Annotated in this window: 53 protein-coding genes, 2 tRNA genes and 1 pseudogene (1 of these 56 running past the window's edge); 19 read left to right on the plus strand and 37 right to left on the minus strand. The window is 69.8% G+C overall.

Going from position 1 to position 54,605, the window contains the following annotated elements; genetic code table 11:
* From cobD to ACODR1_RS19180, 9 genes are all read left to right on the plus strand, one after another.
* Positions 1-995: threonine-phosphate decarboxylase CobD (gene cobD / locus ACODR1_RS19140; RefSeq protein ID WP_488881875.1), on the plus strand; the 995-nt coding region annotated here is incomplete at its 5' end.
* Positions 992-1,594, plus strand: a complete 603-nt coding sequence (cobO, locus tag ACODR1_RS19145; RefSeq protein ID WP_488881876.1) for a cob(I)yrinic acid a,c-diamide adenosyltransferase — start codon at positions 992-994, stop codon at positions 1,592-1,594. The genes cobD and cobO, both read left to right, overlap by 4 nt.
* On the plus strand, positions 1,591-2,448 hold the full coding sequence (locus ACODR1_RS19150) for an ABC transporter substrate-binding protein (RefSeq protein ID WP_488881877.1): 858 nt from the start codon (positions 1,591-1,593) through the stop codon (positions 2,446-2,448). Before cobO ends, ACODR1_RS19150 begins: the two co-directional genes overlap by 4 nt.
* Positions 2,445-3,431 (plus strand): FecCD family ABC transporter permease, encoded by a 987-nt coding sequence (locus ACODR1_RS19155; protein WP_488881878.1) that lies wholly within the window; start codon positions 2,445-2,447, stop codon positions 3,429-3,431. The genes ACODR1_RS19150 and ACODR1_RS19155 overlap by 4 nt, the downstream gene beginning before the upstream one ends.
* Positions 3,428-4,210, plus strand: coding sequence for an ABC transporter ATP-binding protein (locus ACODR1_RS19160; protein ID WP_488881879.1), 783 nt, complete (start codon positions 3,428-3,430; stop codon positions 4,208-4,210). Before ACODR1_RS19155 ends, ACODR1_RS19160 begins: the two co-directional genes overlap by 4 nt.
* A complete protein-coding gene (gene cbiB, locus ACODR1_RS19165) occupies positions 4,203-5,159 on the plus strand; it encodes an adenosylcobinamide-phosphate synthase CbiB (RefSeq protein ID WP_488881880.1) in 957 nt (318 codons plus the stop codon). The genes ACODR1_RS19160 and cbiB overlap by 8 nt, the downstream gene beginning before the upstream one ends.
* Positions 5,156-6,181, plus strand: a complete 1,026-nt coding sequence (cobT, locus tag ACODR1_RS19170; RefSeq protein WP_488881881.1) for a nicotinate-nucleotide--dimethylbenzimidazole phosphoribosyltransferase — start codon at positions 5,156-5,158, stop codon at positions 6,179-6,181. The genes cbiB and cobT overlap by 4 nt, the downstream gene beginning before the upstream one ends.
* Positions 6,178-6,936, plus strand: a complete 759-nt coding sequence (gene cobS, locus ACODR1_RS19175; protein WP_488881882.1) for an adenosylcobinamide-GDP ribazoletransferase — start codon at positions 6,178-6,180, stop codon at positions 6,934-6,936. The genes cobT and cobS overlap by 4 nt, the downstream gene beginning before the upstream one ends.
* Complete coding sequence (locus ACODR1_RS19180; RefSeq protein ID WP_488881883.1) at positions 6,933-7,436, plus strand: tyrosine phosphatase family protein; 504 nt, start codon at positions 6,933-6,935, stop codon at positions 7,434-7,436. The genes cobS and ACODR1_RS19180 overlap by 4 nt, the downstream gene beginning before the upstream one ends.
* On the opposite strand, the gene ACODR1_RS19185 is transcribed toward ACODR1_RS19180, so the two are convergent.
* Genes ACODR1_RS19185 through ACODR1_RS19200 form a run of 4 tightly spaced genes read right to left on the minus strand, consistent with a single transcriptional unit; the run spans position 7,430 to position 11,986 of the window.
* Positions 7,430-8,425, minus strand: a complete 996-nt coding sequence (locus ACODR1_RS19185) for a Csu type fimbrial protein (RefSeq protein ID WP_488881884.1) — start codon at positions 8,423-8,425, stop codon at positions 7,430-7,432. The genes ACODR1_RS19180 and ACODR1_RS19185 overlap by 7 nt on opposite strands.
* Complete coding sequence (locus ACODR1_RS19190) at positions 8,400-10,799, minus strand: fimbria/pilus outer membrane usher protein (RefSeq protein WP_488881885.1); 2,400 nt, start codon at positions 10,797-10,799, stop codon at positions 8,400-8,402. The genes ACODR1_RS19185 and ACODR1_RS19190 overlap by 26 nt, the downstream gene beginning before the upstream one ends.
* On the minus strand, positions 10,777-11,484 hold the full coding sequence (locus tag ACODR1_RS19195) for a fimbrial biogenesis chaperone (protein WP_488881886.1): 708 nt from the start codon (positions 11,482-11,484) through the stop codon (positions 10,777-10,779). The genes ACODR1_RS19190 and ACODR1_RS19195 overlap by 23 nt, the downstream gene beginning before the upstream one ends.
* Before the next feature lies 1 nt (position 11,485).
* Positions 11,486-11,986, minus strand: coding sequence for a Csu type fimbrial protein (locus tag ACODR1_RS19200; protein WP_101716194.1), 501 nt, complete (start codon positions 11,984-11,986; stop codon positions 11,486-11,488).
* Between ACODR1_RS19200 and ACODR1_RS19205 the strand changes: the two genes are divergently transcribed.
* Entirely contained in the window at positions 11,937-12,062 is a 126-nt protein-coding gene (locus ACODR1_RS19205) for a hypothetical protein (protein ID WP_276308906.1), read from the plus strand. The genes ACODR1_RS19200 and ACODR1_RS19205 overlap by 50 nt on opposite strands.
* Positions 12,063-12,593: 531 nt before the next feature.
* The gene (locus tag ACODR1_RS19210; RefSeq protein WP_488881887.1) at positions 12,594-12,788 is read left to right on the plus strand and encodes a DUF3606 domain-containing protein; all 195 of its coding nucleotides are present in this window, start codon (positions 12,594-12,596) and stop codon (positions 12,786-12,788) included.
* A 342-nt stretch (positions 12,789-13,130) separates the two neighbouring features.
* Here ACODR1_RS19210 and ACODR1_RS19215 read toward each other — a convergent pair.
* Positions 13,131-13,206: transfer RNA gene (locus ACODR1_RS19215), tRNA-Ile, on the minus strand.
* A 157-nt stretch (positions 13,207-13,363) separates the two neighbouring features.
* Between ACODR1_RS19215 and ACODR1_RS19220 the strand changes: the two genes are divergently transcribed.
* Complete coding sequence (locus tag ACODR1_RS19220; RefSeq protein WP_488881888.1) at positions 13,364-14,101, plus strand: SIMPL domain-containing protein; 738 nt, start codon at positions 13,364-13,366, stop codon at positions 14,099-14,101.
* Positions 14,102-14,124: 23 nt separating this feature from the next.
* Here the strand turns inward: ACODR1_RS19220 and ACODR1_RS19225 are convergent, their stop codons facing one another.
* The 9 genes and pseudogenes from ACODR1_RS19225 to glmU all read right to left on the minus strand — a co-directional run bounded on the left by ACODR1_RS19225 (position 14,125) and on the right by glmU (position 24,132).
* Complete coding sequence (locus tag ACODR1_RS19225) at positions 14,125-14,592, minus strand: hypothetical protein (RefSeq protein ID WP_488881889.1); 468 nt, start codon at positions 14,590-14,592, stop codon at positions 14,125-14,127.
* Complete coding sequence (gene panD, locus ACODR1_RS19230) at positions 14,592-14,948, minus strand: aspartate 1-decarboxylase (RefSeq protein ID WP_116487221.1); 357 nt, start codon at positions 14,946-14,948, stop codon at positions 14,592-14,594. Before panD ends, ACODR1_RS19225 begins: the two co-directional genes overlap by 1 nt.
* 147 nt (positions 14,949-15,095) lie before the next feature.
* Positions 15,096-15,791: pseudogene (locus ACODR1_RS19235) on the minus strand (alpha/beta hydrolase); the annotation flags it as partial.
* A 122-nt stretch (positions 15,792-15,913) separates the two neighbouring features.
* Entirely contained in the window at positions 15,914-17,704 is a 1,791-nt protein-coding gene (locus ACODR1_RS19240) for a long-chain-acyl-CoA synthetase (RefSeq protein ID WP_488881890.1), read from the minus strand.
* A gap of 212 nt (positions 17,705-17,916) precedes the next feature.
* Positions 17,917-19,296, minus strand: coding sequence for a class II 3-deoxy-7-phosphoheptulonate synthase (locus tag ACODR1_RS19245; RefSeq protein ID WP_488881891.1), 1,380 nt, complete (start codon positions 19,294-19,296; stop codon positions 17,917-17,919).
* Between the two features lie 83 nt (positions 19,297-19,379).
* Positions 19,380-20,627, minus strand: a complete 1,248-nt coding sequence (locus ACODR1_RS19250; protein ID WP_488881892.1) for an O-antigen ligase family protein — start codon at positions 20,625-20,627, stop codon at positions 19,380-19,382.
* A complete protein-coding gene (gene gor, locus ACODR1_RS19255; protein WP_488881893.1) occupies positions 20,624-22,021 on the minus strand; it encodes a glutathione-disulfide reductase in 1,398 nt (465 codons plus the stop codon). The genes ACODR1_RS19250 and gor overlap by 4 nt, the downstream gene beginning before the upstream one ends.
* Positions 22,022-22,072: 51 nt before the next feature.
* Positions 22,073-22,753, minus strand: coding sequence for a ribose-5-phosphate isomerase RpiA (gene rpiA, locus ACODR1_RS19260; protein WP_101716202.1), 681 nt, complete (start codon positions 22,751-22,753; stop codon positions 22,073-22,075).
* Positions 22,750-24,132, minus strand: coding sequence for a bifunctional UDP-N-acetylglucosamine diphosphorylase/glucosamine-1-phosphate N-acetyltransferase GlmU (glmU, locus tag ACODR1_RS19265; RefSeq protein WP_488881894.1), 1,383 nt, complete (start codon positions 24,130-24,132; stop codon positions 22,750-22,752). Before glmU ends, rpiA begins: the two co-directional genes overlap by 4 nt.
* 65 nt (positions 24,133-24,197) lie before the next feature.
* Here glmU and gph point away from each other — a divergent pair, with 65 nt between their 5' ends.
* From gph to ACODR1_RS19280, 3 genes are all read left to right on the plus strand, one after another.
* Positions 24,198-24,923 (plus strand): phosphoglycolate phosphatase, encoded by a 726-nt coding sequence (gene gph / locus ACODR1_RS19270; protein WP_116487216.1) that lies wholly within the window; start codon positions 24,198-24,200, stop codon positions 24,921-24,923.
* A 50-nt stretch (positions 24,924-24,973) separates the two neighbouring features.
* Positions 24,974-25,048, plus strand: a tRNA-Val gene (locus tag ACODR1_RS19275).
* A 43-nt stretch (positions 25,049-25,091) separates the two neighbouring features.
* Entirely contained in the window at positions 25,092-25,856 is a 765-nt protein-coding gene (locus ACODR1_RS19280; protein WP_488881895.1) for a prepilin peptidase, read from the plus strand.
* Here ACODR1_RS19280 and gspN read toward each other — a convergent pair.
* From gspN to ACODR1_RS19350, 14 genes are all read right to left on the minus strand, one after another.
* Positions 25,827-26,537: a type II secretion system protein N gene (gspN, locus tag ACODR1_RS19285; protein WP_488881896.1), complete on the minus strand. Its 711-nt coding sequence runs from the start codon at positions 26,535-26,537 to the stop codon at positions 25,827-25,829. The two genes, ACODR1_RS19280 and gspN, sit on opposite strands and share 30 nt — an antisense overlap.
* The gene (locus ACODR1_RS19290; protein ID WP_488881897.1) at positions 26,534-27,010 is read right to left on the minus strand and encodes a type II secretion system protein M; all 477 of its coding nucleotides are present in this window, start codon (positions 27,008-27,010) and stop codon (positions 26,534-26,536) included. The genes gspN and ACODR1_RS19290 overlap by 4 nt, the downstream gene beginning before the upstream one ends.
* Positions 27,007-28,083, minus strand: coding sequence for a type II secretion system protein GspL (gene gspL / locus ACODR1_RS19295; protein ID WP_488881898.1), 1,077 nt, complete (start codon positions 28,081-28,083; stop codon positions 27,007-27,009). Before gspL ends, ACODR1_RS19290 begins: the two co-directional genes overlap by 4 nt.
* On the minus strand, positions 28,080-29,054 hold the full coding sequence (gspK, locus tag ACODR1_RS19300) for a type II secretion system minor pseudopilin GspK (protein WP_488881899.1): 975 nt from the start codon (positions 29,052-29,054) through the stop codon (positions 28,080-28,082). Before gspK ends, gspL begins: the two co-directional genes overlap by 4 nt.
* Positions 29,051-29,641, minus strand: a complete 591-nt coding sequence (gene gspJ, locus ACODR1_RS19305) for a type II secretion system minor pseudopilin GspJ (RefSeq protein ID WP_488881900.1) — start codon at positions 29,639-29,641, stop codon at positions 29,051-29,053. Before gspJ ends, gspK begins: the two co-directional genes overlap by 4 nt.
* On the minus strand, positions 29,638-30,009 hold the full coding sequence (gene gspI, locus ACODR1_RS19310; protein ID WP_488881901.1) for a type II secretion system minor pseudopilin GspI: 372 nt from the start codon (positions 30,007-30,009) through the stop codon (positions 29,638-29,640). Before gspI ends, gspJ begins: the two co-directional genes overlap by 4 nt.
* Positions 29,990-30,466, minus strand: a complete 477-nt coding sequence (locus tag ACODR1_RS19315) for a GspH/FimT family pseudopilin (protein WP_488881902.1) — start codon at positions 30,464-30,466, stop codon at positions 29,990-29,992. The genes gspI and ACODR1_RS19315 overlap by 20 nt, the downstream gene beginning before the upstream one ends.
* A complete protein-coding gene (gene gspG / locus ACODR1_RS19320; RefSeq protein ID WP_488881903.1) occupies positions 30,450-30,896 on the minus strand; it encodes a type II secretion system major pseudopilin GspG in 447 nt (148 codons plus the stop codon). Before gspG ends, ACODR1_RS19315 begins: the two co-directional genes overlap by 17 nt.
* 12 nt (positions 30,897-30,908) lie before the next feature.
* Positions 30,909-32,120: a type II secretion system inner membrane protein GspF gene (gene gspF / locus ACODR1_RS19325; RefSeq protein ID WP_488881904.1), complete on the minus strand. Its 1,212-nt coding sequence runs from the start codon at positions 32,118-32,120 to the stop codon at positions 30,909-30,911.
* On the minus strand, positions 32,107-33,567 hold the full coding sequence (gspE, locus tag ACODR1_RS19330; RefSeq protein WP_488881905.1) for a type II secretion system ATPase GspE: 1,461 nt from the start codon (positions 33,565-33,567) through the stop codon (positions 32,107-32,109). The genes gspF and gspE overlap by 14 nt, the downstream gene beginning before the upstream one ends.
* Positions 33,564-35,597, minus strand: a complete 2,034-nt coding sequence (gene gspD / locus ACODR1_RS19335; RefSeq protein ID WP_488881906.1) for a type II secretion system secretin GspD — start codon at positions 35,595-35,597, stop codon at positions 33,564-33,566. The genes gspE and gspD overlap by 4 nt, the downstream gene beginning before the upstream one ends.
* Positions 35,594-35,977, minus strand: coding sequence for a type II secretion system protein N (locus ACODR1_RS19340; RefSeq protein WP_488881907.1), 384 nt, complete (start codon positions 35,975-35,977; stop codon positions 35,594-35,596). The genes gspD and ACODR1_RS19340 overlap by 4 nt, the downstream gene beginning before the upstream one ends.
* Positions 35,978-36,136: 159 nt before the next feature.
* A complete protein-coding gene (locus ACODR1_RS19345; RefSeq protein ID WP_488881908.1) occupies positions 36,137-38,911 on the minus strand; it encodes a TonB-dependent receptor domain-containing protein in 2,775 nt (924 codons plus the stop codon).
* Positions 38,866-40,302 (minus strand): hypothetical protein, encoded by a 1,437-nt coding sequence (locus tag ACODR1_RS19350; RefSeq protein WP_488881909.1) that lies wholly within the window; start codon positions 40,300-40,302, stop codon positions 38,866-38,868. Before ACODR1_RS19350 ends, ACODR1_RS19345 begins: the two co-directional genes overlap by 46 nt.
* Positions 40,303-40,614: 312 nt before the next feature.
* On the opposite strand from ACODR1_RS19350, the gene ACODR1_RS19355 reads away from it, so the two are divergent.
* Positions 40,615-41,211, plus strand: coding sequence for a hypothetical protein (locus tag ACODR1_RS19355; protein WP_488881910.1), 597 nt, complete (start codon positions 40,615-40,617; stop codon positions 41,209-41,211).
* A 3-nt stretch (positions 41,212-41,214) separates the two neighbouring features.
* Here the strand turns inward: ACODR1_RS19355 and ACODR1_RS19360 are convergent, their stop codons facing one another.
* The 8 genes from ACODR1_RS19360 to ACODR1_RS19395 all read right to left on the minus strand — a co-directional run bounded on the left by ACODR1_RS19360 (position 41,215) and on the right by ACODR1_RS19395 (position 50,921).
* Positions 41,215-42,549 (minus strand): LLM class flavin-dependent oxidoreductase, encoded by a 1,335-nt coding sequence (locus ACODR1_RS19360; RefSeq protein WP_488881911.1) that lies wholly within the window; start codon positions 42,547-42,549, stop codon positions 41,215-41,217.
* Positions 42,550-42,635: 86 nt separating this feature from the next.
* A complete protein-coding gene (locus ACODR1_RS19365; RefSeq protein ID WP_488881912.1) occupies positions 42,636-43,532 on the minus strand; it encodes a TauD/TfdA dioxygenase family protein in 897 nt (298 codons plus the stop codon).
* A 243-nt stretch (positions 43,533-43,775) separates the two neighbouring features.
* On the minus strand, positions 43,776-44,453 hold the full coding sequence (locus ACODR1_RS19370; RefSeq protein WP_488881913.1) for a peroxiredoxin-like family protein: 678 nt from the start codon (positions 44,451-44,453) through the stop codon (positions 43,776-43,778).
* Positions 44,450-44,836, minus strand: coding sequence for a 4Fe-4S dicluster domain-containing protein (locus ACODR1_RS19375; RefSeq protein WP_488881914.1), 387 nt, complete (start codon positions 44,834-44,836; stop codon positions 44,450-44,452). Before ACODR1_RS19375 ends, ACODR1_RS19370 begins: the two co-directional genes overlap by 4 nt.
* Complete coding sequence (locus tag ACODR1_RS19380) at positions 44,833-46,410, minus strand: FAD-dependent oxidoreductase (RefSeq protein WP_488881915.1); 1,578 nt, start codon at positions 46,408-46,410, stop codon at positions 44,833-44,835. The genes ACODR1_RS19375 and ACODR1_RS19380 overlap by 4 nt, the downstream gene beginning before the upstream one ends.
* A complete protein-coding gene (locus ACODR1_RS19385) occupies positions 46,410-47,348 on the minus strand; it encodes an ABC transporter substrate-binding protein (protein ID WP_488881916.1) in 939 nt (312 codons plus the stop codon). Before ACODR1_RS19385 ends, ACODR1_RS19380 begins: the two co-directional genes overlap by 1 nt.
* A gap of 12 nt (positions 47,349-47,360) precedes the next feature.
* Entirely contained in the window at positions 47,361-49,976 is a 2,616-nt protein-coding gene (locus ACODR1_RS19390; protein WP_488881917.1) for a TonB-dependent receptor plug domain-containing protein, read from the minus strand.
* A 99-nt stretch (positions 49,977-50,075) separates the two neighbouring features.
* Positions 50,076-50,921, minus strand: coding sequence for a TauD/TfdA dioxygenase family protein (locus ACODR1_RS19395; RefSeq protein ID WP_488881918.1), 846 nt, complete (start codon positions 50,919-50,921; stop codon positions 50,076-50,078).
* 251 nt (positions 50,922-51,172) lie between these two features.
* Here ACODR1_RS19395 and ACODR1_RS19400 point away from each other — a divergent pair, with 251 nt between their 5' ends.
* Positions 51,173-52,534 carry an FAD/NAD(P)-binding protein gene (locus ACODR1_RS19400; protein WP_488881919.1) on the plus strand — a complete coding sequence of 454 codons (1,362 nt, stop codon included), beginning with the start codon at positions 51,173-51,175 and terminating at the stop codon, positions 52,532-52,534.
* Between the two features lie 150 nt (positions 52,535-52,684).
* Here ACODR1_RS19400 and ACODR1_RS19405 read toward each other — a convergent pair whose 3' ends face one another.
* The gene (locus ACODR1_RS19405) at positions 52,685-53,521 is read right to left on the minus strand and encodes a LysR substrate-binding domain-containing protein (RefSeq protein WP_488881920.1); all 837 of its coding nucleotides are present in this window, start codon (positions 53,519-53,521) and stop codon (positions 52,685-52,687) included.
* A 139-nt stretch (positions 53,522-53,660) separates the two neighbouring features.
* Here ACODR1_RS19405 and ACODR1_RS19410 point away from each other — a divergent pair, with 139 nt between their 5' ends.
* Complete coding sequence (locus tag ACODR1_RS19410) at positions 53,661-54,470, plus strand: ABC transporter permease (RefSeq protein ID WP_488881921.1); 810 nt, start codon at positions 53,661-53,663, stop codon at positions 54,468-54,470.
* On the plus strand, positions 54,467-54,605 hold the beginning of the coding sequence (locus ACODR1_RS19415) for an ABC transporter ATP-binding protein (protein WP_488881922.1). 680 nt of this gene lie beyond the right edge of the window; the window shows 139 of its 819 coding nt (coding positions 1-139); the start codon lies at positions 54,467-54,469; its stop codon lies off the right edge, out of view. Before ACODR1_RS19410 ends, ACODR1_RS19415 begins: the two co-directional genes overlap by 4 nt.

The following is a 54,605-nucleotide window of genomic DNA, read 5'->3' on the forward strand; positions in this document are numbered from 1 at the left end:
AAGTTCTGATGAGCGGCTCGCCGGCGTCCCTTTCCGCACACGGCGGCCGCCTGGCGGCGGCGGGGGCGGGTTTTCCGGACGCGCCCGCGCCGTGGCTCGACCTGTCGACGGGGATCAATCCCCGCCCCTATCCGGTTCCGCCCCAGGCTTTCGAGGACTGGGGCCGCCTGCCCGATCCAGCCGATCTGCTGAAGCTGGAAGCCGTCGCCGCCGAGGCTTTCGGCGTCGAGGATCCAAATCGGGTCGTCGCCCTGCCCGGCAGCGAGACGGCGATCCGGCTGCTGCCCAAGATCCTGCCGCGCGGCCGTGTGAGCCTGCCGCTGCCCACCTATTCCAGCCACGCCCACGCCTGGCGACGCGTCGGGTCGGAAGTGGTCGCCGATCCGGCCCAGGCCGACGTCTGCGTGGTGGTGAACCCCAACAATCCCGACGGCCGCAGCCTGGCGCCCGAGGCGGTGCTGGCGCTGGGCCAGCGCGGCGCGGTCGTCGACGAGGCCTTCGTCGAATGCGAGCCGTCGCTGTCGGTGGCCCGCTTCGCCGGCGCGCCCGGCCACGAGCGGCTGGTCGTGCTGCGCTCGTTCGGCAAGTTCTATGGCCTGGCCGGCCTTCGGCTGGGCTTCGTCATCGCCCGTCCAGCCCTGGCGCGCCGCCTGCGCGACACCCTGGGCGAATGGCCGCTCTCGGCGCCCGCCCTGGCCGCGGGCCTGGCGGCCTATCCCGACACCGCCTGGGCCGACGCCACGCGCGCCAGCCTGGCCGACGACGCCGCGCGGATGGACGCCCTGCTGGCTGCGGCCGGTTTCGAGGTGGTCGGCGGAACCAGTCTGTTCCGGCTGGCGCGTATCCCGGGCACCCCCGCCCGTTTCGAGGCCCTGGCCCGCGCCGGGATCCTGACCCGCCCCTTCGACCACGACGCCAGCCTGCTACGCTTCGGCCTGCCTGGATTCGACGCCGACTGGGCTCGCCTGGCCGCCGCCCTGGAGACTTCGCGATGACCGACGAGAACACCCAGCACGCCGAGGCCATGCGCGCCCTGAAGGCCGAGCGCGAAGAGCTGATGAAATCGAAGACGCTCGAGAAGGGCCTGCTGCTGGTCCATACGGGCGACGGCAAGGGCAAGTCTTCGGCCGGCTTCGGCATGGTCGCCCGCTCGCTGGGCTGGGGCATGCAGGTTGGCGTGGTGCAGTTCATCAAGGGCAAGTGGAAGACCGGCGAGCGCCTGTTCTTCAGCCGCTTTCCCGACCAGGTGCGGTACCGCGTGATGGGTGAAGGCTTCACCTGGGACACCCAGGACCGCGAGCGCGACATCGCCGCCGCAAAGGCCGCCTGGGAAGAGTCCAAGGCGATGATCGCCGACCCGACCCTGGACTTCGTGCTGCTGGACGAGATCAACATCGCCCTGCGCTACGACTATCTCGACATCGACGAGGTGGTGACGGTGCTGAAGGCCCGCCCCAACGACAAGCACGTCTGCCTGACCGGCCGCAACGCCAAGCCGCAGCTTCTGGAGATCGCCGACCTGGTCACCGAGATGACCCTGGTCAAGCATCCCTTCGAACAGGGCTTCAAGGCCCAGCGCGGGGTCGAGTTTTGAGCGGCCTCAGCCGCCGCACGGCCCTGGGCGCGGGCCTGGCGGTCGGGCTCGGCGCAAACGCCGTGCGGGCGGCGGCGCGCAAGCCGCGCCTCGTCTCGCTGAACCCGTGCCTCGACGGCGTGCTGGTCGAGGTGGCCGACCGCGACCAGATCGCAGCGCTCAGCCACTATGCCCGCGACCCACAGCAGTCGAGCATAGCCGAGCGGGCCAAGAGCTATCCGATCACCTACGAGAGCGCCGAGGAGGTGATCGCGCTGCGGCCCGACGTGGTGCTGAGCGCCGCCCACTCCTCGCCGGCCACCCGGGCGGCGCTGAAGCGGCTGGGCGTGCGGGCCGAGCTCTTCAAGGTGCCCAACAGCTGGGCCGAGAACCAGGCCGACATCCGCCGCATAGCCGACGCCGCCGGCCACCCGCAGCGCGGCGAGGCGCTGATCGCCCGCATCGACCGGGCTCTGGCCGCCTCGGCCCCGCCGCCGGGCTCCAGGCCGCTGGAGGCGCTGGTGTTTCAGCCCAACGGTTTCGCGGCCGGCGAAGGCACGCTGGTCGACGAGATGATGAAGCGCGCCGGCTTCACCAACGTCGCCAGCCGCTATGGCCTGAAGAAGTGGGGCAATGTCTCGCTGGAACGCCTGTTGGCCGATCCGCCGCAGGTGCTGCTGGCCGGCCAGGCGCGCCCCGACGCCCCGACCTGGGCCGAGCGCATGCTCAGCCACCCCGCCCTCGCCAGCGTGAGCCATCGCATGACCCGCGCCACCTTCCCCGAACGGCTGCTCTATTGCGGCGGCCCGACCCTGATCGACACCGCCGCGACCCTGGCGGCCGCTCGCCGCCAAGTGCTGAAGGCCCGCGCATGAGCCATTCCCGCCGTTCCTGGCTGCTGATCGGCGGCCTCCTGCTGGCCATAGCCGTCCTGTTTGGCCTGTCGCTTATGAGCGGCCGGGTCTGGGCGCCGTGGAGCGCCTGGGTCGACCGGGCCGATCCGCGCTGGGCGATCATCTTCGAACTGCGCCTGCCGCGCACGGTGCTGGCCGTAGCCATCGGGGCGGCTCTCGGGATGTCTGGCGCGGCCATGCAGGGCTACACCCGCAACCCGCTGGCCGATCCGGGCGTGCTGGGCGTGTCGTCCATGGCCGCGCTGGGTGCGGTGATGAGCCTCTATCTGGGCCTGGCCTTCACGGCGACCTGGCTGCTGCCGGCCTGCGCGATCCTGGGCGCGGGCTTCGGCGTCGTCCTGATGCTGGCCCTGGCCGGCACGACCGGCGGCACGGTGACCTTCCTGCTGGCCGGCGTGATCCTCAACACCGTGGCCAGCGCCGGCGTGGCCCTGGCCCTGTCGCTGGCTCCCAATCCCTGGGCAGCGCAGGAGATCATCAGCTGGCTGCTGGGCTCGCTGGCCGACCGCAGCGTCGAGGAGGTGCGACTGGCCGTGCCGCTGATCGTCGTGGGCCTGGCCATCCTGCTGACCCTGCGCAAGTCGCTGGACGCCCTGACCCTGGGCGAAACCGGCGCCGTGGCTTTGGGCGTCAACCTGTCGGCGGTGCGGGTGATCCTGGCGGTGGGCGTCGGGATCGCCTCGGGCGCCAGCGTGGCAGTGACCGGCCTGATCGGTTTCGTCGGCCTGATCGCCCCGCACCTCGTCCGCCCGCTGGTCGGGCACCGGCCCGGCGCCCTGCTCGTCCCCTCCGCCCTGGCCGGCTCGGCCCTGGTGCTGGCGGCCGACATCGTCGTGCGCCTGACGCCTTCGGCCGCCGAGATGCGGCTGGGCGTGGCCACCGCCGCCGTTGGCGGGCCGTTCTTCCTGGCCCTCCTGATCTCCATGCGCCGGAGGCTCGCATGACCCTCTCCACGCTTTCCGCCGAGAATCTGACCGTCTCCCTGGGCGGCCGCTCCGTGCTGCACGACGTCAGCGCCGAGTTCCGGGCCGGCGAGGTCACCGCCGTGGTCGGCCCCAACGGCGCGGGCAAGTCGACCCTGCTGGCGTGCCTGGCGGGCCTGCGCAAGCCGGACGCCGGAAACGTCAGCCTGGCCGGCGCGCCGCTGGCCGCCCTGTCGCACCGCGAACGCGCCCGGAAGATCGGCTTCCTGCCGCAGACGCCGGAAGTGGCCTGGGCCGTCGACGTCGAGACCCTGGTCGGCCTTGGCCGCACCCCGCACAGCGGCATGCGCGGCCTTTCCGAAGCCGACCGCCTGGCCGTGGCTCGGGCGCTGAAGCACACCGACCTCGAAGGCCTCGCCCGTCGCGAGGTCAAAAGCCTGTCGGGCGGCGAGCGCGGCCGGGCGCTGTTCGCCCGGGTGCTGGCCGGCGAGCCGAGCTGGCTCTTGGCCGACGAGCCGCTGGCGGGCCTGGATCCCGGCCACCAGCTTGATGCGGTGGACCTGATGCGCGGCTTCGCCGCCCAGGCCGGCCAGGGCGTGGTCATGACCCTGCACGACCTGGCCATCGCCGCGCGGCTGGCCGACCGCGTGCTGGTGCTGGTCGACGGCCGGCTGATCGCCGACGGCCCGCCGCGCGAGGCCTTGACTCCCGACGTGCTGGCCCGCGCCTATGGAGTCACGGCAAGAGTAGTCGAGGGCCAGTCTGGGCCGCTGATCGAACTCGTGGGACGCCATGGCTGAACCCCTGCTGCTCGCGCCTCCGCTGGCCCTGCTGATCGAAGCCGTGGTCGGCTATCCACAGGGCCTGCACAAGGTTCTGCCGCATCCGGTCACCTGGATCGGCAAGGCGATCGAGGCGATGGAGCGGCGGTGGAACCAGCCCGAGCGCACCGAGATCCGCCGCAAGGAGCTTGGCGTCGTCACCGTGGCGATCCTGGTCGGCGCCGCGATCCTGATCGGCAGCATACTGGAGGCGGCCTTCGACAGCGGCCTCCTGGCGACGCTGGCCGTGGCGCTTCTGGCGACGCTGGGCCTGGCGCAGCGCAGCCTGCACCAGCACGTGATGGCCGTGCTAGACCCGCTGGAGGGTGGCGACCTGCCCGCCGCCCGCGAGGCGGTGAGCCGGATCGTCGGCCGCGACGTCGACGACCTGGACCTCCACGGCGTCACGGCCGCGGCGCTGGAAAGCCTGGCCGAGAGCTTCAACGACGGCGTGGTGGCGCCGGCCTCGTGGCTGACCCTGTTCGGCCTGCCGGGCCTGTTCGCCTACAAGGCGGTGAACACCGCCGACAGCCAGATCGGCCACATGGAGCCGCGCTGGCGATCGTTCGGCTGGGCCGCGGCCAAGACCGACGACGTGATGAACTGGGTTCCCGCACGCCTGGCCGGCGGCCTGATCTGCCTGGCGGCCGGCTGGAAGGGCTGGGCGACCATGCGGCGCGATGCACGCAAGCACGCCTCGCCCAACGCCGGCTGGCCCGAGGCGGCCATGGCGGGCGCGCTCGGCGTCAAGCTGGGCGGACCGGCTCGCTACGACGGCGAGACCACTGAGCGCCCGAGCTTCGGCGACGGTCGCGCGCCTGACCTGACCGATCTGCGCCGGGGCCTGCGGATCTATCGCCGCGCCTGCGCCCTGCTGTGGCTGCTGGTCACCCTGCTGTGCCTGGGCGGCTGGAGACTGACCCAATGACCTTTGTTCCGCCGACCATCGCCGCCGTTGACCGCACGCTCGAGCCTAGGCTGCGCGCCAAGCTGGACGGCAAGGCCAAGCCGCCGGGCTCACTGGGCCGGGTCGAGGACCTGGCCGTGCGCCTGGGCCTGATCGCGAACGACCTGGGGCCTCGCGCCGATCGCACGGCGCTGCTGGTGTTCGCCGGCGACCATGGCCTGACCGAGGAAGGCGTCTCCAGCTATCCGTCCAGCGTGACCGTCGCCATGGTCGGCCTGTTCCTGTCGGGCCGTTCCAGCGTCAACGCCTTCGCCAAGGCGACCGGCGTGTCGGTCAAGGTGGTCGACGCCGGCGTCGCCGCCGACCTGCCAGCCCATCCGGACCTGATCGACGCCAAGGTGCGCCTGGGCGCACGCAACGCCGCCCGCGTGGCCGCCCTGACCCGGCAGGAGACCCAACTGGCCCTGACGCGGGGCGTCGAGATCGCCGGCGCCGCGCTGGACGAGGCCGACGTGCTGGCCATCGGCGAGATGGGCATCGGCAACAGTTCGGCCGCCGCCCTCGTCATGCACCGCCTGGCTCCGGCGCCGCTGGAGGCGTGCGTGGGCCAAGGCACCGGCCACGACGCCGAAGGGATGGCCCGCAAGGCCGCCGCCGTCGCCCGCGCCGCCGCCCGCAGCGACGCTGAGGATCCGTTCTCGGTGCTAGCCGAGTTCGGCGGCTGCGAGATCGCCATGATGGCCGGCGCGGTGCTGGGCGCGGCCGCGCGGCGGCGTCCTGTGCTGGTCGACGGCTTCATCGCCACCGCTGCGGCCCTGGCGGCCGTGCGACTGGCCCCCGAGGCGCTGGACTACTGCGTCTTCGCCCATGGCTCGGCCGAGAAGGGTCACGCGGCGATGCTGGCGGCGCTGGGCGCCGAGCCCCTGCTGGACCTTGGCCTGAGGCTGGGCGAAGGCACCGGCGCGGTGCTGGCCGCCCCGCTGCTGGCGGCGGCCGCCAACCTTCTGACGCAGGTGGCCGACCTAGCCGACGTGCTGGGATGATCGGCCGCCAGGTCCAGCTGCTGCTCTGTGCGGTGCAGTTCCTGACCCGCCTGCGGACCCCGGCCCTGCGCGGCTTCGAGCCCGACTGGATCACTCGCTCGGCCCGCTACTTCCCCCTGGTCGGCCTACTGGTCGGCGGGATCTGCGCACTGGCGCTGCTGGCCGCCAGCCAGGTCTGGAGCGGTTGGGTCCCCGCCCTGCTGGCCCTGGGCGTCGGCCTGCTGCTGACCGGCGGCTTCCACGAGGACGGCCTGGCCGACACCGCCGACGGCCTGGGCGGCGGCCAGACCCGCGAGCGCCGCCTGGAGATCATGAAGGACAGCCGCGTCGGGACCTACGGCGTACTGGTTCTCGTCGTCGTGCTGGGGACCAAGGCCGCGACCCTGGCGACGCTGACGCCGATGAGCGCCGCGCTGGCCCTGCTGGCCGCCCACGGCGTCGGGCGCGTGGCGGCGGTGGCGACCATGGCCGCCCTGCCCCATGTCAACGACCGCGCCGACGCCAAATACAAGCCCGCGCCCGACGGTGTGAAGCCGATCGAGGTGCTGGTCGCCGCGATCCTGGGCCTTTGGCCGCTGCTGCTGGCCCCGCCGCCGGGCGCGCTGGCGGCGATCGGCCTCGCCGCCGCCCTGGCTGTCGCCATGGCCCTTCTGGCCCGCCGGTTGATCGGCGGCTATGTCGGCGACGTGCTGGGCGCGATCGAACAGGTCGCCGAGCTGGGCGCGATGCTGGGCCTGGCGGCCGTGCTGGCGTGATCCTGGCCGTCTGCCCCCTGAACAGGTTGGACGCTCACCTGGCCGCGCACGCGCCCTCGCACGTGGTTAGCCTGCTGTCGCCGACCGCGCAGGCGCCGGAGATCGCCGAGATCGAGCGACTGCATCTGGCCTTCCACGACATCGCCGAGCCGCGCGAGGGCCTGATCGCCCCCAGCGCCACCATGATCGCCGAACTGCTGGCCTTCGCCGACACCTGGGACGGCGTGCGGCCCCTGTTGCTGCACTGCTACGCCGGTGTCAGCCGCTCGACGGCCGCGGCGTTCATCCTCGCCTGCCGCCTGGCGCCGGGCCGCGACGAGGGCGAACTGGCGCGCGCGCTCCGAAACCTCTCGCCCTCGGCCACGCCCAACCCGCTGATGGTGGCCCTGGCCGATGCGGCGCTGGAGCGCAACGGACGCATGGTCGCCGCCATCCAGGGCATCGGGCGCGGCGCGGAGGCCTTCGAGGGCGAGGCCTTCGCCTGGGAACCTCGTCAGTAGGTGACCGTCGCGATCACCTGATCGCCATAGGTCGCGGGCGACGGCGTGGTCTGGGCCGGGACGCGGCCGTAGAGGGTCAGCGGCTGGACGCCGCCCGTGCCGCTGCCGCCGACGGTCAGCCCCGCGCCGGTCCCCCAGGGTGATCCTCGCGCCTCGTCCTTGTAGATGCCGTAGGTGACGTACTGGCTGGCGGCCTTCATCCGGCGAGCCGTGGCCGAGGTTCCCTGCTGGCCGTTGTCGAGGCCGATGGCGTAGGGCGTGTCCTTGGTGCAGGTCACCGACATGCCGGTCTGGGCGTCCTTGTTGGCGCTGAGCACGCCGACATTGCCGAAGCTGAGGTTGCCGGTCGTGATCGTGCAGTCGGCGATCAGGGTGGCGCTGAAGGTGAAGGTGGCCGGCGTCAGGGTCGAGCCGACGGTGACCCCGGCGCAGGACAGAAGGTTCAGGCCCCAGAAGAAGGTCTGGCCGGTGAAGCTGGTTGAATAGGCGCCTGGCAGGGTCGTGGTGCTGGTCGACAGCCGCAGATAGACTGTCTGGTTGACGTTGATCGAACTGCCCGTGCCTGGATTGGCGGTGATCGTCGGCACCGTACCGAACACCAGCAGCACCGACGAACCCCAGGGCTGGGTGCGGCCGCTGTCCTGGTAGATCTGGAACGGCACGGTCGCCCCGCCGGGTCCGACCATGTAGCGCTGGCCAGAGCCGTTGCTGCCGCCGGATCCAGCGTCGAGGTTCGGGCACAGCGACACCGGCAGCAGCGGCGTCAGGCCGGTGCAGCTGAAGTTGAGGGTGGCCGTGGCGTCGACATTGCCGGCCGTCAGCGGGCTGAGGGTCGAGCCGAGATTGACGCTGGAGATCGAGGCGTTGCAGCTGGCGGCGGCCTGGGCCTTGGACGGTGCCGCGAACCATGCCAGGGCGGCGAAGAGCAGGCCAGCCAGCGCCACCAAGCGCGGGCGCCAGAGCCTAGCGGCAGACGGCGTCGACGACATGCCGGCCTCCCTCGCTGGTCGCCGGGCCCAGAACCAGGCGCGCGACGCATTCGTTGCCGTCCTCGACGACGACGCGCAGATCGCCGTCCGCGATGACACCCGTCAGGAAAGTCTGGCCATCGTAGCCGACGATGGCCCGCTCGGGCACGCCGGGGCGGATCACCTCGGCGCCCGGCGGCACGAAGCTGCCGTCAGGCCGGTGCAGGGTCAACAGCACCGCCGGCGGGCTCTTGCCCACGCCGAAGCGGACGATGGCGCCACCGCCGGCCATCGGGGTGACGGCGCGCTCGGTTTGCGCCGCCTCCAGTTCCAACGGCAGGTCCTGGCTGTCGATCGACAGACGGTTGACGTCGAAGGCCTCGAGATTGCGCACCAGCAGCCGGCCGTTGCGGTCGCTGCGGCCGACCTTCTGGTTCTGATAGAGCACCGGTACGTCCGGGGCGCCGACCTCCACGAGGGCGAACGAGCCTTCAAGCCGGGTGGTCGTGGCGCTGACCCCGCCCAGCCAGGCCACCGCGCCCTCGACCTGCACCTGGCCGCGGGCGGCGCCATCGGCGTACTGCACCGCGCCCGAGACGCGGGCGCTGCGTCCTCTATAGGCGCCCTGGAGCTCCGCGCCCTGCCTGGCGCCCTGCTCGATGCGGCCGCGCCAGCCGTAGCTGCCCTCGACCTGGGTCTCGGCGCGGCTGGCCTCGACGAAGGCGACGGTGTCGCCGCCCTGGGCCTGCGCCCCGACGGTGGCCGAGCCGGTAGAGCCGAGCGGGATCGAAATGCCCAGGAAAGCGCCAGTGTCCCGCCGCTCGCCCCGGCTGGCGTAGGCGGTCACATAGGCCGTGACACGATCGGCCAGGGTATGGCGCAGCAAGCCGCTCCATACCTCGCGGCGCGGCCCCGACGCGGGGCTCTGGGCGCTGTACGAGGCGCTGACCACAGGCACGTCGCCGCTTCTCATCAGCCGCGCCAGACGAAGCGGCGTTGACACCGTGACCTGGTCGATGGCGCGCGGCGGCTCGTCGCCGGCCATCCGCCAGTTGCGATAGAATGACGGCCGCGAGGTGACGGACGCCAGGTCGCGGTAGCCGTCCGAGGCCCGCATGCTCACGCCCGAAATGTAGAAGCCGGCGAACCGGCTGTCGAAGACCACGGCCGCCAAGGCGCCGCTGCGATCGTCGACATGGCTTGCGGCGGCCGAGGCCGAAACCACGCCCAGACCACCGAACTGGACCGTCACCCCGCCGCCGCCCTGGACGAGCCCGGCGCCGGCTTCGACATGACCCTCGACCGTCAGGGCGTCCAGTACGCCGTAGCGCAGGCTGGCCGAGGCGATCGGCGATCCGGCGTAGTCGGCGGACTCCACGCCAAAGCCGCGACGGGCGAACCCCGCTTCGGCCGAGAAATCGGCCAGTCCCTTGCGCAGCAGCAGGGGCGTGGCGAAGAACGGCGCATCGACCGCCACCTGCCGGCCGGCCGCGTCGTTGAGCACAAGGCGCACATTGCTGTAGCCCTGGGCCGAGGGCAGGCCGTCGATGCGGATGGGCCCGGCCCCGACCGGCCGGCTGAGGACGCGGCTGTCGTTGACGTAGAGTTCGAGCGTCGACGGCGCGGCCGCCGTGGCGGCCAGACGCGGCGATGGCATGGTGACGATGTCGGGCCGGGTGGCGAAGTCGCGACGGATCTGGAAGCCGGCCATGCGGATGGGGCGCGTCCAGGCGAAGCCGCCGTTGATGTAGTCGCCGCCGCGCAGGCCCAGCATGCGCTTGGGATCGTACCAGGACCAGGTGGTGTCCAGGCGCACGATGCGGGTCTCGTCGCCGACGTGGCTGGCCGAGACGCTGCTGGCCACGGCGCCGAACCGGCCAAAGACGCGGCCGTCGAGCGCCAGCCCGACGGCGTCGACGCCCAGCGCGTCGTCGGCGTCGACCTGCCCGGCGTCGGCCGAGACGATGTAGTTGAGCACCGCGCCCAGGTCCTGGAGCGGCGCGCCGGCCGCCTCACGGCGAACCGACAGGTCGAAGCGCTGGATCGCCAGCTGGTCGAGATCGGCGGTGACCACCAGGCGCTGGCCCGGGTCGTCATAGGCGGCCGTCAGGCCCGGAATGGACGAAAGCTCCACAAGACCCATGCCGGAGGCGGCCAGGCCCACGGCGCGCATCTCGTCGGCCCGCATGCGCAGGCGGCCGTCGGCCTCGCGCTCCACAGCGGCCACCAGGCCGGTGTTGCGACCGTTGATCCAGACTTCGAGTTGCAGGTCCTCGCGCAGGGTCGCGACAGCCTTGAGATCGGGGAGCGGCAGGTCCTGGGCCAGGGCGCAGGCCCCGTAGGCGGCGAAGACGGCGCTCAGGAGGGCCGCCTCAGTCGCTCTTGAGCGTCGCATCGATCGGCCCGGTGTCGGTGTCGGCGATCAGCCGAACCCCGGCGGCGGGCTGGAAAGCCCCCGCGGGCCAGGAGACTTCCGCTCCAGGCAGCACATAGCCCACCAGGCCCTTGCGTTCGGCAAGGACCGCTCCAGAGGCGTCGCCGATCTTCAGATTGGCCAGACGCAGGCGGCGGGCGCCGGTGTTGCGGCCGACCAGGGCCGCGCCGCCGTCCTCGGACGGCTGCAGCCGCCATTCGATCCGGGGCCGCTCGCGGCCGGACCCGAAGAACAGCGGGATCGAGTGGCGCATCAGCAGGGTCACCTGCCTGCCGGACTCGCTGAGCGGCGGCGGCAGTTCGTCGACGATCAGGCGGTAAGCCTCCTCGCCCTCGGGCGGATGGCCGTCCAGGCGCACGACGCGGACCGTGCGGCTGGCGCCGGGCTCGACCTTGGCGATCGGCGGGCTGGCGACCACGCCCGTGGCCGGGGTCAGGACGTCGCGACCATTGGCCTGCGTCCAGCGGAACACCCGGATCTGGACGTTCAGCGGGGCGGCGTCGTCGTTCTGCAGCGTCAGGGTCGTCGCGTTCTGGCCCGCGGGCAGGTCCAGGCTCACGGGGCTGACGCGCAGCGACGCGGCGGTCGCTTGCGCGCCGCCCAGCGCGGCCAGGGCCAGACCGGCCAGGAGGACGACCGCGCGCATGTCAGTAGGTGATCGTCACCGCCACGAGGTCGCTGTAGGCGCCCTGGGCCGGCGTGGTCTGGGCCGAGACACGGCCGTAGGCCGTGTAGGACTGCACGGCGCCGTTGCCGGTGCCGGCCTGGGTGTCGACGTTCTGGGTCACGCCCCAGACCTGGGTCCGGCTCGCGTCGCGGTAGAGGGCGTAGCCGACCGTGTCATTGGCGGCGCTGGTCATCTTGCGCGCGGCCACAGTGGCGCCCGTGCCCGCCCCGGCGCTCAGGGCGACCGTATAGGGCGTGGAATTGGTGCACTGGACACCAATGGTGCTGGTGGTGTCGATGTTGGCGTCGATGACCCCGCGCGAGCCGAAGTCAACATTCGAAGCCGACTGCACCTTGCACTCGCCTTGAATGGTCAAGTTGACCTGAAAAGAACTCGACGCCGTTGCAGCAGTCGCCGAACCAGAGATCGCCATGAACGCCATCGTTCCTACGACGAAAACTGAAGTCGCTATTTTCCTCATGTCCGGCTGCCCCTTCTGGAAATTCGAACAAGCTCTCACTCGCGTAAGACTTGCTGCGCTCGCCGTTGCCGAGTGATTAACGAGCATTAGGAGTAGCTGCGACAGTCGGCCGCGGAAGTTGCGCTCTCCCGGGTGGAGAGTCGGCGAACCCACCTCCCCCGGAAGTGGAGAAACGTCAATTTTCGGGACGTGCTTTGGTTGAGCAATAAGGGAAACGTCGATTTTTGAACGCTGTTATATCGCGAGCGACTGACATGAATGAAAGTAACCGGCCCGCGTAGCCGAGGCGCCTGTCGCAGGGACGTTATGTCGCAGCGGCCAACCAGGAAGCCCGCCGCGGCGCTCGCGATTTCGACGTCGATGGGCCGGGTTTCGACAAATCCGGCCGCCATTCTCCAAGCTTGGCGGGCGCCGGACAGGCAAGATAACGACGTTCGATCGGCGCTCCACCGCACCGCCCCTCGGACGGCGCGGCCCTCCTCCCCCATTATCGAGGCCGCCCGGCCGCCGTCTTGCCGCCACCCCGACAGGCGAGACGGCGGCCGCATGCGGCGCCCGCATGGAACGCGGCGGCGCTTTGCGGCTTCCTCCTCCAAAGGAGGCCGCCATGCCCCACGTCCGATCGATCCCGGCCGCCCTGCCCGCCGAAGGGCCCGACAAGTCCATCGACCTGCAGGAACCCCGCTCGGTCCGCTACTGGACCGAGACCCTGGGCGTCAGCGAGGAACAGCTCCACACCGCCTGCGAACACGCCGGCGCGTCGGTGGAGGAAGTGCGCAGGTATCTGGGCAGCAACAGCTGAGAGGGCGTAACGACGTCCGCTTCTGTCGCAGCCCCCGTGTCATCATCTCCTGCGAAGGAGATATGACACCATGAGGAACCACACCAGTAGGCCCGACCCTATCCTACTCGACTGCTTTCTCTGTAAGAAAAACTTTCCCTTCTCACACGGTCAGTATGAGGGGGTAGGCATCGCAAAATGGAAAATTCGCGTGTGCCGCATCTGCTATATTTCGAACCACGACGGCTTGGTGATTGAATACCACCCTCGGCTTCGAAAACACCTTGCCGACTTGAACATCCCAATCAAGCTGAATGCGAAAGGATGGCTAGATTGGCCTACATGATCGCAATGCAAGCAGGTTGGTAGGCCTGGAGGGACTCGAACCCCCAACCAGACCGTTATGAGCGGTCGGCTCTAACCATTGAGCTACAGGCCCCCATGCCGTGCGGGACGAGAGTCGGCGCGGGCGAGGACCGGTCGATTAGCATGGGCTGCACGCGGCTTAAAGGTGCGGTTCAGGTTGAGTTTGCGACAGGGGAACCAATCGCGGGTCGACGCACTGTTGGGTCCCCGCGCGCAGGAGAACAAGAACCATGATCCGCATCCGCTCGACCGTCCCGGCCCTGGCCGCCGCCGGCGCCGCCGTCCTGGCCCTGTCGGCCGTCCCCGCGGCCGCCCAGAGCAACGACGCGGCCTTCCGGGCCACCACCTTCAACCTGTCGGCCTCGGGCGAGACCGCCATCGCGCCCGACATGGCCACCATCACCCTGGGCGTCCAGACCGAAGGCGCCAGCGCCGCCGCGGCCCTGTCGGCCAACGGGACGGCGATGAACAAGGTGATCGCGGCCCTGAAGAAGGCCGGCGTCGCCGAGCGCGACATCCAGACCTCGAACCTCAACGTCAATCCGCAGTACGTCTACGAGCAGAATCAGCCGCCGCGCCTGACCGGCTACCAGGCCAGCAACCAGGTGACGATCCTGGCGCGCGACCTCTCCAAGCTGGGTCAGACGGTGGACGCCGCGGCCTCGGCCGGGGCCAACACCGTCAGCGGCATCAGCTTTGGCCTGCAGAACCCGCAGAAGGCCGAGGACGAGGCGCGCATCAAGGCCGTCGCGGCCCTGAAAGCCAAGTCCGACCTCTATGCCCGGGCCACCGGCTACAAGGTGGTGCGCCTGGTCAGCCTGAACGAGGCCGGCGGCTACACGCCCTCGCCGCAGCCCGTGCCGATGTTCGCCATGGCCAAGCGCGAGATGGCCGATTCCACGGCGATCTCGGGCGGCGAACTGAAGGTGCGGGTCGAGGTCAGCGCCACCTACGAGGCGCAGCAGTAAGCGAGCCTAAAGGTCCGCGCCGGTCAGAAGCCGGCGCGGACGAAGGCGCGTTCGACGCGGTCCTGGATCTCGATGCCCGGCAGGGCGCGCTCGCCCTCCATGACCGCAAGGTAGCGCAGGCCGGAAGCTTCACGACCCTTGCCGGCTGGCACCGGGCCCATGGCCCAGCCCACCCGGTTGGTCGGGCTGCTGTCGCAGCTGATGAACTTCGCCTCGCCGGCCAGATTGGCCTTCAGCACGTCCTGGGCCGTCGAGGTCTTGCCCTCGCAGGTCGGCAGGTTGCGGGCGCAGGAGATATAGCCCCCGCCCGTCCAGAGCACTTTTCCGCCCGCCTCGGCGATCAGCACGCAGGTCGAGGGCGAGCCGATGGCCCGGCCGACGGCCTGGGTCAGGGCGTCCTCGTCGACGCCCTTGGGCAGCTTCGAGCCGCCGCAGCCGGCCAGCGCCAGGGCGCTAGCCAGGACGAGCGCCAGGGCGGCCGCCGACCGCATCAGGCGGCCTGCTTGATGATGTTGCCTTCGTCGAGCAGCACGACGGTCGGAGCGTAGTTGCGCGCCTCCTCGGCCGGCATCTGGCAGTAGGTGACGACGATGACAGTGTCGTTCTTCTGCACCAGGCGGGCGGCGGCGCCGTTGACGCCGATCACCTTCGAGCCGCGCGGGGCCTCGATGGCGTAGGTGGTGAAGCGCGCGCCGGTGGTGATGTTGAGCACGTCGACCTGTTCGTTGGGCAGGATGCCCGAGGCGTCCAGAAGGTCGCGGTCGATGGCGATCGAACCTTCGTAGTCGAGGTCGGCCTGGGTCACCGTGGCGCGGTGCAGCTTGGCCTTCATCATGGTCAGAAGCATGGCGACGCCCCTTCTTATCTCGTTGAAACACTGGGATTTCGCGAGGTCGCCACACACATGACCCGCGTTCAGTCAGGGCCATATAGACAGGATGAGGCCCGCGTTCAATCGCAGCGCAGCAAGCCGCGGTGGATGGTCGCGTGGGGATCAGCCCGCCTTGGCCTTCAGGAACCCCGTCATCTGGGCCAGGACAGGCGCCTTGCGACGGAACGGCCGCGACAGCGCCAGCAAGGGCGCGGCGTGGTCCAGCCCCGGATAGACCTGCTCCTCGACGACCGCGCCCGCCTCGCGCAGGGCCTTGGCCAGCTTGCGGGTGTTGTGCGGGCGGACCGTCCTGTCCTCCTCGCCGCTCGCCAGGAAGGCGGCCGGCGCGGCGGCGTGGGCGAAGCCGATCGGCTGGGTGGCCGGCAGGTCGTCGACATGTCCGAAGGTGCGGGTAGTGATCTCGCCGTCCAGCGGCAGGAAGGCGTAGGGGCCCGACAGCCCTGCGAAGGCCTTCACCACGCCGCTCGGGACGCCAGCCGCAGCCAGGTACAATGGATCCAGGGCCAGCATGGCGGCGATGTAGGCGCCGGCCGAATGCCCGGCCAGCGACAACCGGGCCGGATCGCCGCCCAGGCGTGGCGCATGCTCGACCGCCCAGCGAACAGCCAGCGCAGCGTCCTCCAGGAAGGCCGGATAGACGACCTCGGGATGAAGCCGATAGTCAGGCGTGACGACGACGAAGCCCTGGGCCGCCAGGGCGCGCGCGGCCCAGCCATAATCTCTTCGGCGACCCGAGTTCCAGGCCCCGCCGTAGAAGAACACCAGCACCGGCCAATCCCCTGCCCCGCTCGCCGGGACATGGACATCGAGCCGCTAGCGCGAATGGTCGCCATAGGAAACCCCGCGCACCGGGCGGCGCGCGGGGTCCTTGGGCGTCAGGGTCGCGAAGATCGCCAGCGGCGACCAGGCTTCCGACAGGCTCAGAGCTTGAACCCGCCGGCCAGGATCTTGGTGTGGACCGCCTTGGTGACCTTCACATAGCCCTTGCCGGGCTCGCGGAAATACAGCGGATCCTTGATGACGGCCGGGTCGAAGCCCTCCTTCACCAGGTCGATCTTGCGGTACTTGAAGGTGCCGGTGGTCTCGATCTCGGGCTGCAGGCGCACGAACACCGGACGGGCGTAGGCGGGCATCTCGCGATCGACATATTCGGCCAGGTTGTCGATCTCGAACTCGGGGCCGACGACCAGCGAGGCCATGCCGGCCTTGCCGTCGAGATCGCCCACCGGCACGCCGTAGACGTTGATTTCCTTGACGCCCGGGAAGCCGGCGAGGCGTTCCGACACCTCGCTGGTGGCGACGTTCTCGCCCTTCCAGCGGAAGGTGTCGCCGATGCGGTCGACGAAGTAGATGTAGCCGTCGCTGTCCTGGCGCATCAGGTCGCCGGTGCGGAACCAGGCGTCGCCCTTTTCGAAGACGTCGTGCAGCACCTTCTTTTCGGTGGCGGCCTTGTCGGCATAGCCGGTGAAGTTGGAGCGCGCGTCGCTGGCGATATGGCCGATGCACTCGCCGATCTCGCCGGGCTTGACCTCGACGCAGCAGCCGTTCGGGCCACGCACGGGGGTTTCGGTCTCGACGTCGAACTTGACGATGCGGATGTTGAACTTCTTCTTCAGGTAGCCCGGCACCCGACCGATGGCGCCGCGGCGGCCGTCGAAGTTGAACAGCGACACGTTGCCTTCGGTGGCGCCGTAGAACTCGAGCACCCCGCCCACCTTGAAGCGGTCGAGCATGTCGTCCCAGACGTCGGGACGCAGGCCGTTGCCGAAGATCAGGCGCAGCTTGTGGGCGCGCTCGAACTCGTTCTCGGGCTGGTTGGCCAGGTAGCGGCACAGCTCGCCGATATAGACGAACATGGTGCAGTTCTCGGTGACCACGTCGCTCCAGAAGTGGGTGGCCGAGAACTTCTTGCGCAGCACGATGCTGCCGCCGTTCAGCAGGCCAGCGCCCATGGCGCAGAGACCGCCGGTGGCGTGATAGAGCGGCAGGGTCACGTAGATGCGGTCGGTGGCGCGCGAGTCCGTCGAGCCGGCGAAGCCGCGCATGTAGAGCTGGGCGCGCATGTGGGTGATGCGCGCGGCCTTGGGCAGGCCGGTGGTGCCGCTGGTGAAGATGTAGAGCGCGGTGTCCTTGGCCACTAGGCCGTCGCGGGCCGTCAGGCGGTCTGGGCGCAACTGGCTGCAGCTCTTCAGGGCGTTGACCAGGTCGCGCTGGTCGCCGTGCACCGGGCCCAGCACCCACTGCTGGATGTGGCGGCCCAGTTGTTCCTTGACGTCCTCGAAGCAGGGCGAGGTGTCCGGGTCGACGATGCAGTGCAGCGCCTGGGAGATGTTGAGGCAGTGCGCCAGCGCGGCGCCCGTCAGTTGGTTATTTATCAGAGCCGTGGCGACGCCGACCTTCGAAAGACCGTACCAGATGGCCAGGTATTCGATCCGGTTGGGCATGAAGAGGGCGACGGTCTGGCCGCGGGTGATCCCCTGGCCCTTGGCCCAGTGCGCGTAGCGGTTCGCGATCGCGTCCAGCTCGGCATAGGTGATCGTCTTGCCTTCGAACGTGATGGCGGGGTTGTTGCGCCACTTGTCGACCGCCGCTTCCAGATCGTCGCAGATCAGGTTGTCGCTGTCGGGCGCGATCGACTTCACACGCTTGAGGGTGCGGGTCAGTCCCTTCAGGAACCGCCACTCGCGCTTCAACTTGGCCTGCAGACGCATAAATTCACTCCCTTCAAACAACCATTGGAGAGCGCCGGGCTAGCGGTCAAGTCGTTGGAAGGTCTTGAGTGTGCATCTGCGAAAAGCAACCTCGCAATTGCGACAAATCTTTTCGCATGCCGTAAGGGCACTATTGAAAGGGCCCCGTGGAACTGATCCACGGGGCCCCTTTCGTCTCGAATCCGAGGTTGACCCTAAGGTCAGCCTGGAGGTCAGCCGTTGGCGACCTTGCGCTGGTTATCGCGCGCCGACTTCAGCTTTTCGGCCACCAGGAAGGCCAGCTCCAAGGCCTGCTCGCCGTTCAGGCGCGGGTCGCAGTGGGTGTGATAACGGTCGGCGAGATCGGTCTCCGACACGGCGCGGGCGCCGCCCAGGCACTCGGTGACGTTCTGACCGGTCATCTCCAGGTGGACGCCGCCGGGGTGGACGCCTTCCGAGTGGGCCACTTCCACGAAGCTCTTCACTTCGCTGAGGATGCGGTCGAACGGACGGGTCTTGTAGCCGGTCGAGGCCTTCAGCGTGTTGCCATGCATCGGGTCGGTGGCCCAGACCACCGAGCGGCCGTCGGCCTTGGTGGCCTTCATCAGGCGCGGCAGACGGTCGGCGATCTTGTCCGAGCCGAAGCGGCCGTACAGCGTCAGGCGGCCCGGCTCGTTGTTGGGATTGAGCACGTCGATCAGGCGCAGGAGGTCGTCGCCCTCCATGGTCGGGCCGCACTTGAGGCCGATCGGGTTCTTCACGCCGCGCATGAACTCGATGTGGGCGCCGTCCAGTTGGCGGGTGCGCTCGCCGATCCACAGCAGGTGGGCGCTGGTGTCGTACCAGTCGCCCGAGGTGCTATCGACGCGGGTCATGGCTTCCTCGAAGCCGAGCAGCAGGGCCTCGTGGCTGGTGAAGAACTCAACGCGCTTCAGGTCGGGCTGGGTGTCGGGCGTCACGCCGACGGCCGACATGAAGGTCAGGGCCTCGGAGATCTTCTCCGAAAGCTCGCGGTAGCGCGCGCCCTGCGGGCTGTCGCCGACGAAGCCCAGGGTCCAGCGGTGGATGTTGTAGAGGTCGGCATAGCCGCCGCTGGCGAAGGCCCTCAGCAGGTTCAGGGTCGCGGCCGATTGACCGTAAGCCTTCAGCAGGCGGTCCGGGTCGGGAACGCGCTCAGCCTCGTTGAAGTCCATGCCGTTGATGATGTCGCCGCGATAGGACGGCAGGGTCGTCTCGCCGATCGTCTCGATCGGTTCGGAGCGCGGCTTGGCGAACTGACCGGCGATGCGGCCCACCTTCACCACCGGCTTGCCGCCGGCGAAGGTCAGCACCACCGCCATCTGCAGGATCAGACGGAAGGTGTCGCGGATGTTGTCGGCGTGGAATTCCTTGAAGCTCTCGGCGCAGTCGCCGCCCTGCAGCAGGAAGGCCCGGCCTTCGGCGACGTCGCCCAGAAGGCTCTTCAGCCGGCGCGCCTCGCCGGCGAACACCAGCGGCGGCATCTGGCGAAGCGTCTGCTCGACCCGCTCGACCGCACCCGCGTCCGGATAATCGGTCGGCACGTGCTTGGCGGGTTTGGCTCTCCAGGTCGCGGGGGTCCACCGGGCGGTCATGATGTTCTCGAAGGTTCTAAAAGGGAGCGCTCATAGCGCACCCTTTGGGCAAAAGCAAAAATCGTGCGGCGAATAGCCATATTCTAGCCGATCGGGGAAATTTCGACCAACTCGTCAGTGTATTCGCGGCTCGACAACCGCACTGCGACACAGGCGACGACGGCCAGGGCGCCCACGGCGATCCACCACTCCTGCCAGACGCCGAAGCTCAACGCGCCGATGACCAGATAGCTGGTGAGGGCTGCGCCGCTCATCGCCGCTCCGCTGCGATCGGTCCCGGCGGCGCGGGTGACGCCATGGGCGAGCCAGCAGAAGAAAGCGCCGGCAAGCGCAGCGCCCACCGCGCCGAGTTCAAGCCACAGCTGGAGCTGGGCGTTGTGGGTGTGCAGCGGAATGGCGTCGCCGAAGGTGCGGCTGGCGTCCAGACCCCAGCCCCGGAACGGATGGTCCTGTATGTGGTCGGCCGCGAAGGCCCAGATGTTCAGCCGGGCATCCCACGACGCCGGGACCAGGCCGTGCAGCCAACCCCAGAAGCCGGCCTGGATGGCCCACAGCACCGCGATCGGCGCGACCACGAACGGGAGGGCCACCGACAGGGTCAGCAGACGCCCCCCGGCCCTGCCCAGCCCCTTGACCAGCATCCACACAAAACCACCCGCGGCCAGGGCGACCAGGCATGAGTCCGCGCTCGCCAGCACCGAGGCCGTCAGCACGCCGGCCAGAAGCAGTACGACGGCCGCCTGCCTTCCCCGCCGCGCAAGCGCCGCCGCCGCCGGCCAGAACATCACGGCCATCACGTAGCAGCCGATGGAGATCTTGACCTTGGCCAGGTCGGGACGGATCGGATCACCGCTGAGCACGCGGAACTTCTGGAACATCGCCGCGCCGGTCAGCGCGTCCACGCCGACGAGCACGGCCAGGGCCAGCACGCCAAACCCCATCACCGTGGCGACACGATCGGCTCCGCGCGCCGACAGGCGCAAGGCCGCCGCAACCGCCGCACCGTAGAGGGCCAGCTGCAGGAACAGCTTCACCGCCGTGACCTTCTCGACGTCGCCATAGTCCTTGAGACTGCCGGGGGGCGGCGCGGCGGGGCTCCACGTCATGCTGACGGCCGCCCAGATCGCGAGCAGCAGCAGGATCAGGGCGGGTGCGGCCGGCGTCCGGGGCCGCCCCATCACCGGCAGGACCAGAAGGCCGGCCAGAGCCATCAGCGGCGCGAAGCCCAGCTGGGCGAGATAGCCCAGCAGGGGCGTCATCACGAAGACGAAGACCATGACCCCCGTCAGCCAGGGCGTCCCCTTCTCCGAACCGGTCAAGGCCGTGGTCATACGCCGCCCACCTCGGCCGGCACGTACTTCTCACGCATGGTCACCAGTTCCTCGGCCAGGGTCGGATGCACCGCGCAGGTGGAGTCCCACTGCGACTTGGTGACACCCATCTTCACGGCGATGGCGGCCATCTGGATGATCTCGGGCGCATCCGGGCCGACCACGTGGACGCCGACGACCTGCTCGTTGTCCTGGCGGACGACCAGCTTCATCAGGCAGCGCTCCTGGCCGCCATAGAAGGTCAGCTTCATCGGGCGGAAGACGGCGCGGTAGATGTCGACCTTGCCGAAGGCGTGGCGGGCTTCGGCCTCGCTCATGCCCACCGCCCCGATCGGCGGCTGCGAGAAGACGGCCGAAGCGACCAGATCGTGATCGAAGGTGGTCGGATTGCCGTAGAACTCGGTCTGGGCGAAGGCCGCGCCCTCGCGGATCGCCACCGGGGTCAGGTTGATGCGGTCGGTGACGTCGCCCACGGCCCAGATGCTGTCGACATTGGTCTTGGAGTGGGCGTCGACGGCGATCGCGCCCTTGTCGTCCAGCTTCACCCCGGCGTTCTCGAGGCCCAGGCCCTCGACATAGGGGTCGCGGCCGGTGGCGAACAGCACCACGTCGCTCTCGAAGGTCAGGTTGTTGTTGAAGGTGCTGACGAGGCCGGCGTCGGTCTTCTCGATCGACTTGTGCGAGCAGCCCAGCACGACCTTGATGCCGCGCTTCTCCATCTCGTCGGCGAGATGGGCGCGAACGTCGTCGTCGAAGCCGCGCAGGATATTGGAGCCGCGATAGCAGAGCGTGGTCTCGACGCCGAGCCCCGCATAGATGCCAGCGAACTCGACGGCGATGTAGCCGCCGCCGACCACCAGCACGCGCTTGGGCAGGGTCGGCAGATGGAAGGCCTCGTCCGAGGTGATGCCGTGCTCGGCGCCTTCGAACTCCGGACGCACCGGACGGCCGCCGGTGGCCACCAGGATGCGCTTGGCGGTGTAGCGACCGGCGTCGCCCTCGGAGCCTTCCTTGGGCAGCACCTCGACGGTATGGGCGTCAATGATGCGGGCCTTGCCGTGCAGCAGGTGCGCGCCGGCCTTGCGCAGGTTGGTGACGTAGATGCCCGACAGGCGCGCGATCTCGACGTCCTTGTCGTGCAGGAAGGTCTTCCAGTCGAAGCTGGCCTCGCCGATCGTCCAGCCATAGCCCTTGGCGGTCTTCAGCTGGCTGGAGACCTCGCTGGCGTAGACCATGAACTTCTTGGGCACGCAGCCGCGCACCACGCAGGTGCCACCGACCCGGTACTCCTCGGCCACGGCGACCTTGGCGCCCGACAGGGCCGCCAGCCGCGCGGCGCGCACGCCGCCCGAACCGGCGCCGATGACGAAGAGGTCGAAGTCGTACTCAGCCATCATCGGCTCCGGATCAAGGCGGACTGGAAACAGCGGGATCGGGATATGGGATCAAGGCAGAAGCTTGACCACCCCTTCGTCGGTCCCGATCAGGGCTTCGTCGGCCAGATCGAGGAACAGGCCGTGGTCGACCACGCCGGTGACGGCCTTGAGCGCCGCGGCCAGGGCGGCCGGCTCAGCGATCGCGCCCGAGGCCATGTCGTAGATCACATTGCCCCCGTCGGTGACGACGATGCCCCGGTCCGCCATGCGCAGACGCGGCGGCGGAAGATCGAACTCGGCAGCGATGTCGGCCAGGCGGCGCCCGGTATGGGGGTGACCGAAGCGCACAACCTCGATCGGCAGCGGGAACTTGCCCAGCACCTTCACGTGCTTGGCGGCGTCGGCGATGACCACGCAGCGCTTGGAGGCCTCCCAGACCAGCTTCTCGCGCAGCAGCGCCGCGCCGCCGCCCTTGATCAGGGAAAGGCCCGGGCCGATCTCGTCGGCGCCGTCGACGGTGAGGTCGATCGACATGACGTCGTCCAGCGTCGCCAGCGGAATGCCAAGCTCGCGGGCCAGGCTGGCGGTCGCTTCCGAGGTCGGCACGCCGCGGACGTCGAGCTTGCGGGCGGCCAGGGCCTTGACGAACCAAGCCGCGGTCGAACCGGTCCCCAGGCCCACGACCATGCCCGGCTCGACCAGCAGGGCGGCGGCTTCGCCCGAAGCCTTCTTCTGTGCGTCGGCGCTCATGCCTTCTTGTCCTTCTTGGCCTGTTTCAGGGCGCGGAACTTGGCCGCCCACCCGGTCTTGAGGGTCTGCGGCGCGCGGCTGAGCGCCAGGTCGCCGGCGGGAACGTCGGCGGTGATCACGGACCCCGATCCCGTCATCGCCCCGTCGCCGATCCGGACGGGCGCGACCAGGGCCGAGTTCGAGCCGATGAAGGCGCCAGCGCCGACATGGGTCTCGAACTTCTCGAAGCCGTCGTAGTTGCAGAAGATCGTGCCGGCGCCGATGTTGGCTTTCGGGCCCACCGAGCCGTCGCCCAGATAGGTCAGGTGGTTGGCCTTGGCGCCGGCGCCGACCTTGACCTTCTTGACCTCGACGAAGTTGCCGATGTGGGCCTCGGGACCGATCTCGGCGCCCGGGCGCAGGCGAGCATAGGGGCCAATCAAGGCGCCCTCGCCCACGGACGCGCCTTCCAGGTGGCTGAAAGCCTTGATCACCGCGCCCGATGCGACGCTGACGCCCGCGCCGAACACCACGAACTGCTCGACGGTGACGCCGGCGGCCACTTGAGTGTCCCACGACAGGTGGACGGTCTCGGGGGCAGGCATGGTCACGCCCTCGGTCATCAGGGCGGCGCGTCGGCCGACCTGCCAGACGGCCTCGGCGGCGGCCAGTTCGGCCTGGGAATTGACGCCCTGCACCGCGGCCTCAGGCGCGAAGGTGGCGCGGGTGGCCAGCTTGCGGTCGTGGGCGATGCCGACGATGTCGGTCAGGTAATACTCGCCCTTGGCGTTGTCGTTGCCGACGGCAGCCAGCAGGTCGAAGAGCTGGGCGCGATCGGCGGCCAGCACGCCCGAATTGCAGTGCTTGAGCGCCAGGACCGCCGGCTCGGCGTCCTTGGCCTCGACGATCCGCAGCAGCACGTGGCCCGGGGCCAGCACCAGGCGGCCATAGGCGCCTGGATCGGCGGCTTCGAAGCCCAGCACGGCGACGTCGGCGCCGGCGCCGCGCAGGTCGAACAGCGGGGCGATCACCGGCGCGGTCAGCAGCGGGCAGTCGGCATAGGTGACGACGACGTCGCCGTCGAAATCGGACAGGGCGTCCTTGGCGGCCAGCACGGCGTGGCCGGTGCCCAGCGGCGGATCCTGAATGACGGTGGCGTCGGCGCCCAGGCGCTTGCGCGCGTGCTCTCCGACCTGCGGGCTGTGGGCGCCGACAACGACCACGATACGCGAGCAGCCAAGCGCCTGCGCGGCGTCGATGGCGTGGTCGAGCATGGCCCGACCGCCGACCCGATGCAGCACCTTGGGCGTCGGCGACTTCATGCGTGTGCCCTGGCCGGCGGCCAGGATCACGGCGGCGCGGGGACGGCCCGTGTGATGAGCGGGGGCGATCTGCGTCATGATCGGCGCGACTCCGAAGCGAACCAAAGTTGCATTAGCCGCGCCTTTAGCCGAAAGGCCAGAGCATGTCTCTTCCGCACGCCCACGAAACCGTCCTTCGGGATACGACGATCGCCTTCGATCTCGACGGCACCCTGGTCGACACAGCGCCGGACCTGGTGGGCGCGCTGAACACCATCCTCGCCGAGGAGGGCCTGCCCGCCCTGCCCTTCGACGACGTGCGCAAGATGGTCGGACGCGGCGCCAAGGCGCTGCTGGAGCGAGGCTTCGCCGCCGCCGGCGCGCCGCTGGACGCCGAACGCGCGCCCCGGCTGGTCGAGCGCTTCATCGCCATCTATCTGGGCCGTATCGCCCACGAGAGCGCGCCGTTCGAGGGCGTGGTCGAGGTGCTCGCGGATCTGAAGGCCGCCGGCGCGCGCCTGGTGGTCTGCACCAACAAGCTGACCCACCTGTCGGTCGCTCTTCTGGACGCCGTCGACCTGACCCGATTCTTCGACGCCGTGGTCGGCGCCGACGACGCCCCCGCTCCCAAGCCAGACCCGCGCCACGTGCTGGCGGCCATTGCGGCGGTCGGCGGCGACCCGGCCCGCGCGGTCATGGTCGGCGACAGCATCAACGACGTCCTCAGCGCCAAGGCCGCCGGCGTTCCGGCGTTGCTGGTCTCGTTCGGCTACACCGAAGCCCCGGTCGAGACCCTCGGCGGAGATCTGTTGATAGATCGCTTTTCCGAGGTCCCGGAGGCCGCAATCTCGCTTTTGGCCTCTTGCGGCGCGGAAAAGAGCGGTCTATAGCCCCCTCCTCTCGCGGCGGGGACTTCTTCGGAAGGCTTGGCCGACAAGGCGGATGCTTAGCTCAGCGGGAGAGCACCTCGTTCACACCGAGGGGGTCGCAGGTTCAATCCCTGCAGCATCCACCACTCCTTCCCTTCTTTGCAATTCTCGTACAGTAGGTCGGCGGCCATGTGGGTTACCGAACACTTCTGGACATTCGCGACGGTCCTGCTTGGCCCGTTCGTGGGCAGCTTCATCGGGCTGCTGACCCTGCGCCTGCCCGCCGAGCGGCCGTGGGCGGCGTCGCGTTCGGCCTGCGACGGCTGCGGCCGCAAGCTGGGCCTGCCCGACCTGATCCCCGTGCTCAGCTTTCTGGCGCTGCGGGGGCGCTGCCGCAGCTGCGGCGCGCCGATTCCCCGTCGCTACCTGTTGCTGGAACTGGCGTGCCTGCTGATCGGCGCCTGGAGCGCGCTGGCGTTCGCCGGCCCTCTGGCGCTGGCGACGGCGGTCTTTGGCTGGTGGCTGCTGCTGCTGGCGGTAATCGACGGCGAGCATTTCTGGCTGCCCGACATGTTGACCCTACCGCTGGGCGCGACGGGCTTCGCCGTCTCGATCCTGGTGCTGCGAGAGCCGGTATGGACGCCGGTTCTGGGCGCGGCGATAGGCTTTGGATCGCTGTGGCTGCTGGCCTGGATCTACGAGCGGGTGCGCGGCCGCGAGGGCCTGGGCGGCGGCGACCCGCGCCTGCTGGGCGCCATCGGCGCCTGGACCGGCTGGACCGCCCTGCCCTCGGTGCTGGTCTGGGCTGGCCTGGCCGGAATCAGCGTCGCCCTGGCGCAGCTGATCCTTCGCCGCCGCGTGACGATGGACCAGCGGCTGCCGTTCGGGGTGTTCCTGGCTATAGGCGCCTGGCTGACCTGGCTGCTAGGGCCGCTTCACGGCTTTCTCGGCTGACAGCCGAGCCGACACTACGCGCCGAACGCCGGCCGCGTCCTTGACGAAGCCCTCCTCGAGCGCGGCCTGAACCAGCATCGGATCGGCCGTCGCCACCGCGACCTCGGCCTGAAGTCGACCGGCGCCATCGACGCGCAAGGTTATCGCCGCCCCGCCGCCGCCCGCCGGCGTCAGCCGCGCGACCCAGTCGCCGCCGAGGCAGGCCGGCGTTCCAGCGAAGGTCGCTCCGCCTAGCAAGGGATCCTGAGCGGCGCGGAAGCGGATCTGGCCACCGGCCCGTAGGCAGCGCCCATCACGGAAAACCGCCGCCACATCCCGGATCTCGATCCGCCCGGAAAGCGGATCTCCGTCCAGCGAGATCGGGCCGCTCAGGGCCTCGACACCCCTATCCCGGCCTGCGCGCAGAATGAAGGAGCGACCGGCCGCCTCGTCCTTGGCCCGCAGCCGCACGTCGCCGCCCAGCAGCGCAAATGGAGAGAGCCCTACGTCATAGGATCCCAGGCGCCGCCCCTGGGCGGTCGCCAGGTCCACGCGGCCGCGCCAGACCGTTCCCGACGCCCGGGTCGCCCGCAAAGCCTCGCCGTCGGCCAGTCGGCCGGTCAGCAGCGTGACAGGGGCCAGGGCGACGACAGCCGCAGCCGTCATACCGGCCAGTACGGCCATCATGATCCGGGTGTTCATCGGGCGGCCCTGGCGAAGGTGACCTCGGCCTCGACGAGGCCGCTGTCGAGGCGCGAGGCGGTAAAGCCCGCGACATCCAGGCCGGCCTCGCGCTCCAGCGACGCGGCCCATGGCAGCAGGGCGCGGGCGTCGATGGCGGTGATCCAGATGGTAAAGGCGCCGTCGCCCTCCTGGCGCTTGCGGGCGATCGGCACGCCCAGGCTCGCGGCGCTGGCTTCGACGATCGCCGCTACCGGACGGGAATCAGGCTTGGACGGCGCGGCGTGGCCAGAGGCCAGCTTCAACGCGGCGGACTGCTCGCGGGCCTCCTGCAGGCTATGGCGTACGTCGTCGCTCGCATCTTTCAGCGGCGCGACCACGCCGTAGAAGCCGCCGACGCCCAGGATGGCGGCGGCCATGACGCCCAGCATGATCCGCTCGCGCGGCGTGCGGCCGTCCCACGCCCGGCGCGCGGTTTCGAGGATCTGGCTCACGGCTTGCTCCGCACGATCAGGTCGCTGGTGACGCGCTGGCCTTCGGTGACCGTGCCCTGTTCGGCGACATCGAAGCCGCCAGCCTTCAGCGCTTCACGCAGCTGGTCCATGTCGGAATAGTTGGCGTAGGAGACCGACGAGCGGATCGCGCCGTCCTGGCCATGGACCAGGGTGTCCAGCCGCATGCCCGGCACCCCGCGCACGGCGGAAAGGTAGCCGGCGGCGAGCTCGCCGAAGCCCTGCCGACGCCCCGCCTGCAGCCGGCCGATAGCGTACTGGGCCGGATCGCCGTAGCGCGCCGATTGCGGAACGAGTTGAACCGCCAAGGCGGCGTTGCGCCGCTCGATCGCGCGCGCCTCCACGCCGTCCCTGGCGATCTGCGCCAGCATCAGGACGAGCGGCGAGATCACGACGATGGCCAAGAGCGCCGCCAATCGCCTCCAGTGCAGGACCGGTCCGCGCCGACGCAGCGCGAACTGGCCTTGCAGCAGGTTCACCGCTGGACGTTCGGCTCCCGCCAGCAGCCAGGCGTCCAGTTCGGACGCCGGGATGTAGCGGTGCGGCCGGTCGCCGATGACCGCCGAGGCCAGTTCGGGCTCGACGCCGAACGCCAGCCCTTCGCCCCGGACGCCCAGCCGCTCACCGAACGAGGCCAGGACCGTTCGCCCCTCGGCGTCCTGCGGCAACAGCAGGTAGTCGGGGGTCGCGCCAGTGACGGTCACCCCTCGCGCCTTGGCCGCCTCCAGGCCCGAGCGAAGCACCTCGCGATCGAGCCAAACGACGAGAACGCGCCCCTCCGCGTCGCGCTCGCCGACCGCCAGGTGCAGTCCTTCGGCGCCGGACGCCACCACCTCGCCGATCTGGAACCCCGCCGCAGCCCGCGCTTGGGCGGCGCTGCCGCCGGGCAGATCGAGCCAACGGGTGACGGCCTCGGCGCCAGGCAGGACGAGCAAGGCCTCGCCGCCGCCCTGCTCGCTGGGCAGCAGCTTGCGGCGCATCGGACCATGGGCGCCGGCCTCGACGATCTCGGGGGCTTCCTCGGGCGTTTCGGGAAGGAGCAGCAGACGGGTCATTCTTCCAGGGTCCAGCGCCGGGCGACGAGACGGACGCGGTTCGTCGGGCCGGCTTCGAAAAGCGAGGTCATGAAGGTTTGCCCGCCGGCAAGGCCGACGCGGCTTTCGAGCGAGAAGTAGCGGGTGCGAAAGCGGATCTGGTCGCGGACGCCGTCGACGGGCGCGGCGCCGGCCAGGGCCTGCTGGCCCCAGAAGGCCTCCAGGTCCGACCAGCCGCCGGCAGGCCGCGCGACGATCGCCCGATGAGCGCTCTCCGGCGACACCGCTCCCAGGCTGATCGCCGACAGCAGCATGGCCCGGCCTTCCGGCAAGGTGTTGACGTTGATCGGCGACAGGTCGGTGGTCGGCAGCGCGCAGACGTAAGGGCGCAGCATGGCGTAGACCTTGGCGTCGAAGCCGCGCACAGCGCGCAGCTCGCTGACCTCGGCCAGGGGCGCGCCGGCCGTGCGGTACGGCGCCTTGCGCCTCGCATAGCCGTCGTCCTCCAGCCCCGCCGGGCCGACGTCGTTGCTGTCGATCCACTGCGCCAGGCTTTCGGCGAGGTCGGGACCGTTGGGCATGCCCAACAGCGTCATGAGGCTGGACAGCTGGCGCACGCCCAGCTCGCGACGGCGAAAGGGCTCGCCCTGGTCGGCCTCGACCACGCTGTTGAGGTTCAAGCAGCCGGTGGCGTCGGCGACGCGCGCCTGGATCACGCCGCCCTCGATCGGAAACTCCAAGGCGCGACCGTTCCACTCGCCCTCCAGCGAGGTCTTGCCCGGATCTCGGGCCAGAAGCTGGTCGATGCGCGAGCGGGCCATCTGCTCGCCGCCGAGGGCGTACCAGCGCGCCTGACCGGCCACCTGGGCGTTGGACGACCGACGCAGGCCAAAGCGGATGTCCTCCAGCACGCCCACGGCGATGACGCCGATGACGGCCACCATCAGCAGCACCGTCAGCAGGGCCGCGCCTTCCTCGTGCCTGCGCTTCATCGCCCCTCCCCCGAGGTGAGGAACAACTGGTCGACGCGGCCGAGGTCGGCCAGCGTCATGTCCAGGCGCACGGCGGTCGGGATCTCGGTCTGCGGATTGCCCTTCCAGGTCGGCGTCCAGGCGCCGTTAAACAGGAAGGTCGATTGGATCTCCGCGACGTTGGTCAGCAGCACCTGCGGCGGGCCGAGGCGCGCGCCATCCAGCGCCGGGCGCGAGCGGCGCTCCAGGCGGCCCTCGACCAGGGCGTATTCCACATATTGCAGCGAGGCGCGGGGATCGACGTCGGGATTCTCCCAGCCGCGCCGGACGAAAGCCAGCAGCGGTCCGCCGCCGCCCCACGGATCGCCGCCGGCGAAGGCCGTCAGGGCCGGTCGCCCGTCCTCGCCGCGGGTGCGGCGGGCGGCGGCCTGCGAGAGGTCGGCCTTGAGGATGGCGCGGGCCCGCTGAAGCTCGGCATGGCGGTCGACCGTGACCCGCACCGCGCTCTGGTTGGCCAGGGTCGAGCCCATCACCGCCACGCCCGCCGCGCTGATCAGGGCGAAGATCAGCACCGCCACCAGCATCTCGACCAGGGTGAAGCCCTTCATCGCGCGCCCCGAAACAGCGAGGCCTGGACGAGCGGCGCGCGCGAGCGGGGCGCGGCCACGGCGATGTCGACGCGAACGACAGCGGGATCGGCGGTGCGGCTGACCTGGCGGGTCCAGGCCCATGGGCGTCCGCCGGCGGTCTCCAAGCCAGCGCTGCGGCCGATGGCGAGCGGGGTCGTGCTGGCCATGGCCTCGACCGCGCGGTTGTCGAGCACCACCTCGGCCAACACCCGGTCGGCCAGGCGGCCGCCCGCGCGGGTGTTCTCGCCCGCCAGGTTCAGCAGGGCCAGCACCGCCAGGCTGAAGATCGCCAGGGCGACCAGCAGCTCGATCAGCGTGAAGCCGGCTTCAGAACGGGCGCGGGTCATCGAGCGAGACGTTCCCTGCCAGATCGACGGCCACGGTGCGGCGCACCTCGCCGCGCGCGAAGGTGAATTCGGTGGGGTTGGCCAGCCCCGTGGGATCGAAGACCACCACGGCCTGCGGCGCGGCCGTGACCTGCGTGCCCTCCTCGAAGGCGCGGGCGCTGAACGGCGGCTCGTCCAACGGGCGCCAGTCGCGGCCTGAGCGCTGCTCGAAGCGATATCGACCATCGGCCGCCACGACACGGACCTGGCCGCCCCTGAACACCGCCTCGTCGCGGGCGCGCAGCAGGGTGGCGGCGAAACGCTCGGCCTCCTGCGGCAGGCCGAGCCGGCCGTCCGGCAGGGCCAGGACGACGGCGCTGGCCAGCAGGCCCATGATCACAAGCACGATCATGAGCTCAACGAGGGTGAAGCCCCCTCGCCTGCCGGCATTGCGCGGGATGTCAGCCCCAGTTGCCAATGTCGGCGTCCTTGCCTTCGCCGCCCTCGCGGCCGTCGGCGCCGAACGAGAAGACGTCGATCGCCCCGTGCTGGCCCGGCGAGCGGTACTGGTAGTCGTTGCCCCAGGGGTCCTTGGGCAGGCGGCGCACATAGCCGCCCTCGCGGTAGCGATCGGGCTGGGCCAGGCTGGCCGGCGGCGTCACCAGGGCCGCAAGGCCGTCCTCGGTGCGCGGGAAGGCGAAGGTGTCGAGGCGGTAGCCCTCGAGCGCCTGCTCCAGCACCGCCACGTCGGCGCGGGCCTTTTCCTTCATGGCTTTGTCCTGGCTGGGCAGGACATTGATGGCCACGACGGTGGCCAGGAGCCCCAGGATGACGATGACCACCATCATCTCCACCAGGGTGAAGCCGGCTTCGCGGGCGAGGCGGCGGGTCTTGTCAGGGGCGCGCATGGTCTTGGCCTCCTAGTTCATGGCCAGGGTGTTGATCTGCAGGATGGGCAGCAGGATCGAGAGGACGATGGTGGCCACCACGCCGCCCAGAACGACGATGATCGCCGGCTCAAGCAGGCTCAGCAGGGTGGCGGTGAAGGTGTCGAACTCGCGCTCGAGATACTCGGCGGCGCGGGTCAGCATGACGTCGACACGGCCGCTGCTCTCGCCGCTGGCGGTCATGTAGACCAGCACCGGCGGAAAGACCCCGGTACGGCGCATGGCGGTCGACAGCGAACCGCCCTCGCGGATCCCGGCGATCATCGCGTCCATGCCGCCGCGCAGGGCGGCGTTGCGGACCGTGCCGGCCGTCAGGATCAGGCCCTCCAGCATCGGCAGGCCGCTGGCGATCATCGTTGACAGGGTACGGGCCAGCCGCGCAGCGTGGACGTTGCGGATCAGCTGGCCGACGAACGGCAGGCGCAGGAAGAAGCTGTCGGCGCGCAGCTTGAAGGCCGGGTTGCGCAGGGCCCGCCAGTAGACGAAGGCCAGCCCCACGACCACCAGCACCAGCAACCAGCCGAAGTGCTGGAGAAGGTCGGACAGGCCGATGACGATGCGGGTCAGCAGCGGCAGGGTCTGGCCCATGCTGTCGAACTGCTCGACCACCTTGGGAATGACGAAGACCATCAGCACGGTGACGACCAGGCAAGCCACCAGGGCCAGCACGGCTGGATAGACCAGGGCCGTCGTGATCTTGGCGGAGACCTTCTGCTGCTGGTCCAGCAGGTCGGCCAGGCGATCGAGGATGGTCGGCAGCGCGCCCGAGGCCTCGCCGGCGGCGACCATGGCCCGATAGAGCGGCGGAAAGGCCCCGGCCGGCCGGGCCAGGGCGTCCGACAGGCGATAGCCCTCCAGCACCGCTGCGTGCACCTGCTCGACCACCCGCTTGAGCTTGGGACGGTCAGCCTGCAGCGCGATGGTGCGCAGGGCTTCTTCCAGGGTCGAGACAGCCACCAGCGTGGCCAGCTGCCGCGTGAACAGCGATCGGTCGCGTCCGCCCAGGCGGTCGCCGAACAGCCCCTGCCCACTCTTCGCCGCGATTGGCGCGTGGGGCGAAACCTTCACCGGCGCCAGGCGGCGGCGCTCCAGCAGCGTGCGGGCGTCGCCCTCGTCGGCGGCCTTGATCCGTCCCGAGCGCGTGGCTCCAGCCAGGTCGAGGGCGATGTAGTCAAAGCTCGCCATCGCGCGCCCCCGCCCCGGTGATGCGCAACACCTCCTCGACCGTAGTCAGGCCTTCGAGCACGTAGCGGCGGGCTTCGTCCTTCAGCGCGACCTCGACGCCGGCGGCGGCGATCGCGTCCTCGGCGGCGTTCTGGCCGATCAGGCGGCGCACGGCGTCATCGACGCGCAGAGCCTCGTAGACGCCGATCCGGCCCTGGAAGCCGGTATGGCCGCACTCGGCGCATCCGACAGGACGCCGCAGCGGCGTCCCGGCGGGTACGTCGACCAGGACCGCGGCGGCGGCATCGGCGGGCTCCTCCACCGCGCAGACACGGCACAGGCGGCGCACCAGCCGCTGGGCGATGATCAGGCGCATGGTCGAGGCCAGCAGGAACGGCTCCACCCCCATGTCGCGCAGGCGGACCACGGCGCCGGCGGCGTCGTTGGTGTGCACGGTCGACAGCACCAGGTGCCCCGTCAGGCTGGCCTGGACGGCGATCTGGGCGGTCTCGGCGTCGCGGATCTCGCCGACCATCACCACGTCCGGGTCCTGGCGCAGGATGGCGCGCAGGCCGGCGGCGAAGGTCATGCCGACCTTGGTGTTGACCTGGGTCTGGCCCACGCCATGGACAGCGTACTCGACCGGGTCCTCGATGGTCAGGATGTTGCGGCTCTTGTCGTTCAGCAGGCCAAGGCCGGCATAGAGCGTGGTGGTCTTGCCCGAGCCGGTGGGGCCAGTGACCAGCACGATGCCGTTGGGCTCGCGCAGCGCCGCCTCCAGCGCCGCCAGCATGCGCGGCGACATGCCCAGATCCGCCAGGCCCAGCCCCGCCTGCTCCTTGTCGAGGATGCGCATCACCACCCGCTCGCCCATGCGGGACGGCAGGGTCGAGACGCGGACGTCCAGGCTTTTGCCGCCCAGGGCCAGTGAAATCCGGCCGTCCTGGGGGATGCGCTTCTCGGCGATATCGAGCTTGGCCATCACCTTGACCCGCGAGACCAGCATGGCGGCGATGCGCGGCGACAGGCTGAGGATCTCGCGCAGCACCCCGTCGACCCGCAGACGGACGATCAGCGCCTGCTCGTAGGGCTCCACGTGGATGTCGGACGCGCCCGAGCGCACGGCCTCGGCGATCAGACCGTTGATCAGGCGGATCACCGGGGCGTCGTCCTGCGGGTCCAGCAGGTCGGCGGCGGTGGGCATGTCCTCGAGCAGATGGCCGAGCGCGCCGTCGAAGTCGTCGCCCGAAGCCGAGGCCAGACCGGCGCCCGCATAGACCTCTGAGAACTTGCGGTCGAAGGCGGCGGTGGCGAGCATCTGCAGCTTCAGGGGCGCGCCCAGCGCCCGTCTCGCCTCGATCAGGGCCAGGGAATCAAAGCCCTCGCGCAGGCCGATGGTCGCCTCGCCGTCCAGCGACAGCAGGACGAGGCCGTGGCGCTTGGCGAAGGCGTAGTCGAGCGCGGTCATTGCGGCTGGGCCTGGGGCGGAGCCGGCAGGGCCGCGGGCGACGTGCTCTGGAAGTCGCGGATCACCGCGTCCAGCGAGCTGTCGCCCTCGGGCGTCGTCAGGGCGCTTTCGCGACGCATGCGGTCCAGGCGCGGCCCGGTGACGGCGCGGGCGTCGTCCACCGTCTTGATGATCCGAGGACGGATGAAGACCATCAGATTGGTCTTGCCGCGCTCGCGGGCGGTGCTGCGGAAGAGGCCGCCGATCCCCGGCAGATTTCCGAGACCGGGCACCTTCTGCACCGACGACGTCTCGGTCTGGTCCAGCAGGCCGCCCAGTACGACGATGTCGCCGTCGTCGACGAGGGCCGTGGTCTCGATCTCGCGCTTGTTGATGACGAGCTCGCTGGAGCCGACGCTGACCGGACCGGCCACGGCCGAAACTTCCTGGCGCAGGAACAAGGTGATGCCGCCGCCGGCGTTGATCTGCGGCTTCACTTCCAGCTGCACGCCGACGTTCTGGCGCTGGATGGTGCGGAACGGGTTGGAGTTGGCGTCGCCCAGCACCTCGCCGGTGGTGATCGGCACTTCCTGGCCGACCAGGATGCGGGCCTCCTCGTTGTCGAGGGTCATGATCGACGGCGTCGACAGGAGGTTGGAGCCGCTGTCCTTCTTGACCGCGTTGATGATCGCGCCGAACAGCACGTCTCCGCTGCGGCCGGCCACGCCGCCGGTCACGCCAGAGGCGTTGAGCAGCGAGTTGATCCCCGCCTGGCGCATCGAGGTCACGGCCTCGGAATCGCCCTCCTTGGGATCGCCCGCCGCGATCGCACCGGCCAGCGGCAGCAAGCTCGGCGAGGCGTTGGTGTAGTTCGTGGCCATGAACGGGATGGTTCCGTTCGTTCCGCCCAGCAGCAGCTGCACGCCCAGTTGCTTGGCCGCGTCGTCGGAGACCTCGACGACGATGGCCTCGACCAGAACCTGCTCTCGGCGCACGTCCAGCTGGCGGATCACCTCGGCCAGGGTGCGCTGCAGCTCGGGCGGGGCGTTGATGATCAGGGCGTTGGCGCCGGGATAGCGGGCGACGTTGGCGCGGGCACTTCCCGGTCCAGCCGAAACGGTCGAGGCCGCGGCGGGGGTCGCATTGACCGATCCCGTCGCGCCGCCGGCCGTACGGCCGGCGCTGGGCGTGACGGCCGAAGGCGACTGGCCCACCAGTTGCTGCAGCACCGGCAGCATCTGCTCGGCATTGGCGTGGCGCAGGAAAACCACCCGTACGTCGTCGCTGGACTCCGCGCGGCGATCGAGGTCGGCGATCAGCGGCAAGAGCTTCTGGACGGCGTCGGGATCGCCGCGCAGCAACACCGAGTTGCTGCTCTCGACGGCCACGACGGTGACCGCGCCCCTGCCCGCCTTGCCGTCGGCGCCCGGCCCGGCGATCAGGTCGTTGATGACCTGGGCGATCTCCCGCGCCGAGCTGTTGGTCAGGGTCACGGTGTGGACAGCCGCGCGGTCCTGGTCGACCTGCGCCAGCAGGGCCCGGATGCGACGGACGTTGTCGGCGTAGTCGGCCACGACCACCGCCCCGCCCCGGGCGTTGGCCACGACCTGCCCCTGCGGCCCGACCAGGGGCTTGAGCATGTCGGCCGCCGTCGCCGCATCCAGCGTCCGCAGGCGGAAGACCTCGGTGGCGAACTGCCCGCCGGCCGTGGCGGGCTGGCGGGCGGCGTTCTCCGACGGCTCGATGCGGTAGACGCCGCCGCCGGCCGGGGTGGCCACCAGGTTGTTGGCCCGCAGCGTGGCCAGGAACAGCTCGAACAGTTCGCGACGGTTAAGCGATCCGTTGCTGGTCACCGACACCGTGCCCTTGACCCGCGGGTCGACGACGAAGGTGGTGTTGGTGGTCTTGCCCACGTCCTGGATGAAGGCGCGGATGTCGGCGTCCTGAACGTTCAGCACCTGGGTCTGGGCGAGCGCGGGACCGGCCGACGGCAAGGCCAGCGCGATCGAGGCGGCCGCGGCGAGAATGCGCAGCGTTGGGGCCTTGGTCATGGACGTTCCGGAAACGAGAGGGTCATGCGGGCGCCGCCCCGCGAAAGTTCGACGTGGTCGGCGGCGACGGACGCGAGGGTGACGCCGTCGGCGATGGTCTCGCCCACGGCGTAGGACTTCTGGACGCCGTCGGGGCCAGCGATGATCGCCGAGCCGCCGCCGTCGGTCTGGCGCACGCCAAACAGCCGGAAGCCCTCGACGCTGGCCGCGCCTCCGACGCGCGAAGACGCCCCGGCCGAGCCGAAGGCGTCGAAGGTGGCGAGGATCCTGGGATCGACCGCTCTCTGGACCGGCGCGGCCTTGACGGCCACCGGCGGCGCAGGCGCGGCGACGACCCAGACCAGCCGCGCGGCCTGGACCGCCAGGACGAGCAGCACCATGAGTTCGAGGGCGACGAACGCCCTGCCCCCATGGATCCGGAATGTTTCGGTCAGCTTTGCGAGCATCGGGATCGGCTTGGTGCTTCAAGGGCGACGAGCGCTCCCCGCCCGCCAGGGCGAAGAGCGCCGTCGATCGGCCGCGGTCGGTCCTGGCGAGACCTAGAACCGCGTGGAGAGCGAGACCGAGAAGGTCTGACCCAGGTCATAGGTGTTGGCGTCCACCCGGCCGCCGCCCAGCACCTGGTACTCCTCGAAGTCTTCGCCGAGCAGGTTGCGGGCCTTGAAGGTGAACTCCAGCTCGCGGTCCCGGACGTCGAAGGCCTTGCGGTAGGTGAAGTCGACCGTCACGCCCGGCTCCTGCACGAGATCGGGCTGGTCGGGCCGGCCGCGGGCCGAGATCCGCTTGCTGACATAGGTAGCCAGGATCGTCGCCTGCGAGCGGTTCTCCTCGTCCTCCCAGCCGAACTGGATGTTGGCCAGATGCCTGGAGAGGCCCTGAAGCTGGCTGCCGTCCTTGACGTAGTCGAGCGCGCGGCGCGGCGCGCCGGCCCCGGCCAGCGGGTACACGACGTCGTCCTCGCCCACCTTCACCTGCGAGTCCGAGAAGGTGTAGTTGGCGCCGACCAGCCAGCGCTTGCTGCCGAAGAACGCACCTTCGAACGGGCTGTCGAACAGCTTCTTGAAGTCCAGCTCGAAGCCGTAGAGCGAGGCCTTAGGCGCGTTGACATAGGTCTGGACGATCGTCGAGCCCTGCTCGCTGACCACCGACTCCACCGGACGATCCAGGTCTTTGTAGAACAGGCCGCCCGACAGGTACTGGTTGGCGGCGAAGTACCATTCGACGCGGGCGTCCAGGTTCAGGAGCTCGGTGTCCGTCAGGTACGGGTTGCCGATGAACAGGCGATCGGTGTCGGGGTCGAAGTATTGCTGCGGCGCCAGTTCGCGGAACTGCGGCCGGGCGATGGTCTTCGAGGCGCCCAGGCGCAGCTGCATGTCCTCGGCGAAATTGTAGGTCAGGGTCGCGGCCGGCAGGACATAGGTCTCTTCCAGCGCGGTCGGCGTGGCCGAGGAGCCGCCGAACAGGTCGACGACCTGCACGGTCTGCGTGGCGTCCTCGACCCGCAGGCCGAACGAGGTGCGCAGGCGCGGCAGGAACTCCGCATCCACCTGCACGTAGCCGGCGTGAACCTTGAGGCCGGCCTCGTAGGCCGCGGCGCCGTCGCCGCCGGTGATCTCGGTGAACGTCAGGTAGCCCTGGGCCAGGTTGTAGTCCGACAGCAGGAAGTCGACCCGCTCGCGCTGGATGGCCAGCGGGATGGCGCCGCCCTGGTAGCGGAAATCGCGGCGCTCGGCGTCGCGCTCGTTGTCGAGATAGGCGTAGCCGCCGCTGAACTTGGCGTCGCGACCGCTGCTCAGCGGCAGAGTGTAGCCCACGTCGAAACCGGCGCTGGCCATGGTGTCGTCCAGCGTGCTGAAGCTCGTCGAGTTCTGCTCCTGCGAGGCGGAGTGGTAGTAGACCCCGTTCTCCAGGCGATAGCGGATGAACTTCTCGTACGGCGCGTCGCGCTCGGACTTGGCGTAGGAGCCGCGCCAGTCGAAGTTCCAGGCGCCGAACTCGTGCTTGCCCGACAGCTGGGTGTCGTAGAGGTTCCGCTCGAACCACTCGGTGTAGGAGTCCAGCACTTCCTGGCCGGCGGCGTAGTCTTCGCCGGCGCGCTGGCGGGCCGACTTGGTGGTGTTGTGGACGTAGAGGTTGGTCCAGCGCACCTGGTGGTCGCCCCACTCCAGGCCCAGGCCAACCAGGCCGTTCACGGTGACGTTGTTGCTGGTGTTGTTGAAGTTGTAGCTGGTGCGCGGCTCCAGCACGCCGTTCTGCTCGAGACCCTGCTGCTGGATGCCTTCGCGCGAGCGCCAGCTGTTCTCGAAACCGCCGATGGCGACGACGCCCAGGCGCGCGCCCGAGGGCAGTTCGAACGAGCGGCCAGCGCTGACGTCGGCCGAGAAGTTGCCGGGGATCTTGTTCTTGGTCTGGATCAGGTTCAGCGGCGCGTTGACCAGGCTGGAACCGATGCGGACCAACTGAGCGGTCGTGAAGTTGCTGGAGTTGATGCGCTTGCCGGTGGCCAGCGCCTCGCGAAGCTCCGGCGGCTTCTTGCGCGTGCCGTCGTCGTAGCCGAGGAAGTCGGTGTCCGAACCGTAGTAGGTCAGGCCCTTGTTCAGAGTGGTCTCGGTGTTGCCGCCGCCGCCGATCTCGACCTCGAAGAAGGCATCGTCGGGAATGGCTACGGTCTGCAGGTCGATGACGCCGCCGCCGAACTCACCCGGATAGTTCGGCGAGAAGCTCTTCTGCACCGTGGCGCCGGCCAGGATGGCCGAGGGGAAGAGATCGAGCGGCACGACGCGCTGAAGCGGCTCGGGGCTGGGCAACGGCGAACCGTTCAGCAGGGCCGACGAATAACGCTCGCCAAGGCCCCGCACATAGACGAAGCGACCCGACACCAGGCTCAGACCGCTGACCCGCGTCAGGGCTTCGGCGGCGGTACTGTCGCCGGCGCGCTTGAGGTCTTCCTGCGTCAGGAAGCTGGCGACCTCCGAGGTCGTGCGCATCGGTTCGGGAATGTTGCGCCCCAGGACCAGGACTTCCTCGACGGCGACGGGCGCGTCTTCGGGGTCGAGCGCCGCGAACTGGCGCGGCGCGGGGGTTTCGGCTGCGCCCGGCTGCGGCTGGGCGGCGGGGGTCGTCTGCGCCATGGCGATCTGCGGCGCGACCAGCGCCGACGTCGCGAGCAGGAGGCCGCTCAGGGGCCGGAACAGCATGTTCATCGGAGGAACCTTGGAATTGTCGGGCGTCGGGAAGCGGGGGCGGCGCACGGCCGCCCCCAACCGGATCAGCAGGTCGAGCCGCTGGTCAGGCCGCAGGTCCAGCCCTGCCACCAGGTGTCGTTGCCGTCCTTGACCGCCCCGATGTAGCCGGGGTTCACCAGGAAGCTGCTGAGGCTGGTGATGTTGGCGTAGGGCGTGCGGGCCGCTTCGTTGGCGCCGTTGATGAAGGTGCCCGTCAGCGTCGAGGTGTGGCTCGACGTGTTGTTGGTGCCGGCGTTGAACAGCGCCGCGACGGCCGTGGCGTCGACATTGGTGTCGTTGGTGAACGGCGTGGCGCAGGCCAGGGCCACCGAGTGGAAGGCGACCTGGGTGGTGGCGTCGTCGATGTCGACGCAGCCGGCGGTGGCGGCGGTCATCTGCACGACCGTGTTGACCCAGACGTTGTTGGTCGAGGTGTTGGCCACCAGCAGGTCGTTGCCCGAGCCGCCGCGACCGATGACGGTCCAGTTGGCGAACTTGGGGTTCGAGCGCGGCGCGGTGCCGGCGCTGCTGGTTTCGAAGGCGCGGTTACCACCGTTGGCGCGCTGGACGATGATGCCGAACTGCAGGGCGCCGTTGTAGCCGGTGTCGGTGTCGATGCTGTCGTCGTCGTTGCCGGTCAGGACCAGGTACTTGCCGTTGACGTTGCCGCCGAAGAACTCGATGCCGTCGTCGCTGCTGTTGTGCACCTGGATGTGGTCGAAGGTGGTGCCCGAACCGACGCCGGCCAGGGTGATGCCGTTCAGCTCGTTGTTGGCGACGATGACGAAGCCCGAATGCTGGACGCGCAGGTAGCGCATGACGCCGCTGTTATCCTGCAGGCCGCTGCCGCCGTAGAAGGCGTTGGTGCCTTCGACCTGGGCCTCGCAGCCGGCCGTGCCCGGCGTGGCGCCGGCGCCCGAGCAGTTGCTGATCGGCGCGCGGCCCAGGATGACGAGACCGCCCCACTGGCCGATCGAGTCGACCCCGGTCTGACCTTCGATGCTCTGCTTGCTGGTGAAGACGATCGGGTTGGTCGCGGTGCCTTCGGCGAAGATTTGCGAGCCGCGGTTGACGACGATGTAGTCGAGACCGGCCGAGCCGAAGACCTTCACGCCGGCTTCGACGGTCAGTACGCCGCGAGAACGCCCGGCGATCGGCGCGTTCGGGTCGCCGCCCTGGTCCTGGCCGACGTCGACGCGGCCGCTGACCGAGTAGACGGTGCCGGCGCGCAGCGGCACGACGAGGTTGCCGGTGACCAGCTGCGGCAGCTGGCAGTTGCGCAGCGTGCCGTTGGCGACGGTGCCGACATTGGCGAAGCCGGTGGGGCAGTCGGCGGCCGGCGTGCCGGGAGGCGGCGTGGTGGGATTGGTCGGGTTCGAACCGCCGCCGTTGCCAAAGCCGCCTTCGCCCGGAGACGCGACACCGTCGGCGCCGCCGCAGCCCGCAAGCGCCAAGGAGGCGCTCAGCGCGAGCGCGATCAAGCTAACGTTTCCAACGCGGTTCATGACGGTTCTCCATTGGCGCAGCCGCAAAAGGGCGGCGAAGACCCCCGGTCCCCACCAATGGAAAAAGCCTCGCCCTTCCCGCCCTGGATCGGCGGGCTACAGAGCCGCGAAGACAGTTAGCCCAAAGTTTTGTGACACATTTTCTGAGCAATAATTTGATACAAAGCCGTAATGACGAGAATCCGAAAAGTCGTCTTATGTCTAAAATTGAGCGAACCATGCTCTTTTCTTCAAACACTCGAACGGCGCGAAAATCATCACGCCGATCGACATTGAAGCGTTCGCAAGATGACTCACTTCGGCTTCCAATTGCCGGATGAACTCGCTGAACAGTTCGACACCTACGCGGCGACTCGCGGCGGAAGGTCTGCCGTGTTGCGCGCTCTGGTGGCTCAGTGCCTGTCCGACGAGGAAGGCTGGCAGCGCCCGTCCCCGCCCGAACCGGTCGGTCACGCGCAAGCGAGTTCCGTGCCCCTCCTGCTGACCCGGGACGACCGCCTGCGGCTGAATGAGGAATGTCAGGTCACAGGCATGACGCGCGGCCAATGGCTGGCGGCCTGCGTCCGGCACCGGCTGCATGGCACCCGCCACTTCGGCCAGGTCGATCGCGACCGCATCGCGAGGATCGCCCGCGAGATGCGCGAGATGAAGTCCAGCCTGCATCGCTACGCCAGCGCAATGCAGCGCACGCCCCGCGACATCGCGATCGTCGAGAAGCACCAGGGACTGATCGGCCATCTGTCCGACCAAATAGAGCGCGGCCTGCGGGCCATCGAAGGCGCCTTCCGGGGCAACGACCACTATTGGAGCGGCAAGCCTGCCGACACCCGCCCGGAAGAACGCCGCATCGCCCCCGCCGCGTCGGCGGCGGAGGCGTCGCTCTGAGGTCTACTCCGCCGCCGCCAGGGCGCCGGCGTAACGGTTGACCGGGAAGTCGAGACCAAGGCTTTCGCGGAAGGTCGAGCCTTCGTAGTCGGTGCGGAACAGCCCCCTGCCCTGCAGGATCGGCACGACCAGCTCGACAAAGGCCTCCAGCTGGCCCGGCAGGCTTTCGAACAGCACGAAGCCGTCGGCGGCGCGCCCTTCGAACCAGGCCTGCAAGGCATCGGCCACCACTTCCGGCGCGCCGACGAAATGGCCGCGCGGCGTGGCGAAGCGCAGGGCCGTCTCGCGCAGGGTCAGGTTCTCGGCCTTCACGGCGGCGACGATGCGATTGACCGAGCTCTGGTTGGAATTGGCCCCGAACGCGGCGGCTTCCAGCGGGAACGGACCGTCGGGGTCGTGCCGGGAAAAGTCGTACTCGTTGAACGGCCGGGCCAGCATCGACAGCGCGTTGTCGAGCGAAACCAGCTCGGTCAGTTCCTTGTAGAGCGCCTCGGCCTCCTGCGCCGTCCTGCCGACCACCGGGCGGGCGGCGGGCAGCACGTGCAACTGGTCGGGATCCCGGCCGAATCCGGCGGCGCGGGCCTTGATGTCCTTGTAGTAGGCCTGGGCGGCGTCGAGGTCCTCGTGCGAGACGAAGATGGCGTCGGCGCGCCTGGCGGCGAAGGCCTTACCGTCCTCCGAAGCGCCGGCCTGGAAGATCACCGGCTGGCCCTGCGGCGAGCGGCTGATGTTCAGCGGTCCCTTCACCGAGAAGAACTCGCCCTTGTGATCCAGCGTGTGCAGCTTGGCCGGATCGAAGAACTGGCCGCCCTTCTTGTCGAAGGTCAGGGCGTCGTCCTCCCAGCTGTCCCAGAGCCCCTGGACGACGTCGAGATACTCGCCGGCCAGGCGGTAGCGAACGTCGTGGGCGTAATGCTTTTCGCGGCTGTAGTTGGCGGCGCTGCCTTCCAGCCACGAGGTGACGACGTTCCAGCCGGCGCGGCCGCCGCTGATGTGATCCAGCGACGAGAACTGGCGAGCCACGTTGAAGGGCTCGCTGTAGCTGACCGTCAGGGTGCCCACGAGGCCGATGTTGCTGGTGGCGCCGGCCAGGGCCGACAGGATGGTCAGCGGCTCAAAGCGGTTCAGGTAGTGGGGGCTCGACTTCTCGGTGATGTAGACGCTGTCGGCGACGAACAGGAAATCGAACTTGCCGGCCTCGGCGACCTGGGCCTGGCGCTTGTAGAACGAAAAGTCCGTGCTGGCGCTCGGCTGGGCGTCAGGGTGGCGCCAGTCGCCCCAGCCGGGACCGACCCCGTGCAGGATGAAGCCGAGCTTGAGTTGACGGGGCTGGGACATCGGGCCGTTCCGTTGGCTGAAAATGACGGAAGCCTGCTTACGAAGCGTATTCCCCGCGATCCAACGAGATGGTCTCAAGCCCCTGATCAGGCTTGGAAATATGGCGCATCACCCTTGATCGTCACGCGCTCGACGACGCGCTCCACCGGCCAGTAGTCGAGCACGGCGTAGTGCTGGGTGGCGCGGTTGTCCCAGAAGACGATGGCGTTCGGGCTCCAGCGGAAGCGAACCTGGTACTCGGGCGCCTTCACCCGGTCGAGCAGTTCGGCCAGCAAGGCGACGGCCTCGTCCTCGGGCAGGCCCAGGATCCGCGTCGTGAAGACCTTGTTGACGAAGAGATGCGGCTGCCCGGTCTCGGGATGGGTGCGCACCACCGGATGGGCCTGGGGCGGATAGGCCGCGCGCAGTTCCTGCCGCTTGGCCTCGTCGATGCGGTAGCCGTAGCTCTGCAGGATGTCGTGCTCGGCCGAAAGGCCAGCCAGCTTGTCCTTCAAGGCCTGTGGCAGGTCGGCATAAATGGCGGCGGTGTCGGCGAAAAGGGTGTCGCCGCCCGACGGCGGCAGGGTGCGGGCGCGCAGGACCCCGCCCATCGACGGCGCGGGACGGAAGGTGACGTCGGTGTGCCACTTGTTGGCCGCCCGCACGATCGGGACGATGGCCTCGCGCAGCTTCATGCCGTCGGCGGCCTCGATGTGCAGGATCTCGGGGAAGCCCGGCACGTGGGCCGTGACCGGATGGCCCTCCAGGTCGCCGAAATAGCGGCCGAAGCGGACGTGGTCCTCGTGGCTGATATCCTGATCGCGGAAGAACACCACCTTGTGGCGCAGCAGCGCCGCGCGGATGGCCGCGACGATCTCGGGCTCCAGGGGCCTGGTCAGGTCGAGACCGGAAATCTCGGCGCCCAGCACCGGGCCGGCGGGCGTGACCGTCAGGCCGGCGTAGTCGGGCGCATCGCCCGCTGAGATCGGGGTCAAGGCGTTCATGGCGTCCTCCCGGGGACATCGCCGCTTCGAGAACGACGTTATCCTACTGTAGGCATGGGAATTGGATGGGCTCAAGCCTCCCCCCTCGGGCCCTCCTCTAAGATGCTCCCCCGGAAGGGGGAGCTGTCGCGAAGCGACTGAGGGGGAAGGTGTTGCTGGCTTTGGGGCGCACTGACCTCATCAGACAATTTCCCCTCCGGCCCTTCGGGCCACCTCCCCCTTCAGGGGGAGGATCTTTTGCCATCACACCGCAGCCGGCGCCGGGGTCAGGGCTCGCACCGCGGCGATGATCGGGTCGGCTTCGGTGCGGGCCAGCCAGTCGGGGCTGACGTCGGCGAAGCGGACGACGCCCTTGCGGTCGATAACGACCACGGCCGGCTGCGGCAGCTCCCAGGTCCCTGTGCCGGTGACGTCGCCGATGAAGCTGCCCTTGGCCCGCTGGGCGTCCTGGCTGGCCTGGTCGGCGACATAGGTGACGCCGAAGCGGCGACCCAGTTCGTTGCCCAGGTCGGCGGCGACCTTGTAGCTGAGGCCGTGACGCGCGCGGATCTCGCCCAGGCGCTCGGGAAGCTGCGGACTGACGGCCACCAGGGTCGCGCCGATCGCCGCCAGGGCCGGCGCCAGCTGCTCCTCGTAATAGGGCAAGGCGATGTTGCAGGCCGGGCAGCCGGCGAAGCGGAAGAACACCAGCACCGCCGGCCCCTTGGCGGTCAGGCTTTCCAGGGTCAGGTCGCCGCCCTCGACGTCCTTGAGCACGAAGGACGAAACCTTGTCGCCGACCTTGACCCAGGTGTCCGGGTCGGCCGCCTCGACCAGGCGGGCGCGCTGGTCGATGTTGATCTTCAGCGCCGCCGGCTCCCAGGTGCGGACACGTTCGGCATGCAGCGCGGCCAGGCGTTCGCGCAGGGTGTCTTGGCTCATTTGGTCCTCCCATCCTCGGTTCGAGCGGTGTTGGCGGCGTCGATCGCCATCAGGCGGGCGCGCTCGAAGATCGCCCCCATGCGCCAGTGCTGGTTGGTGTGGGTGGCCGCGTGCTCGTCCCAGCCGCTGTCGCGCCGGAAACCGCCGACATCGCCGGTGGCCAGGGCTTGCTCGGCGGTGATCCCCGCGACACGGTCGGTCTGCGGCCAGACGAACAGGGCGTCCTCAGGGCAGTAGAGCTCGCACAGGTAGCAGGTCTGGCAGTCGGCCTGGCGGGCGATCACCGCCTTGCCGCTCGGGCCGCGCGCCAGCACGTCGCTGGGGCAGACGTCCACGCAGTCGCCGCAACCACCGCAGCGGTCGTCGATCACGACCTCGATCATGCCACGGCCTCCAGGCTGGCGGCTTCGAAGCGGGTGACCACCCGGTCCAGGCCATGCGAGCGCTGGCGCGAGGCCAGGCGCGGATCGAGGCCCGGCGCGTCCTCGCGGCGGTGCATGCCCCGGCTCTCGCGCCGCTGCAGGGCGCTGGCCTTGCTCCAGCGCGCGGCGGCGATCAGGGCGGCAGTCTCGCGCGCCCGAAGCAGTCCCCTGCCCCAGCCGCCGGCATGGGCGGCGATCTCGTCCCAGGCTTCGTCGAGACGCGCGCCAGAGGCAGCCAGGCCCTCGCCCGTACGGAAGATGTTGCGATCGTAAGCGCCCATCTCGTCGCGAACGGTCTGACCGGCGGCCAGCAGGTCCACGCTCGCCAGTCGGCCACTGGGTCGCAGCCCAGCCTGGCCGATGTGATGCAGGCGTCCCGAAGCTGTCCCACGCTGCCGGGCGAACGCCGCCGCGCCCTGCCCGGCCCATTGGCCCGACGACAGCGCCCAGGACGAATTCACCGCCCCGCCGCCCGAGATCGCGCCGGTGACCAGCTCGCGACTGGCCGCGTCGCCGGCGGCGAACAGGCCCGGCGCGGCGGTCTGGCAAAGCGTATCGGTCACCCGCAGGCCGCCTATGCCGCGCACCGTGCCCTCCGACACCAAAGAGACCTCGAACCGCTCGGCATAGGCGTCGATCCCCATCCGGGCGAAGGGCCGCACGAAGTTGGGCTGCACCTGGGGCATCACCTCGCGGATGTCCTGCGGGATGCGATCGAGCCGGCAGTAGAGCCGCCCCTTCAGCAGGGCGCGGGCCAGGTGCGGGCTGACGTCCGGTCCGGCCGGAATGTCGAGTTCGTGGTCGGCCTCGTCGAACCAGCGGGCGAAGGCGAAGCTCATCGAGCGGGCCATGTTCGTGCCCGCCTGCATGGGCGTGTAGTAGTTGGTGAACTCCATGCCCGAGAGGTCGGCTCCGGCTTCGACGCCCATCAGCAGGCCGTCGCCCGTGTTGGTCGCAGACCCCAGCAGGCGCGAGGCGAAGGCGCAGCCGCCGGTGGCCAGCACCACCGCACCGGCCCGGATCGTCCACGGCCGCTCGCCGCGCAAGGCGACGCCCGCAGCCCCGGTGACCACGCCGTCGGCGTTCGTCAGCAGTTCCAGGGCCGGATGGTGGTCGAGGATGGTCGCGCCGGCCTCCAGGGCTAAGGCGCGCATGGCCCGCATGTATTCGGGGCCGCGCAGGCCGCGGTACTGGACGCGTCCCTGCTCGTCGGTCGAGAAGGCGTAATGCTTGGCCAACTGCGGCAGGCTGCTCCAGGTGAGGTCGAGGATCCGCGCCATCCAGTCGGGATCACCCAGGCCCAGCGAGCGCTTCAGGCGATCGGCGACGGCGGCTTCGCGATGCTCGGGCGGAACCCACCAGTGGCCGGGGCCTGCGGTGGCGGTGACGCCGCTGGTTCCGCAGTAGCCCTTGTCGGCCAGGATCACCCGCGCGCCTTCCCGCGCGGCGGCGATGGCGGCCCAGGTTCCGGCCAGGCCGCCGCCGATCACCAGCACGTCCGTCTCCCAATGAGGCGCATCGAAGTCCTGCGTCATCAGGCGATCGCCGCGTTGAACGAGGGATCGAAGGCGCCGGCCGGATCGAGTTCAGACTTGATCGCCCCGGCCGCGCGGAAGTGATCCAGCACCGAGCGCGCCTCGGCCACCGAGGTCTCGTCGATGGGCACGGGCACGGCCTTGTAGTTGCTCACCGTCCAGCGGGCGATGTCGAGCGACAGGCCCGTCTCCTTGGCCAGCACGGCGGCGAAGGCGTCGGGGTTCTGGGCGGCCCAGCGGCGGGCCTTGGCCAGGCGGCGCAGGAAGTCCTCGATCTGGGGCCGCTTGGTGAGGATCGCCTTGACGCTGGCGGCCTCGTAGCCGTTGCCGCTGAGCACGCCCTCGCCGTCGGCCAGCACCCGGGCGCTGTCGTGCAGCCGGGCCAGCGCCACGTACGAGCCCCAGGTCACCCAGGCGTCGATGGAGCCGGCAGTGAACGCGGCCTTGGCGTCGCCGGGGCTGAGGAACACCACCTCGACATCGCCGGGCGACAGCCCCGCCTTCTCGATCACCCGCAGCAGCAGATAGTGGCCGATCGAGCCGCGCCCCGTGGCCACCTTCTTGCCCCGGAGACCGGCGGCGTCACGGATCGGCGAGTCCTTGGGCACCAGGATCGCGGTGGAGCGGCCGCCGCTGCGGCCGGCCTGCACGGCCTTGATCTTGGCCCCGCCGGCATAGGCGAACAGGAACGGCGCGTCGCCGGCCTCGCCGAGGTCGACCGCCCCCGCGCCCAGGGCCTCGAGCAGCGGCTGGGCGGCCGGGAACTCGCTCCATTCGATCCTGTAGGGCACGCCCTCCAAGGCGCCCGAGGCGATCAGCACCGCCTTGGTGCCGCCGCGCTGGCTGCCGACCTTGAGCGGGGCCTGGGCCTCGCCCTTGCCGCAGGCCGAGAGCCCCGCGAGCGCGCCGAAACCGATGATGAGCTGGCGTCTGTCCATGCCGCCCTCCCCTTAGAAGCGTTGGGTCAGGCGGGCGTAGTAGTAGCCGCCGGTGATGCCGAAGGGCGAGAACAGGCCGTACTGCAGCGTTCCCTGGTCGGCGTTCACGATGCCGATCTTGTCGGGATACTGGTCGAACAGGTTGTTGGCCCCGATCGCGATGTTGGTGTTGGGCCGGACGTCCCAGGCGATATCCAAGTCGGCCACCCACTTGGGGCTGTAGGTCCGGTCCAGACTCACCGACGTGCCGGCCTCGGTGTATTCGCCGTAGCGCGTGGCGCGCAGGCTGGCCGAAAGCGTCCGACGGCTCCAGACCGCGCCCAGCACCACCTTCTCGCGCGGCGTGCCGACGGTGAGGTCGGAGATCTTCTGGCGGTCGAACAGCACCAGATTCGGATTGACCGCCTTGAGGATGGCTGGCGTCTGCGCGACGTCGCGGACCTTGGTCTTGTTGAAGGCGTAGGCGGCGTTGAGGTTGAGGCGGCCGGCCGAACCGAGGTCGAAGCCGTACTCGGCGACGAAGTCGATCCCCGTGGTCCGGGTCGAGACGGCGTTGGTGTAGTAGGTCGCCGTCAGCCCCTGCGGGAAGCGCGCCAGCAGGCCCACGAGCGCCGGCTGCGACGAAAGCTGGGTCACCGACAGGTCGAGGTTGCTGGTGTCGACGATGCGGTCGTCGATGTCGATCTGGTAGGCGTCCAGCGTCAGGCGCAGGCGCGGCAACGGCTCGGCGGTGATCCCGAAGCTGTAGTTGGTCGAGGTCTCGGGCTTGAGCGGCGTGGCGCCCAGGGCCTTGGCCTCGGCGGTGTCGGTGCGCAGCACCTTGGTCGGGAAGGTCAGGTACTCGCCGGGCGTGCAGGGCGCGCCGCGGAAGGTGTTGTTGGGCGCGGCCGGGCACAGGCTGCCGGAGATGGTCGAGGTGGCGAACACCGTCTGGCCCAGCGACGGGGCGCGGAAGCCGTTGCTGACCGTGGCGCGCAGGGCGTAGCCGGGCAGAAACTCCCAGCGGGTGGTCAGCTTGCCGCTGGTCGTCTCGCCGACATCGCCGGTGTAGCGCTCGTGGCGGACGGCCGCGCCGACGTACCAGTTTTCAGTCAGGTCAGTCCCGACATCGAGATAGGCGGCATAGGAATGGCGGGTGGCCGAGCCGGCGTCCTCCGGCGCGGTGCCGGCATAGGACGACAGGCCGGGATTGGGACGCAGGCCGGCGAACGGCTGGCCGGCCGGGATCACATAGTCGCCGACGATGTAGGAGGCCTCGTCGCCGGCCTCGATCAGGAAGCGCTCGTAGCGGTGCTCCAGCCCCCACGACACCTGCAGCGGCCTCGGCAGCACGCCCTCGAACGAGCGGGTGAGGTCGAGGTTGTTGGTCCACTGCTGGAACTGGTGGGTCGACAGGTGGAAATAGGTCGGGCTGTCGGGGCCCAGCGTGGCGTTCAGGGTGTTCTGGCCGTCGAGCTGGGCGTGGTCCTGGGCGAAGGTGGTCGAGGCGTCCCAAGCCCAGCCGGCTTTCTCGCCCCGCGCGCCCAGGCTGGTCTGCCAGTCGAGCTCGAAGATCCGGCGCAGGGCGTTGAAGCCGTTGGGATAGACCTCGGGCAGCGAATTGCGGTTCAGGGGACGGCCAGCCGTGACGCCGGTCACCGGCGCCAGGTTGGGCAGGAAGCTGCCGGTGACCTTCTTGGACGAGCGGTGGCTGACCGTGCCGCTGGAATAGAGCGTCAGGTCGCGCCAGGGCAGCTCGGCGTTGTAGGCCGTGGCGATGATGTCTTCCTCGCCCGGACCGTAGCTGGCGCCCCAGAAGTAGCGGTCGGCGCTGGCGTCGCGCGGGTCTGGCGTCACCGTGGTCACGCCGCCGACGGTCGTGACGGTCGGCTGGTAGAGGTACTGCGCGCGCGAGGGCACGGCGCGCGAGGCGGCCTCGTTGTTCTTCCAGTTGATCGCCAGCTGCAGGAAGCCGCCCTCGTCGCCAAGCGAGCGGCCGAAGTTGAGGCTGGCGGCGCGAGTGTCGCCGTCGCCGAGGTAGTTCTGGCCGCCGGTGTAGGAGAAGGCCCCGCCTTGGGTGTCCTTCTTCAGGATGATGTTGACGACGCCGGCGATGGCGTCCGAGCCGTACTGGGCCGAGGCGCCGTCGCGCAGCACCTCGATGCGCTCGATGGCGCTGGCAGGCATCAGGTCCAGATCGACCGGCACGCCGCCGCGCCCCACGCGGGCCAGGTTGTTGATCAGCGAGGTAGTGTGGCGGCGCTTGCCGTTGACCAGAAAGAGGGCCTGGTCGCCGTTGAGGCCGCGCAGCGTGATGGCCCGCACCGTCCACGAGGTGCCGCCGCCATTGACGCCCGGCAGGTTGAAGGACGGGATCAGGGTGTTGAGCACTTCCTTCAGGCCGACCTTGCCGGTGGCGGTCAGTTGCTCGGACGAAATGACGTCGATCGGCGCGGGGCTGTCGGCCACGGTGCGGCGCACGCCGCGCACGCCGGTGACGACGACGCCGTCCAGGGCGTCGGCCGCGGCGTCGGGCGCGTCCACGCTCGGGATCGGCTCGGCGGCCAGGGCCGCGCTCGAGGCGCAGGCCAGCAGCAGGACCGAGAAGGCAGAGCGTTTGAGAGTCTTGGACGAGGAAACAAAGGTCAAAAGTCTATCCCCCGCGCGGGGCGCATCGGCCCGGCGTCGTTCTTGGTCTCGAAAAGTCGGAAGGTCGGCGCGCGGCTTCGGCGGGCCGCGCCGACCGGATCAGGCAGGTTTGCGCTCGCGGTACGGCACGTCGTCGGAGCCGATCAGCACCCGCTCCATCACCCGCGGGAAGTCGCCGTAGTCACGCACGGCGTAGTGCAGGCCCGCGCGGTTGTCCCACAGGGCCACCGAATTGGGCCGCCAGCGGAAGCGGGCGTGGTGCTCGGGCTTCTTGACCTCATCATAGAGGCGGGCCAGCAGCGCCTTGCTCTCGTCCGGCGCCAGGTCGACGAACCGCGGCTTGAGGCTGTAGTTGATCCAGAAGATCTCCTGCCCGGTCTCCGGATGGGTGCGGATGGCAGGATGGGCGGTCAGCGGATAGCGCTCGCCCGAGCGGTTCAGGGCGTCCTGGTAGTCGTGGACGACATAGAGCTCGTCGACGGCGGCCTTCAGGTCGTCGGGCAGGCCCTGCCAGATGGCGTGGCCGTCGGCCCAGATGGTGTCGCCTCCGACCTCGGGGATGTGCACGGCCTTCAGGACCGCGCCGAACGAAGGGTTCACGCGCCAACTGGTGTCGGTGTGCCAGTGGTTCTCGCGGATGTCGTACTTCTTGAAAGCCTCGGCCGAGATCGGCTGCACGGCGCGGTGGGTTTCGACGCCGCCGGTCGGATGGGCGTAGACCTCGCCGAAGTTGGCGGCGAAGGCCAGCTGCTGGTCGCGGGTGATGTCCTGGTCGCGGAAGAACAGGACCTTGCGGTCGAGCAGCAGCGCCTTCAGGGCGTCGCGCTGCTCGCGGGAAAGCGTCTGGCGCAGGTCGATCCCGGCGACTTCGGCGCCGATGGTCGGACTGACGGGGGTGACGGTCAGGCCGGCGGCCTGGCGGACCTGGTCGAGGACGGCGCTCATGGGAACCTCCTTGCAGCCGACGCGATGCGGTCGGCGGAGGCGAACATGGCCAGCACGCCCAAACGGTGCGAACGAGTATTTCTCAGAAAGAATTCAGAGATTTATATATCGCGAACCGCAATAAACGGCATTGGCGAGGCGCATATTTCAAGCGCGCGAATAGCCAGGATCAGCCATCCTCGACAGCGCGCTTGCGCCCTGCCCGATGATCGCCGAAGAAACTCCTATCGATTTTATAGAGTTTTCTGACCATGGCCTCGCCATCAACGCCCGTGATCGCCGTGGTCGGCGCCGGCTTCAGCGGCGTGATGACCGCCCTGCACCTGCTGCGGGACGGCGCGGCGGCGCGGGTCATCCTCTTGGAGCGCAACACGCCGGTCGGACTGGGCGCGGCCTACGCCACCCACAATCCCAGCCATCGGCTGAACGTCCGCGCTGGCAACATGAGCGCCTGGCCCGACCGGCCGGACGACTTCGTGGACTGGCTGCGAGGCCTGGGGCTGGATGTCGGCCCCGGCGACTTCGCCACGCGCGGCGACTATGGCCGCTATCTGCAAGGCCTGCTGAGCGACATCGTCGAGGGGGCGGAGGGCGCTGGCCGCCTGGTCATCGCGCCGGACGCCGTGGTCGGGCTCGAGCCCGGCGGCGACGGCTGGCGGCTGACCACCGCCATGGGCCGCCCCATCCTGGCCGACACCGTGGTGCTGGCGCTCGGCAATCCGCCGCCCTGCCGTCCGCACGGCGTGACAGAGGCCCTGGCCGCCTCGAGCGCCTATGTCGCCGATCCCTGGCGCTGGGATGCGGCCCGCCTGCCGCCCGGCCCGGTGCTGCTGCTGGGAACGGGCCTGACGATGGTGGACCTGGCCCTGAGCCTGGAGGACACCGCGCCCGGCCGCTTGATCATCGCCCTGTCGCGCCGCGGCCTCATCCCCCGCGAGCACGAGGGCGAGCCGCCGGCCAGGCCGCCCTCGCCGCCGGCCTCGGACATTCCGCCGCTAGCCGCCCTCGCCTGGCTGCGCCGCACGGCCGCCGAGCATGGCTGGCGCACCGCCGTCGACGCCCTGCGCCCAGCCACCCAGGACCTCTGGCGCGGCTGGAGCGTGGCTCACAAACAGGCCTTCCTGCGCCACGCGCGCCCCTTCTGGGACGTGCACCGTCACCGCCTTTCGCCCGAGGTCGCCTCGCGCGTGGCCGGGCTGCGTCGCGCGGGCCGACTGAAGGTCGCCGCCGGCAAGATCGTACGCCTGGCCGAAGCCGAGGACGGCCGGGTCGAGGGCGCGTGGCGGCCGCGCGGCGAGACCGCCTCGCAGCCGTTCTCGGTGTCGGCGGTAATCAACGCCACGGGCCCGACCGGCGACGTGACGAGATCGACCGATCCGTTGCTGCTCGACCTGATCCGCCGGGGACTGGCGCGACCGGATCCGCTGCGCCTGGGTCTCGACGTCGATGCCGACAACCGGCTGCTCGACATGTCGGGCTGCGCCAGCCGCACCCTGTTCGCGGTCGGCCCCGTCACACGCGGCGCCTGGTGGGAAATCAACGCCGTGCCCGACATCCGGAGCCAGACCGCGCAGGTGGCGGCGGCCGTCCTGGCGGCCGTGCGGCGGGGCTAGGTTGAATCGGCATTGAGGATCTGAGACGAAAACCTCGTCCTTCGACAGGCTCAGGATGAGGTTTTTCTACGATCCCGGCAGATCAATGGTCCTCATCCTGAGCTTGTCGAAGGACGAGGACCAAGTCCAAACCTTGAATGTCGATCCGGCCTAGAGTTCCAGCGCCGCCGTGTGGATCAGCTCCGACAGCTTGCCGATCGACGGGTGCGGCGCGGGTCCCGTGCGGCGCACATAGGCCACCTTGGGCAGGCTGGGCAGGGCCCCGTCGACGATGGGCTGGGCGTCCAGACGGAACAGGCTGGTGCGGCAGGTCACCGCCAGGCCCGACTGCACGGCCGCCCGCAGAGCCGACAGGCTGGGCGTCTCCAGCGCCACGCGATAGGGCCGCCCTTCCCGCTCCAGCGCCGCCAGGGCCGCATCGCGGAACCGGCACGGCGCCTCCAGGATCGCCAGCGGCAGCACGTCCAGCTGGGCCAGGTCCGCATCGCCGTGCCAGACCATCGGCACGGTGCGAGCCGCCGCCGGGTCGTCATAGGCTCCCATGCACAGGATCACGTCCAGGCGGTCGCTGCGCAGCAGTTCCAGAAGCTCCGGCGAGCCGGCCACCCTCACCTGCAGCTGGGTGTCGGGATTGAGCTGGGCGAAGCGGGCCAGCACGCCCGACAGCAGGGTCTCGGCGAAGTCCTGGACCAGCCCCACCCTCGCCGGCCCGGCCAGGGCGTCGCCGGTCAGCGCCACCACCGCCCGGTCGTTGAGCGCCAGGATGTCCCGGGCATGGCCCAGCAGGGTCTGGCCGGCCGGGGTCAGCGAAAGACGCCGCCCCTCGCGGTGGAACAGCGGCGTCAGCACCGTCTCCTCGAGGCGCTTCATCTGCAGGCTGAGCGCCGACTGGGTGACGAAGACGCGTTCGGTGGCGCGCAGCATCGAACCGCTGTCGACGATGGCCACGAAGCTGCGGAGCAATTCGGTCGGAAGGTTGGTCGGCATCTGGCGTCCCGTCTACCCCGTTGAGGAACTCTAATAAGACCCCTGAGGATAAGTCTATTGATCGAGTAGGAATTCAGCGTCCATCTCTGTGAAGCAACGGCGCCCCCGCCGCAACGGTCACAGCGATGGAAGCGACCCGATGTCTTTGGCGATCGCCGATAGAATTTCTTCAGCCAAGCCATGGCGATGGCCTCGCCTCTCCCGCGCCCGCTGGCTCTCCCCCGTACTGCTCCTGGCCTTGTGGGAGCTGGGGTCGCGCCTCGGCGTGATCCCCGAGCGGGTGCTGGCCGCACCTTCGACGGTGGCCGAAACCTTCTGGGCGCTGACCATCTCCGGCGAGTTGCCCGCCAACCTTCTGGTCTCCCTGGCCCGCGCCGCCGCCGGCCTGTCGATCGCCCTGATCGTCGCCGTCACCCTAGGCCTGGCGGCGGGCCTGTCGCGGCTGGGCGAGACGGCCATCGACCCGCTGATGCAGATCAAGCGGACCATTCCGTCGCTGGCCCTGACCCCGCTGTTCATCGTCTGGTTCGGCATCGGCGAGACGCCGAAGATCGTGCTGATCGCGGTAGCCACCACCTTCCCGATCTACCTGAACCTCTTCGCCGGGGTGCGCGGCATCGACGTGCGCCTGGTCGAGGCCGCCCGCAGCTTTGGCCTGTCGGGCTGGAGCCTGGTGCGCGAGGTGATCCTGCCCGGCGCCCTGCCCTCGTTCTTCGTCGGCCTGCGCTACGCCCTGGGCGTGTCGGTGCTGGTGCTGGTGGTGGCCGAGCAGATCAACGCCCAGGCGGGCCTTGGCCACCTGATCAACAACGCCCGCGACTTCATGCGGACCGACATCATCGTCGTCTGCCTGCTCGTCTACGCCCTGCTCGGCCTCGGCGCCGACGCCCTCGTCCGCACGCTGGAGCGCCGCGCTCTGGCCTGGCGGCCCAGCCTCGTGGAGCAATGACCATGGTCCAGCCGCGCATCCGCCGCCGCGCCTTCGACGCCGTATCGCCCGCTTCGGCCGCCGCGCCGGTCGCCCCCGCCGTGAAACTGACCGGCTTCGTCCGCCAGTTCGGCGCCAACCGCGTCATCGACGGCC

Source organism: Caulobacter sp. FG7 (assembly GCF_057808875.1).

What these genes read in the sequence shown, in the direction of transcription:
- rpiA (WP_101716202.1), bottom strand. Translation starts at nt 22,753, where the DNA reads ATGAGCGCCGACGCACAGAAGAAGGCTTCGGGCGAAGCCGCCGCCCTG.
- ACODR1_RS19205 (WP_276308906.1), top strand. Translation starts at nt 11,937, where the DNA reads ATGAACGCCATCGTTCCTACGACGAAAACTGAAGTCGCTATTTTCCTC.
- cobS (WP_488881882.1), top strand. Translation starts at nt 6,178, where the DNA reads ATGATCGGCCGCCAGGTCCAGCTGCTGCTCTGTGCGGTGCAGTTCCTG.
- gspG (WP_488881903.1), bottom strand. Translation starts at nt 30,896, where the DNA reads ATGCGCGCCCCTGACAAGACCCGCCGCCTCGCCCGCGAAGCCGGCTTC.
- ACODR1_RS19360 (WP_488881911.1), bottom strand. Translation starts at nt 42,549, where the DNA reads ATGTCCCAGCCCCGTCAACTCAAGCTCGGCTTCATCCTGCACGGGGTC.
- ACODR1_RS19400 (WP_488881919.1), top strand. Translation starts at nt 51,173, where the DNA reads ATGGCCTCGCCATCAACGCCCGTGATCGCCGTGGTCGGCGCCGGCTTC.
- ACODR1_RS19410 (WP_488881921.1), top strand. Translation starts at nt 53,661, where the DNA reads ATGTCTTTGGCGATCGCCGATAGAATTTCTTCAGCCAAGCCATGGCGA.
- gspK (WP_488881899.1), bottom strand. Translation starts at nt 29,054, where the DNA reads ATGAAGCGCAGGCACGAGGAAGGCGCGGCCCTGCTGACGGTGCTGCTG.
- ACODR1_RS19280 (WP_488881895.1), top strand. Translation starts at nt 25,092, where the DNA reads ATGTGGGTTACCGAACACTTCTGGACATTCGCGACGGTCCTGCTTGGC.
- cobO (WP_488881876.1), top strand. Translation starts at nt 992, where the DNA reads ATGACCGACGAGAACACCCAGCACGCCGAGGCCATGCGCGCCCTGAAG.
- ACODR1_RS19385 (WP_488881916.1), bottom strand. Translation starts at nt 47,348, where the DNA reads ATGGACAGACGCCAGCTCATCATCGGTTTCGGCGCGCTCGCGGGGCTC.
- ACODR1_RS19405 (WP_488881920.1), bottom strand. Translation starts at nt 53,521, where the DNA reads ATGCCGACCAACCTTCCGACCGAATTGCTCCGCAGCTTCGTGGCCATC.
- glmU (WP_488881894.1), bottom strand. Translation starts at nt 24,132, where the DNA reads ATGACGCAGATCGCCCCCGCTCATCACACGGGCCGTCCCCGCGCCGCC.
- ACODR1_RS19190 (WP_488881885.1), bottom strand. Translation starts at nt 10,799, where the DNA reads ATGCGACGCTCAAGAGCGACTGAGGCGGCCCTCCTGAGCGCCGTCTTC.
- ACODR1_RS19195 (WP_488881886.1), bottom strand. Translation starts at nt 11,484, where the DNA reads ATGCGCGCGGTCGTCCTCCTGGCCGGTCTGGCCCTGGCCGCGCTGGGC.
- cobT (WP_488881881.1), top strand. Translation starts at nt 5,156, where the DNA reads ATGACCTTTGTTCCGCCGACCATCGCCGCCGTTGACCGCACGCTCGAG.
- ACODR1_RS19370 (WP_488881913.1), bottom strand. Translation starts at nt 44,453, where the DNA reads ATGAGCCAAGACACCCTGCGCGAACGCCTGGCCGCGCTGCATGCCGAA.
- gspI (WP_488881901.1), bottom strand. Translation starts at nt 30,009, where the DNA reads ATGACCCGCGCCCGTTCTGAAGCCGGCTTCACGCTGATCGAGCTGCTG.
- ACODR1_RS19225 (WP_488881889.1), bottom strand. Translation starts at nt 14,592, where the DNA reads ATGCGGTCGGCGGCCGCCCTGGCGCTCGTCCTGGCTAGCGCCCTGGCG.
- ACODR1_RS19185 (WP_488881884.1), bottom strand. Translation starts at nt 8,425, where the DNA reads ATGTCGTCGACGCCGTCTGCCGCTAGGCTCTGGCGCCCGCGCTTGGTG.
- gor (WP_488881893.1), bottom strand. Translation starts at nt 22,021, where the DNA reads ATGGCTGAGTACGACTTCGACCTCTTCGTCATCGGCGCCGGTTCGGGC.
- gspE (WP_488881905.1), bottom strand. Translation starts at nt 33,567, where the DNA reads ATGACCGCGCTCGACTACGCCTTCGCCAAGCGCCACGGCCTCGTCCTG.
- ACODR1_RS19245 (WP_488881891.1), bottom strand. Translation starts at nt 19,296, where the DNA reads ATGACCGCCCGGTGGACCCCCGCGACCTGGAGAGCCAAACCCGCCAAG.
- ACODR1_RS19210 (WP_488881887.1), top strand. Translation starts at nt 12,594, where the DNA reads ATGCCCCACGTCCGATCGATCCCGGCCGCCCTGCCCGCCGAAGGGCCC.
- gspJ (WP_488881900.1), bottom strand. Translation starts at nt 29,641, where the DNA reads ATGAAGGGCTTCACCCTGGTCGAGATGCTGGTGGCGGTGCTGATCTTC.
- gspF (WP_488881904.1), bottom strand. Translation starts at nt 32,120, where the DNA reads ATGGCGAGCTTTGACTACATCGCCCTCGACCTGGCTGGAGCCACGCGC.
- ACODR1_RS19375 (WP_488881914.1), bottom strand. Translation starts at nt 44,836, where the DNA reads ATGATCGAGGTCGTGATCGACGACCGCTGCGGTGGTTGCGGCGACTGC.
- panD (WP_116487221.1), bottom strand. Translation starts at nt 14,948, where the DNA reads ATGCTTCTGACCATGATGAAGGCCAAGCTGCACCGCGCCACGGTGACC.
- ACODR1_RS19240 (WP_488881890.1), bottom strand. Translation starts at nt 17,704, where the DNA reads ATGCGTCTGCAGGCCAAGTTGAAGCGCGAGTGGCGGTTCCTGAAGGGA.
- ACODR1_RS19155 (WP_488881878.1), top strand. Translation starts at nt 2,445, where the DNA reads ATGAGCCATTCCCGCCGTTCCTGGCTGCTGATCGGCGGCCTCCTGCTG.
- gspL (WP_488881898.1), bottom strand. Translation starts at nt 28,083, where the DNA reads ATGACCCGTCTGCTGCTCCTTCCCGAAACGCCCGAGGAAGCCCCCGAG.
- ACODR1_RS19220 (WP_488881888.1), top strand. Translation starts at nt 13,364, where the DNA reads ATGATCCGCATCCGCTCGACCGTCCCGGCCCTGGCCGCCGCCGGCGCC.
- ACODR1_RS19200 (WP_101716194.1), bottom strand. Translation starts at nt 11,986, where the DNA reads ATGAGGAAAATAGCGACTTCAGTTTTCGTCGTAGGAACGATGGCGTTC.
- ACODR1_RS19355 (WP_488881910.1), top strand. Translation starts at nt 40,615, where the DNA reads ATGACTCACTTCGGCTTCCAATTGCCGGATGAACTCGCTGAACAGTTC.
- ACODR1_RS19365 (WP_488881912.1), bottom strand. Translation starts at nt 43,532, where the DNA reads ATGAACGCCTTGACCCCGATCTCAGCGGGCGATGCGCCCGACTACGCC.
- ACODR1_RS19250 (WP_488881892.1), bottom strand. Translation starts at nt 20,627, where the DNA reads ATGACCACGGCCTTGACCGGTTCGGAGAAGGGGACGCCCTGGCTGACG.
- cbiB (WP_488881880.1), top strand. Translation starts at nt 4,203, where the DNA reads ATGGCTGAACCCCTGCTGCTCGCGCCTCCGCTGGCCCTGCTGATCGAA.
- ACODR1_RS19380 (WP_488881915.1), bottom strand. Translation starts at nt 46,410, where the DNA reads ATGACGCAGGACTTCGATGCGCCTCATTGGGAGACGGACGTGCTGGTG.
- ACODR1_RS19395 (WP_488881918.1), bottom strand. Translation starts at nt 50,921, where the DNA reads ATGAGCGCCGTCCTCGACCAGGTCCGCCAGGCCGCCGGCCTGACCGTC.
- gspD (WP_488881906.1), bottom strand. Translation starts at nt 35,597, where the DNA reads ATGACCAAGGCCCCAACGCTGCGCATTCTCGCCGCGGCCGCCTCGATC.
- gph (WP_116487216.1), top strand. Translation starts at nt 24,198, where the DNA reads ATGTCTCTTCCGCACGCCCACGAAACCGTCCTTCGGGATACGACGATC.
- ACODR1_RS19160 (WP_488881879.1), top strand. Translation starts at nt 3,428, where the DNA reads ATGACCCTCTCCACGCTTTCCGCCGAGAATCTGACCGTCTCCCTGGGC.
- ACODR1_RS19340 (WP_488881907.1), bottom strand. Translation starts at nt 35,977, where the DNA reads ATGGTGCTGCTCGTCCTGGCGGTCCAGGCCGCGCGGCTGGTCTGGGTC.
- gspN (WP_488881896.1), bottom strand. Translation starts at nt 26,537, where the DNA reads ATGAACACCCGGATCATGATGGCCGTACTGGCCGGTATGACGGCTGCG.